The sequence below is a fragment of the Pseudomonas sp. PAMC 26793 genome (assembly GCF_000313235.1).
Taxonomy (GTDB): domain Bacteria; phylum Pseudomonadota; class Gammaproteobacteria; order Pseudomonadales; family Pseudomonadaceae; genus Aquipseudomonas; species Aquipseudomonas yamanorum.
Genome location: NZ_AMXG01000039.1, coordinates 57,672 through 115,342 on the forward strand (window position 1 = coordinate 57,672; position 57,671 = coordinate 115,342).

Here is a 57,671-nt window from a genome sequence, read left to right on the forward strand (position 1 = left end):
CGGCACTGAAAGCGTGGTCAGCCACACGTTCTTGCCTTGAACGACGTACGGGATGGGGTCCAATACACTTTCTTTCTGGGTGTCGCGGGGCCCCGTGTACCAGCCGCCTTTGGGGACGCCATTGGGATGACGGGCCTGGGAGTCATACTCCACCAAGGGTTGCACCGCGATATGGCCGTCCGAACTGCGTGTCCAATAAGGCGTGAAGCGTCCGGTCAGTGGGTTATTGCCGCCTTCGCCATTGCGGAACGCCTGATCCTGGCCGTCCACGGCGTCCGGCTCCCAGCAGGAATAAGTGCCGTTGAAGTCGGGGTTATCTTTAAGCACGCTGAGCAGCATCGTATTGATCTGTTCGCGGCCTAATAAAAGTGAGCTTTGTGCGGTTTTGCTGGCCGCAAATGCATTGGCCAGTGTTCTCGCCGCATCCAGTGCATTTTGCAGTTTTGCCTGAATAGCGTTGGCCCGTGACTCTGCCAGGTTCTGCACTTCGCGTATGGTTGAATTCTCAATAAGTGCAGATACTTCGCCGGCTACGTATTTTTCGCTGGCCGTGGAAGAGAACAGTCCATATAGCACCAGGCTCGCCGATGATATAAACAGGCAGATGCCTGCAGTGAAGCAGATCCGAGTCTGCAATGAGTTGAATTTCATGATGTCTCCCGCCCACAGTAATAGTTGCCAGCATCCTCTGATGTTGACAAGCCAATATGTTTTGCACGCGCGGCTGAATAATCATCTGCTGCTTGCGTCGCTGAGCTGTTACTTGAAAGTCCAGCTACAGTTGACGGTACAGCTTGGGTTCCAGGTTAAACGTGTTCATGCACTGCATTATCTTCGAGCCATAGTGACTCGGTGTTTTTAAAACCATAACGCTGGACGGGAACGCGTGCAGCTAGTTGATCTTTCTGTGATGGAACGTTCAGGTCGACGGTTCTTGGTGTTATATAAATATAAAGCCTCCTTGTCTCGAACGTACGATCTTTGAAATCAACAGACGCTGGTTGCTTTGATACGGGCTACCACGCGGCCAGCCAGGTCATCGGGACGAAACTTCGCCAGGAAGTCATCGGCGCCCACCTTCTTGACCATGGCCTGGTTGAACCCACCTGACAGCGAGGTATGCAGCACAATGTGCAGGTTCGCCATACGAGGGTCGTTGCGTATTTCGGCAGTCAATGTGTAGCCGTCCATCTCTGGCATTTCGATGTCTGAAATCATCATCAAAAACTCCTCATCCGGCTTGCGGCCTTCCTCGAGCATTGCGCGAAGATAGTCCAGAGCCTGTCGACCATCATTCAATGCGACGACCTCAACGCCGACGGTTTCCAGACAACGGGTGACCTGTTTACGGGCCACCATGGAGTCGTCTACGGTCAGAACGCGTAACTGTCGCGCCAACCGGCTCACCTCGTCATCGACTACACCCAATGAGATTTCCTCGGACGATGGCGATATCTCGGTCAAGACTTTTTCTACATCAATAATCTCGACCAGCTGGTTGCCTGTGTGCGTAACAGCCGTCAGGTAGTTGTTTTCGCCACTGCCCTTGGGCGGCGGGTGTATGTCTTCCCAGTTCAAATTGACAATCTGTTCAACGGCATACACCAGGAAGCCCTGCACGCGGCTGTTATATTCCGTAAGAATGACGAAGGCACTTTCAGTGTCCTTGACGCCCGGCAGTCCGGTCGCCATCGCCAGGTCCAGTATTGGAATACTGGTGCCTCTAATATTCGCTACTCCACAAATATTGATATTAGACTTAGGTAGTATCGATAGCTTTGGGCAGCGAATGACCTCCCGGACTTTAAATACATTTATTCCGTACAGTTGGCGATCGTTAAATCGGAATAGCAATAGTTCCAGGCGATTTTGACCTACCAGTTGGGTGCGACTGTTAACTGACGCCATTAAGCCTGCCATATCCACTCCTTAAGCGACTCGCATGACGATAATGTCGTAGTGGAATAATCTTAAAAAGCGGTATGTAAAATATTTGTGAAAATAAAGAGGGTATTTAGGCGGGGCGTGTCAAAAAAGTTAAAGTATTGTTGTTCGTCTATTCGAATGGATATTAGAAAGTTAGCTGGCTAATTTGTTTTGTGAGCGATTGAGAAGTGTTTTAGTTTTAGTGGGTCAATTGTCCATGCACTGGCGAAGAGAATTTTTCTGAAAGCCTGATTATTCGTCGTTCGGAAAAAGGTGGCGGCCTTATTGTTGGGAAATTGGTCGCTCACCTTTTACTGACTTTTGGTGCGTCCCCGCTGGATGGCTATTTCAGGATTGGAAAGCGGTCCTTCCCGCTGCTTCTGAATCTGCTGTTGGCACAAGAATGTCCAGTGCGCGCGTCACAAGCAACTCACCCAGGACGCCCAGTTGCTGGGTGGCCAGAAGCTTATGGCGATAGGCGCCATCCAGCTCGAAAGCCAGGTCAGTCGTGAGTGCGTTCAGCGAGGCGAGGGTTTCGCAGGCCTGTACGAGCAAGGTTTCGGGGTCGATGCCTTGGGCGATACAAAAGATATCCGCGCCGGATTGGCTTGGGCATGGGGGATTGGGAGTGATCTTTTTCATGGTGACGCTCCTACACTGGTGATGGGAGCTGCCATCCCCTGCTGTCAAACAGGGTTGGGTGGCAGCTGTACGCGGGTTGACAGACCGGAAGTGTAGGAACCCGGCGCACCCGAAGATGCCCCACGCACAGCCGCCATGAACGAGGCGGAATGCGCGAAGCATGCCGACGTATCAAGGGGAGTGAAAGGTTACACTTTTCGGCCTGTCAAAGCCGGTCGCTGATGAGCAGCAACTAGGGAAGGCTATCTTCGTGGGGTGGCTCGCGCCAGTTCATGCCAGGCGCGACGTCTTGCAGGAAAAATCCGAAGGTCCATTCGGCGGTGCGTTTCCAGGGGCCCAGAAACAACAAAACCCGCACAAGGCGGGTTTTGGTGGTGCTTCGTATTTGGTGGGCCGGGGTAATCTGAACTAGATATACAAGCTATTGATTTTTAACGCTTTTAACTGTTGATTTTTTTGCTTGGAATACTCTTTGGAATACTGCTCCCTGTTGCAATGCGCTGAGGCGTCATAGGCGGAGCAGATGTTGTTCCTCCTGATCCGGAGGACTCCATCACATTCCTTTAATGTTGGGAGCGGCCCATCCCTCCTGTTCTATCCATCCGGCTTTAGGTTTTCGGTAGCCACGATTGAGGAAGGTAAAGCGAGTATTTGTTGTGAAGCAACGCTATACCTCCGTCTTTGAAATGGTTCGTCCAGTTTTGCACGGAAGGTTCCTAATAGAGCACGGGAGGCATCTAGAATTTCTCTCCAGGTAAGCAAGACCAATCTTCAGGTTAGGCTCATCATGTAAGAAACCGAAGGCTTGCCCCTGCTGGCGAACGGACCGAGCCGCTTCCTCTGTAATCTCGTTCAACACTGCCAGATATGTCCAGTGAGTGTTGTGCTGATCGAATTGCTCATCGGCGACTACCACTACAGCGCCGAACGTCACGGCCTCCCCTTCAATCCAAGTCCGTCGCCTTGTGGCGCTCCACCATTTGGCTTGATTCGTCACCCATGTCCGATTCACCCTACCGCAGGGCGCTTGGCGATTAGCTCCGCCCAACGCTGAACGCTGAGGAGCTCACCAGTCTAGTACTGGTTGCCTCGTACCAACTCGCCATACCATGGCCAAACCGCAATGTCGGCGATGGTATACGCGTTGCCCGCGAGGTAGGAACTCTCGCTTAGGTGGCGGTCGAGCACATTCAGTTGCCGTTTTGCTTCCATGGTGAAGCGGTTGATTGCATATTCGAATTTTTCTGTTGCGTAGGAGTAAAAACACCCACCCCCTCAGCTAGGGCACTGCAATGACATGGTACGAAGCGTCTTGGGGGGATTGTCATAGCAGTTATGTACAACTGAAATATTTTAGAGTCTTATCAGCTCCCATGAGAATGCATAAGCGATTGAAGTAGGAATGGGCACTAGTTCGGAGCCATTCGAACGAGTAAGGTTAGCGTAGTGGCGAGTAGATACGTCGGAGGAAAAATCACATGGATGAGTTCAGCTACGTCGACGCCTTCCTGAGCGGGACGTCGAGGCTAAGGTCGCTGACGTTACGAATTAACGCCAAAAAAACTCCAGCATACAGTAAGCCAAGTGACTAATCACAATGGCAAGCGCACAGTTTCTAGACTTAAATTTGGTGTGGTCGAAGATCCCTAGATGCAGGGTTGACAAAGTACTACGTATCCAACAGGTTTTGGTGGAAAAAAAATGAACTTTAAAGACCTGAATACAAAAAGAGTATATAGGAGCGGCGAGGATAGCATTCTCAACGATTTTTATACGCCGTCCTTAACTGCAAGTGTTCGCTACGATAGGGCTGTGGGTTTTTTTTCCACCTCTATTTTGATGTACGCACTCGCCGGAATTAGAAGTCTTATAAAGAATAATGGTGAGATGAGGCTCGTAATTGGGTATCCGTTGGATGATGAGGAATTTGAAGTTTTAAAAGATGGTGGCTTAGTAAGTCACCTGGCAAAAAAGCTCGAACGTGACTTAGAGAGTTTGATTGCAGAAGCCGTGACTGATGTTTTGAAATATAGACTAAAGCTTTTTTTTCTAATGACTGTAACAGGCCGGCTTAAAATAAAGTTTGCTTATAGACGTCGTGGAATGTATCACGAGAAGGTTGGGATTATGTATGATGCCCATGGGAATAAAATACTATTCCAGGGCTCAGCGAATGAAACAACAAACGCCATTAATTCAGATCTTAATTTCGAGTCAATTTCTGTATATCGAAGTTGGGAAACTGAAGTTTATGCCGGATACGCAAAACCTTATGAAGAAGGTTTTGAGCGGCTTTGGCTAGGTGAAGATCCTCATGTAGCAGTTTTCGATATTCCTAGTGAGCTTTATACAGCTATACATAAAAAGGTCACAGAAAATAATTTAAGTATGCACACTATTGATTTGAATGAAGATGAAAATAAACTGGAAGAGCACGGGTTTGATATTTATAATAAAGGCTATCCAGTAGAGCCAGTTAAGATAAATGGCAGCGAGTTTAAAGTGCTCTCCCATCAGAAAAAGGCTCTAAGAAGTTGGGCTGATAATAACTATCAGGGTATATTTAAACTTGCGACCGGTGCTGGAAAAACTATAACCGCCATGGTGGGCGTGTCAAAAATATTTGAGGCGAACCGAAGTAAAAAGCTGGCATTAATTGTAGCTGTACCATATGTGGCTCTTGCTGAGCAATGGGTGAAAGAGCTAAAAATTTTCAATATGACGCCGATCCAATGTTTTGGAAATAAAAATGTTTGGGAAGAAAAATTACGATCTGCAATAAATCAATTGAATTTAAAAGCGATTGATTTTTTTAGTGTCGTCGTTGTCAATCAAACCTTGAAGAGCGAAAATTTCCAATCTTCAATTTCCAGAATCGCGACGAGTGATATTTTTTTCGTAGGAGATGAGTGCCACCACCACTCCAGTGAGGCTTTATCAAATGCAGTACCTGAAGCCCAATATAAGATAGGTTTGTCAGCTACACCCTATTCTGATGAGTTGGACGTCGGTTATGAAACCGACCCTATAAAAATAGAGAATCTGAAAAAGGCTTACGGGGAAATTGTTGCCACATACACCATGGCAAACGCCTTGGGTCAGGGAGTTTTAACGCCTTATAATTATTACTTGAATATAGTTCAGCTTAGTGAAGCTGAAATGGATAGCTTTTTAGAGTTAAGCAGGGAAATAGCAAGGCTGTACGCTCTTGAGTCTACGGAAATGAGTAATAAACTTAAGGACATAATTCGGCGCCGAAATAAAATTATAAGTAATGCATCGAACAAGATATCAGTATTAAGAGACCTGCTAAGAGAGCTCGATCTCGAGGATAAGCAGCATACCCTAATATATGTTGGAGAGGGTAGCGTCTTGGATCAAGGCGATGGAGATGGCCGTTCCAAGGACATTGCACAGCTCCAAGCAGTTTCAGAGACAATGAAAACACTGGGTTGGAAAATTTCACGATTTACCGCTGAAGAAAATCGAGCTGAACGACTAGCTATAATGGACGATTTCAAAGAGGGTAGTATCGACGCATTGGTATCTATGAAGGTATTAGATGAAGGGATTGACATACCGGCGTGCAAACGGGCATTTATCCTTGCCAGTACCACAAACTCTCGTCAATTCGTACAGCGACGAGGTCGAATACTTCGAAAGTCGCCTGGTAAGGAAGTTGCAGATATTTATGATTTTGTGGTCGTTCCTTCGCCGCAGGGGAAAGGTGAGTCTTGCTTTTCCGGGCTCGTGCGCCGTGAGCTATATAGGGTAATGGAGTTTGTACGTCTTTCGAAAAATAGAGCGCAAGTCGAACCTATTGCCTGCGAATTGGCGGAGACGTTTGATTTGGATATTAAGGAGTTTTAATGAACGTTCTAGAGGAGTTGAAGATGATTGCAGCTGATATTGAAAAGGAAAGGGAGAGCGATATAATTCAGCGAACTCTCGCGAAGCTAATTAAAATTGAGAAAGAAGCCATGTACGGAGCCAAAACCTCAAATAAGACGAGCCGCATTGAGAAGGTTTTAGAGACGGAATTTTCTGCATACAAGGAAAAAGTAAATGCTTCTTCGGAAAATTAAGCTTAAGAATTTTCGGCAGTATTATGGCGAGGTTGTTATTAACTTTGCGACCGACAAAATTAGAAACGTTACAGTAATTCATGCTGAAAATGGTGTCGGAAAAACAGCGCTACTGAATGCTATAAAATGGTGCTTTTATGGTGAGTTTACGACTAATTTTAGAAACCCACAGGCGCTATTGAACTTTGAGGCTGACAAGGATGGTGCCAGCAAATGCTCTGTTGAAATTGAGTTTGAAAATGGAGGTGAAGAGTTCTTAATAAGTCGAGTTTTTGATAAAAGTCTTCATCAGACGAAGAGCTACATGGCCGGCAATTTACGAGTATACAAAATCTCAGATGGTACGATGGGGACTAGTTTGCCAGAGCCGGAGTTGGTCGTTAATGGAATGCTTCCGAAAGAAATGGCAGATTATTTCTTCTTTCAAGGAGAAGGTAGTAACGCAGTTGAGGTTGGAAATAAAGGAATTAATTTAGCGAAGTCCATACGTAATATATTGGGCTTTAGAATAGCAGAGGTTGTAGAAGAGACCTTAAGGAAGCAAATACTTGCGTCGTCGAAAAAAATTGCAGAGCTAGATAACTCGGGGGAAGCATCAGAGCTAGCTGAGCAGGTTGAGGCAATTAGCAATAAAAAGCACGACTTAGAAGTCGACATATTAGCACTCGAAAGCAAAATACCAGAACTACAAGCTCAGTTCGACGCAGTAGAGCTGGAGCTTTTACAGATAAATAATCAGGACTTGAATTCTTTAAAAAAGGAAGAGGCTGATCTTGAGCAGGCTTTGCAAAAGCTTGAGCGAGAACATAAGGATTCGTTGGTAAGTAAGTTTAAAACAGTGAGCAAATTCGGTTGGGCAATTTTTGGTAAGGAGTTTGCAGAGGAGTCACTTGAGTTTATTGATGAAAGCACGTGGAAAGGACGGTTGCCTGAGCCATATAACGAAACCTTTATTAACGATATTTTAGCTGCAGCCCGTTGCATTTGCGGCCAATCTTTAGAGGCTGGATCTGAGCGTTATATAAATATCGCAAAGCTATTAGATAAAGCTGCGAATCCTGCATTGCAAAATCGCTTTGGAGGAATACGAGCACAAATTCAAAGCATTAAAACGATTAATTCCGTTGCAAGTGATGCAATTACAGGAATTTTGCAAAAGACAGACAGTTTGGAGGCGCAGATCCAGCACGCGAAAAATCGATTGAAGTTAATCCATGATAAGATCGTTTTAATTCCAGAAGAGAAGATATCGAGTTTGCAGAATAAAAGAAAAGCTATTTCTCTGGACCTGGGTAGTCAGCATCAACTGCTTGGTGGATATAAAGTAAGAGTAGAAAGCTTTACAAAAGACCTCGAGTCGAAACAAAAAAGATTAAATGCGCTTAGACCAAATGACGAGTTACTTGGTGATCTAGCACTACAGCAAAAATTTTTAGAGGATATAAAAAACTATCTCTCTGAACATTTAAGTTCGACTGAGAAGAGAGTTAGGCTACACATCGTAGAAAAAGTTAATGAAATGATGAAGTCTTTTTCAAGGCATGCCTATGAAATTCGTGCTTCATCAAGCGACTTCTCTATACACTTGGTTAGAAGTGATGGTACTAGTGTTGGTCAAGGTGACGGTCTAAATCTGCTACTTAATCTATCTATAACTGCAGCGCTTATCGAGTTTGTTAAAGAAAACCAAAAGGTGAGAGATCCGTTGTTGACCTCTGCAACTGTGGCGCCATTGGTTATCGATGCTCCATTCGGAGTGTTAGACGACAGTTACAGAAATGTGGTGGTCAGCAGCCTGCCTAAACATGCAGAGCAGGTAATGTTCTTTGTTTCAAGTAGTCAGTGGCGAGAAGAAATGAACAGCGTGGTTAAGGCAAGGATCGGCGCTGAGTACTGCCTAATATTAGAGGAGGCTGGCGATCAAGGTGATAAGCCTCTAGACATATTTAATATAAATGGTAAGGAAATTGTTGCGAACAGGTATGGCTGTGAACGGGACAGAGTCCTGGCTTTGGAGGTGAGCAATGGTTAATTTAAGCAAGGAACTTCAGTCTAAAGAAGTTCGTAGAAATAACAAATACAATCATGTGGTGAATTTGCTTGTATATGGTTCATTGGATGAAGAAGAGGGAAGCAAAATGCAAAAAACTTTCCCATATATCAAGGATTTAATAATTTTCGCAGCAATGGTCGGGAAAAAATATAATATTCAGGAAGAGGTTGAAAAGGAAAGTACAAAGATAGTGCTGGGTACGTTTGAAGGAACTTCTGGTACGAGTAAAGATACGCTTGTAGATCAGCATAATATTATTTTTATGTTTGGCTTGTCTGTATTGAGAGATATGAAATACATGCGGGACGAAAATGTAGACGAGGTTATACATGTATTTGAAAGATTTTCGAATGGCGGATTGAACATCATCGATGGATGGTTAAGAGATTCTCAGTGGAATCCGATGGTTTTATTAGACAAAATAGTTGATGAGATGCGAAGCTCAAGTGCAGACGAAGAGGTTGAGGTTGTTAACCCATTTTAGTTTTTGTACGTTAGCTTCTTGTTTAGTCGTTTTCACCTATATTGGAGAGGTGGAGAGCGTCTCCGGGCAATGGCCCGGAGAAGCTATTTATGACAAGTGACGCAAAATTTAGGCTGCCCATAGAGTTCGTCAATATCAATTAATTCGATTTCGGGCCTTAATGGATTGCTTCTTTTTTTCGAGCTGACCCTTAAAAGGCGCTTCTCATAATCTTCTTTGATTTGTTGAACTCTGTCTGGTTTTGACATCTCCTCCAATGACTCACCTTGGCTCCACGTAAATGGCGAACCGTTTGCTACCGCTGTTTTTTCATAGGCCATTGCTTCTATGAAAGCGTCAGGATGACGATCTTTAAGTCGAATCCATTCAATTTTTTGTTGATAGAAGCAAAAGGTACAACCGCTACGTGATCGCCACTCGTAGTATTTAGGTAGCCCTAAGCCAGAACCTTCTAGTAGCTCTATTACTGCCGCCTTATCAATGCCTTTATCTTTAAAGGGGAGGTGTATTTTAAGGTTTTCTTGTTTTGCACTATAACCTTCCCGGTAAGGCTCATCAGATCTAATAGCTACATAACTGTGAACTGTAGTGCCAGACGCAAGAATTGGCTTTAACCAATCCTCAAAAGGCTTTAGCTTTAGCTGTCTAGTGCACCACCGAGTTTGAGCGGACGGTAGAAAGTTATTGTATTGCTTCAACCAGTAGTCGAAATCTCTGTCGGGATTTAGCCTGAGAATTGGCTGCCCAAGAAAGCCCTCCAGCTTTCCTAAAAACTCGTATACTTCAGGCAGCTCTTTACCTGTGTCGGTATAAAAATATTCAATTTCCAGATCAGGGTAGTTATGGCGCATGTAGATAGCTAAAGCGGCACTATCGCGACCTCCGGATAGACCTAATACATGCTTTTCAGCGGAAATCATTTGTTTTTCCTATACTTTGTTTGAAATCGAAGAGCTATCTTCAATAAGTTTTGTGCTTAATTCGGCTAGAGCTGCGAGCACAATATTTCTCTTTGCTGGGTTATGATTTCTTATTGCTTTTTGTATTTCACCTATCAAATCGGTAACGTGTTTTTGTTCCGACTCTGATATTTCAAAATCCGCTTCATAAGGACGTGATTGGCCTCTTCCGCTAATAATTACAGACATAGCGCGCCGACGATCAGTCCTACCTTGAACCCTCGCATAACTCTCAGTACGAATAAATGACCTTGAAAAAGCAGCAATTTCGATTAGAGATTTATCTAGATCAGCGTCTACCCAGTCTCGCGGTGGCTTGCTGACCGCAAGACTACCAATGCCTTCGGTTTGTATTGTTGTACCGTCATAATTTAATAGCCGACTGATAAAAGCGTCGACGCGAAAATCACCGGACATTTGCTTTATGTTTTTTGCTCTAACTCTAAGCTCGGCTAGAGAGTCAGATGACATACCGTCCATACCAAGTTCGCCGAGCATCAGGCTTGAAATTTTATCCAGCATTTGTGGGTAGGCCTGGATGAGCTCTATAAGCGCGCTTTCGACAAGGCAAACAATCTCATGAATGTTATTCTCATCATTGATGTTTTTGTCGCCATTTATCGCTGGTAAGTCAGTGAACAGAAGCTGATTAGGATCGTAAGCGTTTTTGAATATCCCGCGAACCAATTTTGCATTTTCAGAAAGTTTTTGAGTGCGTTTAGTCCAGTTCGGAAGCCTATCGAATACTGCAATTAGTCCTTTCGCTACATCAATAGCTGTGAGCTCTAGTAGCTCATTTGTTGCATCCAGTTTTCTTACTACTTTAGCGAGGCCGGTTAGTAGTCCGGTGGAAACGTTACTAAGATCCATCCATCGAAGTTGAATGGAATCTGGATCTTTAGCTAAATAATCGACGTCCAGATCCGTGAATCGGGCTTGAAATATGCCCTCTCTATATACAGCTAGATTTTCTTTTCTTGACAAAAGATATGCAACTGAAAGAACTGGCATCAACCCACGTTTTATTCCTAGGGGCGGTGATTCCCATATTGAATATAGTTCGCTTATTGCAACAGAGCGTGCGCTATTATTTTCTAGATAAGCTGTGGCTGCCGCCCAGGTCGGTGCCATGTTTGCTGGGTCATTAGCCCAATTAGGTATTTGGAACTTATAGCTTGGCCCGGAAGCAATATATAATCGAGTTTTTCCGAGCAGTGAGTCAAAGAGGCCGCCCTCGGCGGGATACCCTTCAATATTTAGCCGATCTTTTCCCTCATTTAACGCCATTGCTTTCAATAGAGCATTCTGCGCGGCAATAGCATTGCTGGAAGGTTTCGCCCTATTAAGAAGCTCATTATGGATTTTTGGAGAGTCACTGTATTGCTTCAGTGCGATATCGGATGCAAGATTATTTAGCTCGTACTGGCTTAGTCCGGAAAGCTTCTTTCCATCCTTAAACCAGGTTGCCTTAGATAACGCTTGTTGCAGCTCTGTTTCCAGCTGGTTTTGGACGAGTATCAATCTATTTAGTACTTCGCGTCTTGCCACCGGGTCGCCTTGAAGCTCTGATCGTTCCTCTTGCACTTTTTCCAGTGCTTTTAGTTCTTTGGATAGGTCCATGATTGCCCAAGCGTGGGCAGGATATCCAACGATAACTTCTTTGCCTTTTTTTTGTGCCCGCTTTGAAGCGTCTTTACAAAACTCTTCGGCTTTCTTTTGATCCTCTCCTAGTGTCGGTAGAGTTAAAAGCAGCTGGCCGATAGTACCCTGTTCAGGGATAAAGTTCGGTGCTGTGTAAACGGATGCTGAAATGGAGCCTAACTTAATGTCGATCCATCGCAAAGCACCAGTTTCAAAGTAATGTCTTTTAGCTAGAATTGGGTGAAGGCCTGCTAGGTTTTGGAGAGTTCCGAAGTGAACCTCTTTCACTTCTTCCAGCGCTAGATCTATGGCTTCTTCTATATTGAAGTCACTACCTGCATATACGCTATATGCATCTAAGTGTTTTCTGTAAATTATTAATGACCAGCGTTTCAAATCATCCAAAATTTCTATAAGTTTTCCAGGTTCTAACGCGACTGCGGCACCTAGCAACAAAGTGCTAGCGTATAGTCCGGAACGATCACGGAATAGGTCGACTAATGCGATGGTTTTAAATATTTGAGCATGCTGAAGTGTTCCGCCATTTGCCTCGCAGCGATCGAGAGCTTCTGCTGCCATTGCCCATCGGTGGCCGTCAGGTGAGGAAATTATAGAGGGCTCTAAATTTACTCTTAAGTAGTCCCAAAGCCTATCAGGATTGTAGCGTTCTCCGTTACACTCTGTGCGCAAAAAGTCTTGGAAACCAAACGGTTCTGCAGAGTTTAGGAACCCAAATAAGCTACGCTGGTTTTGTCCAAAACGCCTGCGTGAAATAGGTCCAAGTAAAGAAGCTACTATCGGGTGAAGAGGCCATGTGTCCTCTAATAATTTTTCTAGAGTGTCGGAGACACCCGCTTTATTTCGGCGGATACTTTCGGCCACCGTTTTTGCTTCTGAACTTGGTTCACTCGAGTGGTTTGATTGTATCGCTCGAGCAAGTAAGTCAATTTGTTCCTCTCCTGCAGTATTTACTGCGAGGTCAATGAACCTACCTTGAATTTTTGACCATTCATCTCTGGCATCACGTGACAAGCGATTAGCATATTCTTCAAACGCCTGATGAAGAATACCTACTACGACTAACTTGCCCTGCGAACGGGATGCCATTTCTGCTAGAAGCTGAAAGAAGTATAGGTCTGCACCATCGCGCGCGGCCGACTCTAAAAATTTACCCATTTCATCAATAAAAATAATGAGGCCGGACTTTCCAGGGGTGTTCGCTGCGATGTTATCGAGTGTTGATAACACATTGGAGTCGTTCCATCCGCCCTGGGGGGGGATAGACGCAAAGCCGTTAGCGAGTACTGATTCGCCGATAGTTTGGGAAACCGAGGATCTGCGACCGATAACAGGAAGAATTTCCCATCCTTGTTTTCCAACTGGAAAAGCTTCGGCTACAGCTTTGGCTGCTTTCCTTCCTACCGAAGTTGACGCTTCCAGTCGCCTTGCTTTGTTGCCGCTTGTAAGGGCGCTTAACGCGATAACCAGGCTAGACTTTCCGCTACCGTAAGGCCCTGTCCATGTGAACGCGGCTTGCGAGTTTTCGATCTTGTGGCTTGCCATTGCAATTAAAACGGATGCAGAAGACTCAGGGCAAATGAATCCTGAAAGGGCATCGGGGGAGTTTAGATCACTGTCGATTTTTATGGAACGTTGAAAGCGTCTCGCAACGTGGACTATTTCTGAAAGATACATTACGAGACATTCCGTTGTTTGTAGGCTGGATAGTCATGATCAATAAGCGATAAAAGCTGTGCAGGAGAAATCGATTTGGCTTTTACGACTTGTTTTAATCCTGCGGTTTCGGACCAAGAAAGAGCCCCATCCGTGATCAGATCAATACGTGTTAGACGTTCGGCTAAATCGTCTTCCGTCAATAGAAAGACTTTTCCTGGCGAGCCCGGGTGATGCGCCAATACTTCAAAAGATATGGTTGTGCTAGTTTTGGAGTAGGACATCCAGAATTGAATTACGGCGTATGTGAATATGCCATCGCCTAGTGAGTTTTTTGCACCTCGTACCATTCTGAAGCCGTCTTTTTTCCCTATCGCCTTTATTAAGCTTAATTCTGTTAGCGGTGACTCCATCGTGTCTTCATGTGTCTGCTTGCTAGTAAGCGGTTTTGCAGCATATGTGCGGACAAAGCATTCAACATCTCGCTTAATTGTTGCCGTCGCCATCTTCGACCACCCGCGGTCTGTGCCGACTTTTTCAAGCGCTGCGACAATGTGCTCTCGATCAAAGCTAGGGTTAGGGAAGTGGCTGAATACCCAGAACCACGTGGTTAGCTTCGGGTTTGCTGTAAGCTGCCAATGAATAAGCCACAGAGTCGATGGGTTTTCCATAAAGGGATCAAGCCCATTAGGCGCGAAGAGTTTGTCCCCAAGCTCAGTAGTGGAGGAAATGTTTCCTTTCCCCCCTTGGCTAACCACTCCGCATTGTGTAGCCCAATGGCGTATGGCGGACACCATATTTTTGCCTACTCCAAAATGAGCAATGGCGCTCACATCATTGAACGTAGAATGGTCGGCACCTGCTTTTTGAGATGCAGCCACTGCGTCGTACGCTTTCTTTAGCCATCCATAGCGCATAGGGAAGGTCTCGTGACCCGAAAACTGTGGGTTGTAGTCGGGCGCGAAGAGAGGGCTATTAAACATGTTTTCCCCTGGAGGATGGTTCCAGGCTAGACAATAACGCTCGCGGGCGTTACGGTCAATGCGACTGGAGCTATCCTCCAGTTGGAATTTCGGTGTGGAGGTGCGCGGTGCGCGTCAGTGGGAAAATATATCTTGATTATCAGGCATCTACCCCGGTTGATTCGGACGTTTTGAGCGGGATGCTATCTTATTTCACTCACGATTTTGGCAATCCGCACTCATCTGAACACGCGCTTGGTTGGTCCGCGGCTGCCGCCATCGACCGCGCGCGAAGTTCAGTTGCGTCCCTAATCGGGGCAGATGCTGAAGAGCTTTTCTTTACATCAGGCGCGACAGAGTCGATCAATCATGTCATTCACGCAGTCTGCCGCAGTAGACCCCTTGATCGTACCAAAATCCTGGTAAGTGCTATCGAACATAGCTGTGTACTAAGGGCGGCAGAGGCATATGCTGAGTGTTTCGGATTAACTGTTGAGCTAATTCCTGTTCTTTCTAGCGGGCTCGTTGATATTGAGCGTTATCGGTCGATGCTGGATAGTAGTGTCGCTCTAGTTGCTGTAATGGCTGTTAATAACGAAATTGGAACAGTTCAACCAATTCCCAAGCTTTCCGAATTGGCGCATTTTCATGGTGCATATTTTTTCAGCGACGCAGTGCAAGCGCCGCTTGCCCTTAAGGTTGATGTTGAGGCTTGGGGCGTCGACTTTTTAAGTCTTTCAGCCCACAAGCTATATGGTCCTAAGGGAGTTGGAGCGCTCTTTATGCGCAGTGGTTTGTCAGCGGAGTTGTTTCCGCTAATGCACGGTGGCGGTCAACAGGAAGGCGTCAGGCCGGGTACGCTACCTACACCGTTGTGTGTTGGTTTTGGTCTAGCTGCGGAATCCGTTATTTCCAGATATTCCGAAGATTACAATCAGCTGCTTTATAAAAAAGACTACTTTATCGCATCCCTTAAAAACCATAGAGTCGCCTTTTCTTTGAACGGAATTCAGGGTGAGTTGTGCCATCCAGGAAATATTAGTGTCAGTTTTCATGGGGTTGATGCTCATTCTTTACTCACTAAGCTGCAGCCTATACTCTGTGCCGCTACTGGCTCGGCTTGCAGTAGTGGATTTATAGAGCAATCTCATGTGTTACGCTCTATCGGTTTGGATGAAGCTAGTGCGGCTAGTACATTGCGAGTCAGTATTGGGCGTTACACGGACTTACTACAGTTAGAAGAAAGTGCAGCTCATTTTTCTGCGGCTATTAAAGAGCTCCTTTCTTAGTTTCATTAGCTTAAAAACTAAAATTTACGAGTTCTACGATCTGAGTTTTTCATGTATAGGCTGTTGAGTTGTTTTTTCTAGATGCTCACTCAATAAGTTACAGGTCGCTTTTTTTTCATCAGCGTAGTTATGATGAAGGTAGTGGTGGTGAACTTTTGATCCCCCCACCAAGTGATTCTGGCCTCAATCTATAATTTCCAAAGTGACCCCTAATTTCGTAAGCGATCCATCACCTACACCTTCAAGACCTTCGATTAACGCCTGATGCTGTGCTCCCGATTTCCTTCAGGAGCCAGCACCATGATGCGACCCGACGCTAAAATCAAAAAAGTGTACCTCTACCCCAAGCCTGTGGATTCTAAGCGGCCAGCGAACACACCTTGCACAGATCAGGCAGGGATCCACCGATGCGGCAGCAGTCGCTCTATTTCGCTGGCTCGCTGCGTCGGCAGCCGCGTGAGCACGTCCTTGAGATAAGCATACGGGTCATGCCCATTGAAGCGCGCCGACAGGATCAGACTCATGATGGCCGCCGCCCGTTTCCCGCTGCGCAGCGACCCGGCAAACAACCAGTTCGACCGCCCAAGCGCCCAAGGCCGGATCAGGATCTCGATTTGATTGTGTCGATTGGCACAGCACCATCTTCCACGTAGCACGTCAGCGCTACCCAGCCTTTGAGGCTGTAATCCAGAGCCTTGGCTGTGGCCGAACCCTCAGGCCCAAGTTCATGCTGAGCCAACATCCACTCATGCAGCTTTTCAGCGATGGGCACGGCTGTTTCCTGGCGTAATCGCCAACGGGCTTCGTCGCTCATTTCCTTGGCGTGTCGCTCGACTTCGTACAGCCCGCCAATCGAGTGAAGCGCCTGCTCCGCCAATTGGCTTTTATTAGCTACATGTAGGTCGAAGAACTTGCGGCGCGCATGGGCCATGCAGCCGATTTCGGTGGTGTCCAACTCGAAGCTGGCCTTGTAGTCGGCGAAGTCGTAACAGACCAGCTTGCCGTTCCAGGTGTCCAGGAAGTTACGCGCATGTTCGCCGGTACGGCTGGTGCTGAAGTCTTAGACCACGGCCTTGAGGGCCGAGAACGGCGTACTGTTGTAAGCCCAGACATAGGCGGGGTGGGTTTTCTTCTCGCCGGGCGCCAGCATTTGTACCGGCGTTTCATCGGCGTGGACGACGCGTTGGGCCAGCACTGCTTCTCGCAGCGCGTCGACCAGTGGCTGAAGCTGCACGCCGGTTTGGCCCACCCACTGCGCCAGTGTCGAGCGCGGGATAGCGAGGTCGGCACGGCCGAAGATCTTTTCCTGTCGATACAGCGGCAGGTGGTCGACGAACTTGGCCACCATCACGTGCGCCAGCAGGCCGGCAGTGGGGATGCCCTTGTCGATCACCTGCGCCGGCAATGGAGCCTGGCAACCTTGTAGGAAATGATCACGCCGTTGTATAGATCCAAAACAGGCGACAGATAAAGATTCTGACCTCCAACTTTATGTCTGCAACACTTAAATTTCTTGAGGGGCGCGGATTAAAGCGACGAACTATTTAACTTTTAGTCGCTCCACGCACTCGTCGTAGTTATGTCTCATTCCGTAGTTGGCTTCCGACCCACTTAGTTTTCTAGGAATTTCTAGATTGATATAGTGAGCTTTGCCAACGAACTGTCGCCCACAATCGGTGCACTGATAACGATCCTGAGTTCCTAGTAGTGGGGCAGATAAGTGTCCGCATTTATTACAGGAAAGCGAGTACATACGGATGACTCGGGTCAGACGCTGAAGCCTGTGTTCCTTTTCAGCAGGGTCTTTAGTTATTAGACGTTTTAAAAAATTAAGCATGAGGCTCCAGAATATTATTCGCGATTACAAGCAAAAAAAATAAAAATGGGTCGTAAATGCCGTGGTCGTAAGTCCATCATAGCGCAACGATTCGCGCCATGGGAAGGGTGTCTGGAAATCAGAATAAAGATCAGAGCCTCAAGCTTTTGGGGGCATCAGTCCGTGCCCGACGTTTGGACTTGAAGCTTTCACAGGAGGCTTTGGCTGACCTTGCCGGCGTCGATCGTTCTCATATGGGCAAAATTGAAAGGGGCGAAAGAAACGTCACGTTCTTGAATATCTTGCGGATAGCGACGGCTATGCAATGTAAACCTTCCGATTTGCTGACCGATGCCGGTCTGTGAAATTCAGCTTCACTGATGGGCAATTTCATGGACTTGACCACTCATTTGCATTGCCCCTGACCAGTCATTTGCATCCGTGCTGACCAACTGTTTGCTTTCGACTTGACCAGCACACGCCGTTGTGACAATCGGCAGAGAACGGCCGATTCTGTTGAAAAGTAGCTCCCCTGTCTGGCCTGCTGCAAAATCTCTACATTGGCCAGCAGGGAAGCACACAGCATGATGGGATAGTTATCGAGTGGACAGGAACGACTGTTTTACTCGTTCAACCTTGAAGATCACATCCCAGCCAATCACTTTCTGCGCAGCATTGATCAGTGTCTCGATCTGAGCGACTTGCGCCATTACCTCGCCGATTTTTACAGCACAATTGGGCGTCCTTCGATTGACCCTGAGCTGATGATCCGCATGCTGATCGTGGGCTATTGCTACGGTATTCGCTCCGAGTAGCGGCTGTGCGAAGAGACCCATTTAAACCTGGCGTATCGCTGGTTCTGCAGGTTAAGCCTTGAAGATGAAGTCCCCAATCACTCAACCTTTTCCAAAAATCGACACCGCCGTTTTCGGGACAGCGATCTCTTCCGCTGGCTGTTCAATTAAGTGCTGCGTCGTTGCATGAGCGCAGGCCTGGTCAAAGGTGAAGGCTTTGCCGTGGACGCCAGCATCATCAAGGCGGACGCCAGCCGGCAGCGCGGTGTACCGGGCGATGAACAGGTCAACTGGAGCGATCCGGCCCTTAGCTCTCGCGCCGTGCGAGAGTATCTTGAGGCACTCGATAAAGAGGCTCTGGCCGAAACGCCACCGAAGCGCCTATCGCTGACTGATCCTCAAGCCCGCTGGACCGCTGCTCTAGGTGGCCCAGCGTTCTACGCTTACTCCACGAATTATCTGATCGATACCGAGCACGGTGTCATCGTGGATGTGGAACCCACACCGGCTCATCGCACGGCCGAAGTCGAGAGCACCAAGATCATGATTGACCGGGTCGAGGCGCAGTTCGACATCAAGCCGGAACGCCTTATTGGCGACACCGCTCACGGAACCGCGCCGATGCTGGCCTGGATGGTAGAGGAAAAGGACATCGAGCCGCATGTGCCGGTGTGGGACAAAACCGAGCGCAAGAACGACAGTTTTTCGAGCAACGATTTCCACTGGAATGAAGCGGCTGAGGAATACCTCTGTCCGGCCGGCAATGCACTACGTAGCGAATGGCGAGCCTTCAAGAACGAGCGTTCGCACGTCACCAAAGCCAATACCATCATCTTCCGATCCCGGCAGACCGACTGCGTTGCCTGTCCGATGAAAGCCAAGTGCTGCCCGAATACTGCGTTTCGCAAGATCGCTCGCAGCGTCCATGAAGCCGCGCGCGATGTGGCTCGGCAAATCGCGACGACACTTGCGTACGTACGCTCTCGCCATGAACGAAAAAACGTCGAAATGTTGTTTGCCCACCTCAAGCGCATCCTGAAATTGGATCGCCTGCGGCTACATGGCATGAGTGGCGCGACTGATGAATTCACGCTGGCCGCTGCGGTGCAGAATCTGCGACGGCTGGCCAAATTTACCTCTCAAGGGCCACCGGTCACGGGATGGGTGCGTGTGCACGAAGCAAAAACCCTCAAACCAACCTACTAACCGAGCTGCAAGGGTCAACGAAGGGCCGAAAAACCACTCAATGTGGTGAGTAGGTTCTCCAGTGGTGGTCGTGCCCGAGTTCAGGCCAGCTGAAAATCCGACTTTTTCAACAGAATCGGCCAAAAGCAGACGATGGACATCCAACTGATACGTCAGTAGTGTGCTCAAAATTCATGTCGCTTTTCCCCCTCGCCTCATGTCGCGCTTCTGACGTGACACTCAAGCCAATCAGGGAGTTGGGGATGAACAAGGAACGTTATCAGACCTACAGGTCGCGTTTAAAAAGACATGTATGTCGTCTAATTACTAACTAAGCAATAAAATACAGGGGGTTATAGTAAGTGTCATCGTTAACTGACTGGATTGTCGCCGGATCAAGTATCATCACTGCGGTCGGAGTGGTCTTTGTAGCGTTTCAGGCCCTTTTGGCTCAAAGGTCTTTAAAAGCAGATCATGAAAGATCCAGAAGAGAAAAAGCTATCAATCTTCTTATGCACATGGATGTGATTAGACAAAGGCAATCTTCCATTGCTAGAAAATTTGCGGAAACGCTAAGTTTTGAACAGTCAAAATCTCTATTGAATCAAGAGAGCTTTAAGGTGGAGTCGAAGCACAGGGAGTTATTGCTGGGTTGTATTTCGAAGGAATCGAATCTCCACGAAACTATCAAAGATTCTAATGGCCAAATTGATATTCCAGTATCAGACTGTGCTGATATCAGGTGGCAGATTGTATCTTATCTAAATAATCTTGAAAGTACGCTCTCAGCCTGGAGGCACAACGTGGCTGATAGAGATATATTGGAAGAACAATATCACTTTTTGGTTTCTCCATCAGATGGTCACTACCTGCTTAAAGAATTCCGTAAAGCTGCAGGTGGGCCAAGGCATTTCCCATCAATAGAAGAATTTGTGTCGCATATAGAGAATAAATCAAACAACAGTAGTGGAAAAGCACAGGTTGCCTAACCAGGCATTACAGCGGACATGCCGCTGAATGTGGCGTTAGCGTCCGCTTCTGGCCGGGAGCAAGCCCGACGCATTAGGCAGCAGCCGGCCATTAGCGGACGCTCATAAGCGACTGCTAACGGCCAAAAGCGGACTCTGTGTTGTTAGGGGAATGCTCGGGTCAAGTTGTCTTGATCTAATCTTAATTTGGCGAATTCATCTTTGGATGCGATTGTGATATCTAGCGCCTCATCCTCGTATCTTGTGCATCCCCTTAAGCCTGCTTCGAGTGCAATCATTGCTGCTTTCGCAGCGGCGTCCTTGTATACAATCATGATGTCAATGTCATTGTGTGATTTCTGACGTAGGTAGGATCCAAAAAGGTATACCTCGGTGCCAGCAGCAGGGCGGAGTGCTTGAACCGCACTTCCAAGTCTCTCTATGCGAGTTTTCCTGTCGCCACTGGTTAGGTAATTAAGATACTTTTCGCCAGTCAGCCGAATGGCCCCCATGAACTCACCCAGCATGAAAAGACCTATTCCTTTTTGAATGCACAGTGCTTTGGCGGATGGGGCGTATTGTCCTGATGGGCATGAGCAAATTATTGCGTCAATACCTGGGTCGATTTCTGTGACTTTGTCTAGCGTGTGCTCGGTGAAGTAGTAGGTGTTGGTGACAAAAACTTTCAACATTCGACCGTCCAGCAAATCTACTATCATTGTAGATTTGTTGAGCTCTTCGAGCTTGCTAATATAGTTGTGGTTACCTAAAAATCTTTTGATAAAGGTTTGGATTTGATTGTGTCGGAATTCAAGTTCTTCGTCTTTGATTGTTTCTATTGATGGCGTGGGAATACCGAGTTTCGCCTTGATGAAGTGGTCAAATTCAATGGGGAATGTTTTGTATTCGCTAATTTTTTTGTCGCTCAGGCAATTATCCTGAAAAGCGTCGGCATGCATTTTATACCTGAGCATTTGTTTGTACGGTTCCCATGGGTAACCATATTTAGATTTGCTGCTTTCAATCAAATTTATTATTTTTCGATTGTTTGGAATTAAAGTATCAAGACTTCGAAGTCGCCAGGTTTCTAAGGCATCCCCAGAGTCGCTGTTGATAACCAGGTCGGAATATGGGCCATATTCTTCGAAGATGGTTCGGTTTTCTTCGAGTAGATCATTAACTGCTTGTAGGAGGTGGTCCTCATCTGGGAATTTTGGCGAGGTGAATAATGCGGAAATTTTTTCGGCGTGCTGGGTCTTCCAGGTTAGAATTTCTTCTACTGGGTACTGAGACTGAAGCTCATCGATGATTTTATGGCATGCCAAACAAAGCATGATGAGGTTGTCAAACCCATCTTTGTCAATTTGTTCAGCTAATTCGTGTTCACTGCGAGGGCCGTCAGCGCCATGACCTATTACATGAGCCACATTAGCCAAGCTAACGTTTTTACCCCCGCTTTCTGCGAAAAGCAACTTATTGCAGTCAGGTCTCTGGCAGTACCCGCCGCATTGAGACCACAGTTTACGGGTAATGTTAGTTGGGAGTGATTTCCTAGTCATAAACAGTCCTTAAACTCTATTCAATAAAGCGCCAGCCTAATTTGGCAAAATTTTTAGTCTTGCTTTGAAACTGCAAAAACAAACATCCTTGGAGGGGCGCTAAATTGTCCTGCTTGCGTTGATTTGAGCAGACATTGCCCTCTTGCCCTCAAGAAGCGTATCCGCTTAGCGCAGGAAGCACTGTGCCAAGATAAGTGCTTCGATTGAGTTTAAGCAAGTGTGCCGGGGGACGAGGACGTGAGGATGGTACAAAATTGGTATTTGAGGGAGCCATCAAGGTTGTAGGCTATGAAATCAAGGCCTGTAAAAGACGACGGACCAATCCGTCACATGGTACTCGGCCACTGCACATCCTCGATACTGTGCGATTATCTGAGGTCGGGCTGCTGGGAAGGTCCGCTTCTGGCCGAATGCAGCCCTTATGAAAGGCAGCGTTCGGCTAATAGGAGCCAGTCGCAGGTATCTAGGCTCTGTACAAAAAGAGATGTACCAAACCGCGTATGGAACAAGCTAGTGAGACGATAGCGGCATAGCTTTTCGCGAGCTTGTCGAAGCGTGTCACTATCCGGCGGTTCTCTTTCAGCTTGCCAAACATTCGCTCGATGATGCGCCTAATGAGGCTCGGGGATCGCGGACAGCGCCCGAGCACAGCCCCCAGAGCAGGCCATCGAGCATCAGGCGGTCGCACAGGCGGGGCCGCCCCCGGCCATGGATTTAACTGAAGAGATCAGCGACCACAATCCAGGCCTCATACGAGAGTTCGTACCGTTTTACCGTCACAGAATTCCTTTCCTTGGGGGCCGCGCGACTCTACGCAAAATCGGGCATTGCGGGAGCTTTATAGCGTTTCGATGGTTTACCTACAGAAACTAGCCAATGAATGTACGAGCGGCGCTGTTGCGCCCCTTGCTCTTTACCCAGTGCGGTCTCACTGAAGTTTGAAAAACTTTTCTTCTTTAGTAAGCTCGAGGATGGTGTTTTCTTTCAAGAACTTTTTGTCGAAGCCATCCAGTTTGTCATTCAAAATGGCTGCGACAGTTTGAATTTTCTTCTCGTTGGCGAAACTGAAAAGCTTGATTAGCTTGTCCTCGTCAACAACTTCTAGATAATCTTGAATGGTAAATGAAGGAAGTTTGGATTTAAACTTATTGACGAAGTGCACGTAGGCCATGTCGAAAGCCATAGCAGCAGCCCGTGGAACACCATCGCCGGTGTTTAGTTCCTCGTTTACGATTGTGAAATCTGCTTTTCCATCTAGCGCGGCTGTAACCACCAATTCGTTATGGTGAGTAACGAACAGCCTTTTGGTGATATCGGCATAAGCCTCATTGAAAACTTCCAGCTTTGTATGTAGATCTGAATAGTACACGGCGATAGTTCGCCTGATGTCTTCAACTATACTTTTCAATTCTGCAATTCTTTTACGAGCAGCCTCTACCTCGCTGGTGACGTATGCAAGTCGTCCTCGAGCTTCACGCAGGTCTTGCATTTGTTTCTCAGCCAGAATCAAACCGCTAAAATGGCTATCCCTCGAAAGGTCTTTAACGATGGACTTTTCGTCGGCTAGCCGTTGAGCAAGGCTACTTCTTAATGAGTCAAGTTCATCTGATGTATCCGCAGAAAGCTCTTCTACGTAAGCGGCCTTACGACTCATTATTGAATTGTGGAATTCAACAGTTTCCTCTAGTGTCTTACTTAGGTTTGGCACTAGGGATTTCGCTTCGTTGTAGAGGGCGGTAATCTCTCCTAAATTAACCTCTACCAAGTTGTTTCTGTACCGCTCAATCGTTTTGTTGTTGTAGTAAAGCTTAGTTTCCAGATTGACTATTCGCGATGTTAGTGCGGCTACGCTTCTTCGAGACTCGCGAAGTTCTGCGATTGCGTAGTTTTGAGAGTCAAGCAGTTCGTATTCATCCTCCTTGGCTTGCAAGTTAGAAATCTTATAATCGATTTTTTCGATTTCTTCCAGGCGAGACTCTAACTCGGCCCCGCCAAGGAGTGTCTTGGCGCGACTTTCCTCTATCTGAATTTCTCCTTCAATCAAATTGATTTGACGAACGGAGTCTATGAATTCAAAATCAAAAAGGTAAGCGTAGATTAAATCGTATTCGTTGTTGGTCGTGAAAGCGTTTAAATACTTTAGCGTGTTGTTGCTTGTGGGTCTGTTGATTCTAAAGAATTTGCTACGTATCGAGTTGAACTTCGGCTGTTCTCTAGAGTATCCGAATAGGCGTGGTAGTTCGCGGGTGAAGGCGGTTGCGTTCTTGTACTCAATGCCATCAATAGTGCTGGATGTTGCGATGGTCTCACGAGCTCCTACTTTATTTGAGAGAACTCGAGTGATTCTGTGAGTAATAGAGGAAATCTTTAATATTAGCTCGAACCTTAGATCGCCTTTGGTTAGGAATTTTTTTACTTTTTCGTTGACTTTGTTGTTGTCTGGGTCTTTCCAGAGAGGTTCAGCTTTCCCGCCCAAACAAAACGCCAGTGCGCGAAGCGATGTACTTTTACCAATCTGGTTACCAGTTTCGCCCAGGTTGGTAATTATGTTCATTCCTTCCTTGAAGGTGATGGTACGTAATTCTTCGCTTCCATCAAATACAGATAATTTAATCAGCTGCATAAAGAAATATCACCTTGCTTCGTTAGCTCTACACTTCCGATGACGTAAAGCCAATCGAGCGCGTACAGAATGTAAGCAAAAGAAACGCGCTCAAATTTTTCCTGATACCTTTCAAATAGTGCCAGGGGGCTCATGGTGCCAAACTCACTAGATTTCAAAACTATCAATACCCGCCCGCCTACGATGTAAAGGCTCTTGAGTGGGGAGCTGGTATTTTGAATAATCATTGAGGAGGCTCCAGTATTTTGCAGTGAATGAAGCCATAGCAAACTATCAGCTGCCTTGCCCATTCAACAAGCTCAGATGCAGCGCCATGGAAGCCTGTGTTGATATCTACGATGAGCTCGGCGACTCTCAGTACAAGTTCGTCGGAGTTCATCCGGATTATATTTAGCTTTTGCTCTTCAGTAACTGGTCGCACCGTCTGGCGCATAAATACTTCACGCCTGGCGGTTCTGTACTTCTGATTTATGGCGTAAAGAAATCTTTTTTGTGCGCCAGGCTCTTCGTCGTCGATAGTCAAAATAAGACTTTCAATGAGCTCCATGTAGCCTACATTGTCGACAATGACTTCTGAATATACCGACACTCTATTGTGCTCGATTTTTTCATCGACCCCACGGTAGTCCATTTCGACGTCAGCGATCTCATCATAAGGAGTGTGAGTCGACACAATTTTCAACAAAAGGGGGTTAAGCAGTGATGAAATAGCAGCGGGGGTTGGTGCTACCGTGATAGGCCCGCTTCCGGTGCTGACTACTGTTAAACCGCCGTTCGTTGCCTGAGCGTCAATGTTTGGTGTGAACAGGCTCATGGCTTATGTGCGGTCACATTGCCGCGACCTGTAGATACGATAGTAGTGGAGTTGTTATCTGACGATGCAGAAATTGTCGGCTTTCTGCTGAAAGCTTGCAAAGCAATTAACAAAACAAAACAGAGGACACAACTGCCGAGAGAGTATAGAAACAGCTTGTAGATGGATTCGGCTGGCAAGACCTTGAGTAATTCAGACTTAAACCAACCAGCGTACATCGAGTAAAACATGGCAGCTCCCAGGGCTGCGAATGTTCCCCCTGCGCCTACGATAACCTTCAGGAAGCCGAACATTCCTTTCTCCATGGCAGTTGGTCACTCGGCAGTGAGTGCCAGTAATGTGATATTACAGATTTCACGCCTGGATCCACAAGGGCGCTTGAGCTGCGAACCCTCGTATTAGGTTCTGTAAGTGAACCATCGAAACAGTACAAAGCCCCCGCAATGCACGATTTTGCATAGAGTCGCGCGGCACCCAAGGAAAGGAGTCCTGTGATGGCCAGTCGATACAACCTCTCGGACAAAGCATGGGACATCGTTGCTGATCTGTTCGTTGGCGCCACCCGAAGGGGCCGGCCTCGTCGTGACGACAGAAAAATGCTCAACGGGATCCTTTGAATGCTCTGCTCAGATGCGCCGTGGCGCGATATGCTAGATGAGCTCAGTCCCTGGTCCAGCGTCTATCAGCGCTTTCGTGACTGGCGAAACCAACGGGTATTCGATCAGATGCTCAAGCGATTGCAGCTCAAGCTCAATGAAAACGGGCAGATCGATTTGAAGACATGGATGATCGATTCCACAGCTGTACGTGCATCCCGTTCCTCTGCTGGGGCCGGCAAAAAAAAGGGGGCCTGATGAGCCTGACGATCACGCTATAGGCCGTAGCCGTGGTGGTTTGACGACCAAAATTCACATGCTGCGTTACGCCAACGGCGTCCCCCTCCGCTACCTCCTTTCCGGCGGCAGCGCCAGCGACATCAACTACGCACAACCTCTTCTAGACGGGGCGAGTCTGCCCACTCCGCGCGGTCGACCAAGAAAGCGGTGCAGGTGGCTGCTCGCCGATAAAGGCTACGACGCCGAGGCAATACGGCAATACTGCGACCGCTACCGGATGCATTCGGTCATTCCGCTACGGATCATGAAGCGTAAACCCCAACCTGGTTTGCCGCGCCTGTTCGACAAACCCAAGTACATGCAGCGCAATATGACTGAGCGGATGTTCGGCTGACTGAAGGAAAGCCGACGCATCGGCACACGCTACGACAGGCTGGCGGGAAGCTTTTCAGTCATGGTCACACTCGCATGCTCGTTGTGGCGTCTACGATAGTTGGTTTCGTACAGAGCACTAATGTCCGCTTCTGGCCGTTGACTGCCTGTCGCGAACGGCAGCAATGGGCAGCTCTCTACCGATCATGTTTACTAAGCGTGCTGGTCAAATCCGATGCAATCGGTGGTCTGATCGAATGCAAACGCCTGGTCAAGTGCAATAAAAACGAGTGGTCGGTACTGATGCCATCAGGTGGTCAAGTGGAGTGCAATTTCGCAACTGAGACGCTTCAGGTGCGCAGCCGGTTATCCCGGCTGCGCACCACGCTATGACACCATTTGAAGTACTGACTTGAGAGCTCGTTGTTTGAGTGCGGCCCCTTGGCCGAACCAGGCAGAGTCTATTCTGTACTCGTTGTTCCTAGCGCGCCGCTCATGGTCAACATATTCGGTCACCGCATTGAGCAGGCCCCAGGCTGTACCGCATGCGGAAGCGAGCTGGCTGCCTCGGCCACGGCCTTCGTAAAGCTCCTGCACCTTGCGCAGCGCTCGTTTATTGGGCAGTCGCTCGGGCAGGCTGCCGCCTGGTGATGTATCGCATAATACGCTCATGAAATAGCTCATTGCTTCAGGCCACTGAACCTTACGTTCGGCGAGTGCGCGCATCCGGTACATGAATTCGTCCCATTGAGAGACGGCGATACCTAACTGCTTCTTTACCGCTTGTGGATCAAAGCGCGTGCTGTGTGGAACCTTGATGGCGTGGGTGGCGCCGTTCAGAGAGATGGAAAGGGTGTTGTTGCACACCACTCTTACAGTGGTCGGTGTCGCCGTGGTGGCCAACGTGCCGTCGCAGGAGGTGGCCAGCAGCAGGTAGCCGTTAACCAGGTCATTTCCTTTAAGCTCAGCCGATTGCCCGGTACGCGCCAGCGCCCAGAACTTCTTACCGCCCTTCAGAACGCCAGCGGTTTCCAGCTCATAGCCCGAGCGTTCGGTCAGATCACGGTAAAACTCCAGCACTTCACGCGGCTGCACCACCTGGTAGCGTTGCGAGACTACGGACAGGGCTTCCTTGCTGTCCGAGCGATAAAGGACTTTCTGTTCGGGAAATGAGTGGATGGTGCCGAGATGACCGACGGCATCCGCCATGTAACGTACCGGCGACTCTTGGATCTGCCAGTTCATACCGGCTTCTTGTTGCCAGACTTCCAGCGGTTGCTTGGGTGAGAGCTGATTGCCCAGGCCATGCCAGGGAGTGGCGCCAACGTAAGCCATTTGTTCAACGAGATGTGCCATGGAGATTTTCCTTTTCATAGACGCACGGCGAAGCCGCTGAGTACTCAGCAGAGATCAGGCGGCGTGCGGGGTGCTGATCGAGAGGTAGAGAAGCGATGGATCAGATGATGAATAGCGATTGCTTCAAGCGGGAGAGGAGCAGCTCAAGCGGAATGACGGCAGCTAAACGAAAGTTCGCATTCGAGGCAGAGATAATTGTTCAAAACCCGCTCATCAATGACCTCGCCAAGTTTGGCTCCGGCGATACAGCCCGTCGCCGCTCCTGCTAATCCGCCAAGAATGGCCCCGGCCATACCGCCAGCAACGACACCAGCGGGACCGGCCACGATTCCGATGACAGCGCCAACCTCGGCGCCGGCCATGGCGCCTGTGACCCCTTGGGCGGCGCCCCCGACGGTGCCGATAAGGGCGCCCATCTTCTTGGCTAAATCCTTGGTGATGACAGCGGTGGAGTGACAGCGTGGGCATTGAGTGGTCATGTACAGCGTTCCTGTCGAGAGAGTCGGTATGAAGTCATTGCGCGGGCATAGAGCCCCATCAAGCAGGTCGCATGGGCGATCCGCTTGAATGTAAGTTACTGAGTCGAGAGAGGTGCTTGGTGCGCAGAGATTCAGGTTCGTGATGTATGACTGAGATTTTGTTGACTGCGATTTCTGTGTATCGCAGACAGCTGCCTCCTGCTATTCCCGATACGAATAGCATGGGAGTGAGGCTGCGGGATGAGCATTTCAAAAGTCAACGAAACCGGCTATTGCTGCCCGCTCTTTATTGGGGGGAATAGGCGTGATTTTTGCTGAGTTTGATTGCGTTGGACATGTTTGGATGCGAAAAGATGAGTTAGGATCGTTTGGCAGAACGGTGCGTTTTTAAACTGCGCATAAATTTTTGATCAAAGAACTAAGTTTTATTTTTGTGAACTAACTTCTGTCGCTATGCGGGATTAATCAGGTCGCGCTTCGCCGTCAAGGGAGGGGGCGGCAGCGGATGTCAAGGGCAGGGATTTCTTGCGAGCGATCATGAGGTGAATGACGTGTTCAGCGTTATGCCATAGCCTGCTCTGCAAGCCATACGAGGAGGCCCCTGATGAATACCGAACCTAAAAAAGCAATGCAGATACTGCGAATGGCAGAGGTGACAAGGCGAGTAGGTCTGTCAAAATCGACTATTTATGATCGAATCAATCCGAGATCCACCCGCTATGATAATACCTTCCCTAAACCAATTAAGATTGGCTTGTCAGCTGTCGGTTGGCTAGAAGAGCATATAAATAGCTGGATAGAGTCTAGGATTACGCTCGGTCAAGAGTAAGGGCGCTATCGAAAATTCGACACTAACTCTTTTCAGGTTTTATTCTGGGTTTCTATATTTTCGAACTTGATAATCCCCTATAGAGGTGAGGGCGGTCAGATATTGTCTTGAGTATTGCGTGGGTGAGTATTGGTTTATATGTTATATCAATAATTATATCTAATATTGGATGTGTTAACTGCTGCTTTGTATTGATTGACTCTAGTGGTGCGAGCTTGGCGTCTGTAGTGGTCGAGGATGAAATATGAATGATGACTCTGCGTGTGCTAATGTGTTGCAAAGCCGTGAATTTGAATTGGCGTGGAGTCCTGAAACGCTTAACAATGAATGGGTTGTTCATTCTTCTAATATTTTCAGCGCCGTGGCTATGATAATTCGAGCGACGAGTTTGATACTGGAGACCAAGGGTGAGGTTCTAGCAAAAATTCAATACGTTGCATCAAATGCTGGCTTTCACATTGTGTCCTCTAAGCGCGCGGAGATCGTTGTAGAGGCGATGCGCGTCAGTGCCTACGAAAGTGGCTATGAGGAAATGAAATCTGTCTTAAAGCTTAGCCCGTATGTGCACGCGTTCTTTGAATTGCGAAGTAAGTTTAAGTATAACTTTAAAGCGTATTCTAAGGAGAGTGCCGATAACAATGTTAAGGATGTTAATGCATATGTTCGCGGCCTTTACGCTCATCTTAACTCCGGTGAGTTCAAGAAGACAGAGCGAAATCATCGGCGGGCCTCAGATAAAAATTTTCGGAGCACCTCTAAATATATAGACGATATTCTGAATTGCTGGTCCCGATTGCTGGTTGTTCGTGTTGATCTAGGCTACTCAGGTGAGGAAAGCGATTTAATTTCGCGCGAGGGCTATGAGGTGCACTCCTATCACCCTGAGATATGCGAGCATCGAAAGTCTCTGTTCAAGGCACTGTCAAAAAAAGATTCTCCTATATCCATGGTCGGATACGCATGCAAGCTTGAGTACGGTATCAGGAAGGGGTTTCATTTCCATGTGATGTTATTGCTAGATGGCTCAAAGCACCGTGAGCATTTAACAATGGGTATTCGTGTAGGTGAGTTATGGCAGCAGGTCACCTGTGGGAAAGGGCACTATTGGAACTGCGTGCCTCGGTCATGGCATAACGTAGATGGCACCGGCCGACTCGATTATTATGATCTTGAGAAAATACAAAAGGTCAAGGAAGCTGCTTCATACCTGACAAAAATTGATCGATGGGTACGTGCTTATTTGCCCGGAGATAAGCGCTCATTCTATAAAGGGGTAGTAAAAAAGCTCCCAGGTCAGAAAGGGGGAAGGCCAAGGACGAAATAATTTTTAAAGCGGGCGATTGCTTTGGGTATAACCTTCAATCATTACACTGTTTATTTTGCTCGAAGGCTAGTTTCACTAAGTCATGCTCTTTCATCCAAGCTATCAAGCGCTTTTTAAGCATAGCTTTGTCTTGAGTGCTAGGGTATCTAATTTTTTCTTTGTCTAGATAGTCTTTGAGTTTTATCAAAATACCGGTGGCTGCTTCATTTTCGTTTTTCCAGCCTTTTTCAGGTCGTAGTTGGTCAAGAAGATCGCAGGTTTTAATACGCGCATCGCTATATTTTAAGCTCTGCAGTCTTCTAGTGCGTTTCATTGATTTTTGGCGGTCAATTGTATTGTCTTTTGCGAATCTATCTTGGCCTGCATAAGCGTACTCTAGGCTGAGAAGCAATGTTGGAATTGCTAATGGGGAAAGGCCTGAAAACTTTTTAGCGTCGTTGTGCTCATCAAAAGCTTTGATGAAATGATTTACTACCGTAAGTTCCTCTCGGCTTAGATAGGATAAGAAGTTGACTGATTTACGCACTGCGGTAGCGATGAGTTTGTCGTCGCTATCTACGATTTTAGATATGTCTGAAAGTAGCTTTTCCCTAGTCTCGGGTGTAAATCGCTGAGTGAAAACTAACAGGCGGTGGGTAATTATTTCAAACGTCTGATTTAAAGCTTCTTCAATACTAAGTTTCTCAAGTACAGCCAAAATCCTTCCTGCGGTTGCGATGAACCAGTCCTTTCCTGAGAACAGATCTTTTTCGCAAGCTTGTCTCAGTTCGGACGGTTTACGGCGTTTAATGCCTTCAATCTGCGTATCTGTAATCGAAATCATGCTTTCTCGGAACGTATCAACTCAAAAGTTAATTATAAAAAATTAGCCTAATCTGTCATAAACGCACGTCGCTTGTCGAGAAATTCGGGGCGAGAGTACGCGCCCTCAGTTTGGTTACGTTCGTCATGCGCCAATGCCATTTCGCAAACCTCACGTGGGTAGTGAGTGCATTCGCCCGCCCAGTCTCGGAACGAAGAGCGGAAGCCGTATCACGTGACATCTTCGTATCTCAGGCCATGCAGGAGCGTGCGTATTGCGTTTGTATGCATCACTCCTGATTTGCCTTGGCCTGGAAATAAATAGGGTTTTCCTTCTGTTCGCGAACTGCTCTACACCAGTGTTACGACGTCTTCCGAAATTGCGATTACGAAAGCCACTTGCATCTTCATGCGCTCATCCGAGAGAGAAAAAAGATAGCTTCAGTCCAAGCGATCAATGATTGCGGAAATCGACAGATTTCCGGTAGCTGCTTCCTTGATATGCTCGCTCCACCATTTCATCATGGGCCGTCTTCGCTCTATGTAATCTGCCCGATTATATGCGCTACGTACCTCGTCCTTATCTACGTGAGCAAGCGCAACCTCAATTAGCTCAGGATCCCAGCCGTGCTCGTTGAGGATGGTGCTGGCCATTGAGCGCATTCCATGACTAACCAAGCGGCCTTCAAAACCCATACGCTTGAGAGCCATATTGGCGGTTTGGCTGTTGCAATGAGTCCGGGGATTCCGGTCTGCCGGGAAGACATGCTCTCGGTGTCCGCTAAGCGGCTTTATAGCCTCCAGGAGCTCCAGAGTCTGTTCCGTGAGCGGGATGATGTGAGTCCGGCGCTTTTTCATTCGCTCCGCAGGTATCGTCCAGATTTTCTTGCTGATGTCGATGTCTGCCCACCGTGCGGTAGCTGCTTCTGCGGGGCGAGTCATTGTGTGAAGCTGCCACTCGATTAAGCACCGCGTGGTCCTTTTTATACTGGCATTCGCCACCGTCACCATCAGTTCTTTCAACTCGTCTGGGGCGAGTGCTGCCATGTTTTTCTTTTTTGGCCTCTTGAAAACCGAGCGAATCCCGCTGAGTGGATTTGAGTGAATCAAGCCGGAATTCACGCCGTAGGTCATGATCTCGTTAAGACGCTGGCTCAGTCGCTTCACTGTCTCAAGGCTGCCTTTGGTCTCTAGCGGTCTCAGCAGATTTATGACCGCTGGAGCCGTGATTGCTGAGATTGGGGTCGCACCCAAATCGGGAAAGACATGCAGCGTCAAAGAGCGCCAGATGTCTTCAGCATAGGCAGTAGTTACAGAGTCTTTCTTGAGCTCGAACCATGCGGTGGCCACATTTTTGAAGGTGTGTTCCGTAGTCGCTCTTAACGTTTGCCGATCAGCGTCACGCTTCTCTTTCGGATCGATCCCTTGCGCGACCAGCTCTCTGGCTTCTACGGTCCGTTTCCGGGCTTGAGCCAAGCCGACCTCCGGGAAGGTACCAAGGCCCATATTGATCCGCTTTTTAGTTGCTGGGTGAATGTAGTTAAAATTCCACAGCTTTGAGCCATTGGCTCTCACTCTCATCTGAAGGCCGTCGCCATCAGTGAGGATGTAGTCTTTTTCCTTTGGTTTCGCGGCTTTGACTTTGACATCTGAAAGCCGCGTGGCTTGAGCACCCATGGTGATCTCCGATACTGCGTGTATTCCAAAAAATATCAGTCGTGGGCTTGGAATACCACGTGGAATACACGAATTGTTGGATGAGCTCAGATACCATCGGACCTCTTTGGACCTGAAATTCCCGTATTTACTGGATCTCAGGCACAAAAAAAGACGCCCTTGGACGTCTTTAGATGTAAAAGTGGTGGAGCCGGGGGGATTTGAACCCCCGTCCGCCAGTACTCCGCTGTCGGTACTACATGCTTAGCCGTTTCTATTAAGTTAACCCTCAGCGACCCGAAGGGCAGGGTGCTTTGGGCGAGTTGTGTAAGTTTTAGCCGATTCGTCCACAACGTACTGCACGGCGATTCTGTTCTATATGACAATCACTTTGGGTTTACAGACATCCCCTGGTGATTGCTGGACCCGAAGGTACCAGAAGCTCAGGATCTAAAGCTGCTTACGCAGCGAGAGAGAATTCCTGGCCGTAGGTTTCGTCATTGGCAACTATAAGAAGTTGCAACAGTGGATTTACGAGTTCTGTTACCAACTCGGCATGCACCTAAAGTTTCGCAACCGGCGTCGAATCCTAAACGGCCCCGTGCTTGTAACTCGTTGTTTCTTAGTGAGTGACAAGCCTGTGCAGTGTACGCCAATCGGTCACAGAAGGCCAACCCGAAGGTTGGCCTTGAGCGGTGACAGGTTACTGATTACCGCCTTTGTCCGAGTCTTGCAGGTCTTGCAGGGCCTTGGAGGTGATCTCAATGCACTTCTTGTCATCGCCTGCCGCATGGGCTGCCTTGGCTTGGGAAACGGCGGTGTCGATTTCGCCGGCCTTGCCACTGGTATCGGTGGCGAGCAAGGCTTTCCCGTTGTTGATTTTGCCCAGGTTGATTTGGCACAGATCGTCTTTTGTTCCGGCGGCAAACGCGGGGGACGCCAGCATCGCAGCGGTAATGAACAAACCAGCAAGAGCGGAACGCTTCATGGGTATCTCCTTGTGCAAATAGGCTCGATGCTGCCGGTTTTCCGTGCAGCCAGCGAGGTCACTGATGAGCCTCGTTTGTCGAGGCCTATGCAGATGACTACGCCGGCGCGCCGGGGTTCTGTTTTGTCGCTGGATTAGTCGAAAAACCCGGAAATCATTAGGTTTTGCACCCAAAGAGGGCGGCGCTAATGAGCGCGCGGCTGGGTCACTCGGTCCACCAGGTACACCAGTCCGTGGTAATCAATCCCGCCATGTTGCGTCAGGCCGATCTCACACGTACGGCTGGTGGAGATGCCCTCACTGCAATACTGCACGGCGTCCTTCAGGTTGCGCAGTGAATGGGCATTCAACTCCGGTGTGGTGAAGCCCTTGTCGCCGGCAAAACCACAACAATGAATGCCTTCGGGGATGATCACGTTTTTGCTGCAGCGTCTGGCCAGGTCGATCAGGGCCTGGCTTTCTCCCAGGTGTTGGGTGCTGCAGGTGACATGCACGGCGATCGGGGCTTCCTGGGGGGTGAAGTCGAGGCGCTCCATCAGGTGGGTGCGGATAAAACGTACTGGGTCGTAAAGGTCGAGACGGGTTTCGGCCAGGTCCTGGACCAGGCGCAGGGTGCACGGGCTGGTGTCGCAGTAGATCGGGTCGAGGCCGCCACGGCTGGCGTGGAGCAGGGCGCCGATCAGTTCCTGGCGTTTGTGTTCGGCTTGTTCGGCGTAGCCCTTGGATGCGAAAGGCTGGCCGCAGCAGAGGTTGTCCTGATTGTCGGGAAAGACTACCTGGTAACCGGCTTTTTCCAGCAGGCCGCGGGTTTTGTCGTACAGCGACATCTGCTCGTGGTCGCCGGCTGCCGGGCCCATCGCGCGTGATACGCAGGCAGCGAGGTACACCACCCGTGGTCGCTCATCGCTCACGGCGGGGCTGAAACGAATGGCCTTTTCCGGTTGTGGCATGGCGTTGGTCCACTGGGGAATTTGCCCCTTGGACAGCCGGGTCACCGTGGCCGAGAGTTTCGCCAGTCGCGGCGCGCCCAGCAGCATGCGGGCACCGTTGGCCACGTGCAGGGTGAAGCGCGCACCTTGCAAGGCGGTAGCGAAATGCGTCGACAGCCATTCAGCTGTTTTCGTACGGTCGGCGTCGCGGCTGCGCAGCTTTTTCACCAGGTCGCCGGTATTGATTCCCACAGGGCAGCGTTGGGCGCAAAGCCCGGTGGCCGCGCAGGTGTCGATGCCCTGATATTGATAGGCCGCTTCCAGTTCGCTGGTGTCCATGCCGGCACGTTTCCGGGCCTGGATATCGCGCCAGATCACGATGCGCTGGCGCGGGCTCAGGGTCAGTCCTTTCGACGGGCACACCGGTTCGCAGAAGCCGCACTCGATGCACTTATCCACAAGTTCGTCGGCGGCGGGCAGTGGCTTGAGGTGCTTGAGGTGGATCTGTGGGTCTTCGCTGAGCACCACGTCCGGATTGAGAATGCCGTTGGGGTCGAGCAGGCGCTTGAGTTGCCACATCAACTGGTAGGCATCGCTGCCCCATTCCAGTTCGACGAAGGGTGCCATGTTGCGACCGGTACCGTGCTCGGCCTTCAGCGAGCCGCCAAACTCCACGGCCACCAACTGGGCGACGTCGTCCATGAACGCCTGGTAACGTGCGACTTCTTCCGCGCTGTTGAAGCCTTGAGTGAACACAAAGTGCAGATTGCCTTCCAGGGCGTGTCCGAAAAGGATCGCTTCGTCGTAGTGATGTTTGTCGAACAACTCGATCAGGCGGTTAACGCCAATAGCCAGTTGTTCCACCGGGAAGGTCACGTCTTCGATGATCACGGTGGTGCCGGTTTTACGCACGGCGCCCACGGCGGGGAAGGTGTCTTTGCGGATCGCCCACAGGCGGGCGTTTTCAATCGGGTCTTCGGTGAAGTCGACTTGTTTCTCCACCGGGAAGCTGGCCAGGGAGGCCATGATCAGCGCCAGTTGCTCCTGCAGCAGCGAGGGCGAGGCGGCGCGGGATTCGATCAGCAGGGCGCAGGCATTTTCCGATAGCTGCTGTACGAAAGCCGGCATGCCGGGTTTGTCCTGCACTGAGCGCATGCTGCGTCGGTCCAGCAGCTCAACCGCTGAAACAGGTTGGGTTTTGAGGGCGGTCACCGCGTTGCAGCAGGTTTCCACGTCGGGGAACACGATCAGGGCCGAGGCTTTGTTCGGGTGATCGATCACCGTGTCGTAGGTCACTGCGCTGATAAAGCCCAGGGTACCTTCGGAGCCCACCAGCAGATGGCTGAGGATATCCAGCGGCTCGTCGAAATCCACCAGGGCGTTGAGTGACAATCCGGTGGTGTTTTTCAGACGGTATTTGTGGCGGATTTTTGCAGCCAGTTCGGCATTGGCCCGTGTTTCGCGGCCCAAGGTCGCCAGGCGTTCAAGCAGGTCGCCGTGACGTTGGCGAAAGGCTGAAACACTGGCCGGATCTTCCGTGTCCAGGCGGCTGCCGTCGGCCAGCACCAGGCGGATGCCCGCCAGGGTGTGGTAGGTATTCTGCGCCGTGCCGCAGCACATGCCGCTGGCGTTGTTGGCGACGATGCCACCAATCTTGCAGGCATTGATTGACGCCGGGTCCGGGCCGATCTTGCGCCCGAATGGCGCCAGCCAGGCGTTGGCTTGCGCGCCGATCACGCCGGGCTGCAAGCGGATTTGTGTGCCCTGGCCGCGAATCTCGCGCCCGTTCCAATCGTCCCCCAGCACGATCAACACCGAGTCGCTGATGGCCTGTCCCGAAAGGCTGGTGCCCGCCGCACGAAAGGTCACCGGTACGCGGTCGCGCTGGGCCAGTTGCAGCAGGGCCACCACTTCATCTTCCGATTCAACCCGGATCACCAATTGTGGGATCAGTCGGTAAAAACTGGCGTCGGTGCCGAAGGCGAGGGTGGAAAGTGGATCGTCGAAACGACGATCTTGCGGGATCAGTTGTGCGGCGTCGCTCAGAAAAGCAGCAGGCAGGCTCATCGGTCCTCCAGAAATAGCTGACGCCGGAATCGCTGTCCGGCGTCGGTTCTTACCCTATTACGTGCAGGTCTCAGTGCACCAGCATACCGGTGAACCAGTAGGCCTGGGCCAAGGTGATCAGCCCGACAATCGTCGCGAAGAACAGGCTGTGCTTGAGGGTGAAGCGGAACAGGTCGGATTCCTTGCCCACCAGACCCGTCGCGGCGCATGCCACGGCAATCGACTGCGGCGAAATCATCTTGCCGGTTACGCCGCCGCTGGTGTTCGCCGCCACCAGCAAGACGTCGTTGACGCCGATCTGGTGGGCGGTGGTGGCTTGCAGTGAGCTGAACAGCGCGTTGGATGAGGTGTCGGAGCCCGTCAGAAACACACCGAGCCAGCCGAGGAATGGCGAGAAGAACGGGAATGCCGCGCCGGTAGCCGCCAGTACCAAGGCCATGGTCGATGACATACCCGAGTAGTTGGTGACGAAGGCAAAGGCCAGCACCATGCCGATGGACAGGATCGGCCAGCGCAGTTCATAAAATGTTTCTTTCAAGGTGGTCAGACCAGTTTTGAAATTGATCTTCAATACCAGCATCGACACCAGGGCGGAGAAGAAAATCGCTGTGCCGGTCGCGGAAATCGGATCCAGCTTGAATACCGCAGGGATGGCTGTTGGCGTAGCTACGATGGGCGCAACCTTGATCACCAGTTGATCCAGGTGCGGAATCGCAAAGTTGAACACCGAGCTGTACATCGCGCCGCCAGCGGCGAACATCGCCTTGAACGGCTTCAGGGTCCAAATGGTGACCAGCACAGTCAGGATCAGGAACGGCGACCAGGCCTTGAAAATTTCCCCCAGGCTGTAAGGCGAAGCCAGGGTGTTGCGAGGCAGGCCGAAGCCACCGGCGCTGGCAGTGACGGCAGTGCCGGACGTTGCGCCAGCGATTTGCGCGCCGGCACTGCGCTTGGGCTGCCAGACTTTCAGGAACAGGGTCAGGGAAATCAGGCTGGCCAGGGCCGAGGTGATGTCCGGCAGTTCCGGGCCGATGAAGTTCGAGGTGAAGAACTGAGTAACGGCGAAGCTCAGGCCCGCAACCAGTGCGGCTGGCCAGGTTTCTTTGACACCGCGCAGGCCGTCCATCATGAACACCAGCCAGAACGGTACGAACAACGACAGTAGCGGCAATTGGCGGCCGGCCATGGCGCCGATCTTGAACGCGTCGATGCCCGTCACTTGGCCGGCCACGATGATCGGAATCCCCAGTGCGCCGAACGCGACGGGTGCGGTGTTGGCAATCAGGCACAGGCCAGCGGCGTACAGCGGGTTGAAGCCCAGTCCTACCAGCAATGCGGCAGTAATCGCCACCGGTGCACCGAAGCCGGCCGCACCTTCCAGGAACGCGCCGAAGCAGAAGCCGATCAGCAGCACTTGCAGGCGCTGGTCGTCAGTAATCGACAGGACGGAGCTGCGGATGATCTCGAACTGGCCGCTCTTGACCGTCAGTTTGTACAGGAATACAGCGGCGACGATGATCCAGGCGATTGGCCACAGGCCGTAGGCAAAGCCGTAACCGGCGGCGGCGAGCGCCATGTCGACTGGCATCTGAAAGGCAAAGATCGCCACCAGGATCGAGAGTGCCAAGGTAATGCTGCCCGCAACGTGGCCTTTGAGGCGGAACACCGCCAGGGCCAGGAAGAAAAACACGATGGGAATAACGGCGGCCAGTGCGGACAGGCCGAGGCTGCCGAGCGGGCTGTAGAGCTGTTGCCAGGTTTGCATGTGGGGTGGCCCCTAATTGTTGTTGGTCAGGCACTGCTTAGGCGATTTGGATAATTGGTATTACCAATTTACAATCGTTGTTGGCTAGGTTAAAAGCCTTCAGGGGGATGTGTCAATTTGCCGCTTGTGAATCTTTGGTCGTAGGTCGGTGTAAGCGGGTACTGATCGGATGAAACAAGGGCGTTCTGATAGGTGCCGGATACGTGGCGATAGGCCAGAATAGGGGCCCGGCGAGTGGTCGGGATGGTGGAGAGTGAGTTATGGGGTTTGATCAGGTGCGTCAGCGCCGTTTGTCTGACGATATCGTCGAGCAGCTTGAGGGCATGATCCTTGAGGGCACGCTGAAGTCAGGCGAGCGCTTGCCGGCCGAGCGCGCACTGGCTGAGCAGTTCGGGGTGTCGCGTCCGTCGTTGCGCGAGGCGATCCAGAAACTGGCGGCCAAAGGTTTGCTGATCAGCCGTCAGGGTGGTGGCAATTATGTGGTGGAGTCGCTGGGATCAACCTTCAGCGATCCGCTGCTGCATCTGCTGGAAAATAATCCCGAGGCGCAGCGCGACCTTTTGGAGTTTCGTCAGACCCTGGAAGCTTCGTGCGCGTACTACGCAGCGTTGCGCGCCACTGAGGTGGACCGCGAGCGACTGACGGCGGCCTTCGAAGAGCTGCAGGATTGCTATACGCGGTCTGATGAAGTGAGTCGGGCGGAAGAGGGCGCGGCGGATGCGAGGTTTCACCTGGCAATCGCCGAGGCCAGCCATAACGCGGTATTGCTGCATACCATTCGCGGGCTGTTCGATCTGCTCAAGCGTAACGTGGTGACCAACATCGGTGGCATGTATCAGCAGCGTACCGAGACCCGGGACATGCTGATCAATCAGCACCGTGATCTGTACCTGGCGATTATTGAAGGGCGTGCCGAGCAGGCGCGGGAGGTTTCAACACGTCACCTGCAGTATGTGCAGGAAGTGCTGGAAGAAGTGCGTCAGGAGGTTCAGCGCATGGCACGGGCGGAGCGGCGCAAGGGGATGTAGCGTTTGTTGTGGTCGAGGGAGCGGGCTCCCTCGGCCACATCAAGTCACAAGAAAATCAGTCTTCCTTGCCCTTGTTACGCACGGCACGCTGCAATTCCCGGTTGGAATCGCGTTCGCGCTCGGTGTCACGCTTGTCGTATTCCTTCTTACCCTTGCCCAGTGCGATCTCGCACTTGACCAGGTGCTTGCTCCAGTACCACGACAGGCAAACGCAGGCGTAGCCTTTTTGCTGCACGGCAGCTTGGAGTTTTTCCAGCTCGCGAGCATTGAGCAGCAGCTTGCGCGTGCGCACCGGGTCGGCAATCACGTGGGTGCTGGCGGTCATCAGCGGCGTGATATGACTGCCGAGCAGCCATGCCTCACCGTCTTTGAGCAGCACGTAACTGTCGACCAGTTGCAGCTTGCTGGCACGCAGACTTTTTACTTCCCAGCCGGCCAGGACCAGACCAGCCTCGAACCGATGTTCGATGAAGTAATCGTGTCGCGCCTTTTTATTTTGCGCGATGGTCCCTGTTGGGTGTTTCTTTTGTTTAGCCATAGGGGCGGCATTATAGGGAGTTGCGAGCGCGTCGGCTACGGTCAACCTGCGTGCTTGAGCGTGTTGAATGAATCCCGGACAATGCAGGCTGGTTTTTGATTTTTTTCTTTCGCGAATCCTGTTGCCCTTTCGCGATGTTTGCCGCTCAGCTGTGGAAATAACGCTCACATGACGACGCATATTCAACGTTCGGCCCTGCTGCCCTACCCGGCGCAGGCGCTCTATGACCTGGTCAACGACGTGGCGCGTTACCCGGAGTTCCTGCCTTGGTGTTCGACTGCCGAGGTGTTGGAGAGCAGTGATGAGCATATGGTTGCCAGCGTGGGGGTGGCGAAGGGCGGCTTGAGCCAGCACTTTGTCACGCGCAACACGCTGGTGCCCGGGCAGTCCATCGAGATGAATCTCGAAGAAGGTCCGTTCACTCAGTTGCACGGTGTGTGGGTGTTCAAGGCGTTGAACGAGAAGGCCTGCAAGATCAGCCTGGATTTGTCGTTCGACTATGCCGGCCCTATCGTGCGTGCCACCTTGGGTCCGTTGTTCAATCAAGCGGCGAATACCCTGGTGGACGCGTTCTGCCAACGCGCCAAGCAAATGCATGGCTGAGTCATTGATTGAAATCGAGGTGGTGTACGCCGCGGTGGATCGCCAGGTGTTGATGAGCCTGGCAGTAGCGCCGGGCTGCAGCCTCAGGGCGGCGGTGTTGGGCTCGGGAATGGCTGCGCAATTCCCGGAGCTGAGTCTGGAGAGTTGCCCTTTAGGGGTTTTCGGCAAGGTGGTAGCGGACGCTGATGTGCGTGTTGTGCAGGCTGGAGATCGAATCGAGATCTACCGGCCATTGTTGGCAGATCCGATGGAGATACGTCGCTTGCGTGCGGCCAAGGCCGCCAAGGCAAAACAGCAAACCCCATAGTTTGCTAAACAGCAGGCAACAAAAAGCCCGGCATGCCGGGCTTTTTATCGCGCGTTACAAACTTACTGCGGGCTCGAGTCCAGAGGTTCTGGAGTCGGCACTGGAACGGTCTGTACGCCGTCGACGCCTTTCTGGATCTCGTCCAGCAAGGAGCCAGGCTTGGCCGGTACTTCGGACTTCGGCTTCTCCTCGTTCTGCGCGGGCGCAGGAGCAGTGGTGCCGTTGTCCTTGCCCAGCAAGGCTTCATCGCGGCTTACACCCGGTTTGAAGTCCCCCGACAGGCTGACGAGCTGGTCATTGCCATTGAAGATGACACTGACCCGCTCCTGTTGGCGTTCACCGCCACCAGGTTGGATGCTATAGAGATAATCCCAGCGATCGGCATGGAATGTGTCGGTCAGCAGGGGATTGCCCATGATAAACCGTACTTGCCGTCGGGTCATTCCCGGGCGTAACTGGTCTATCATGTCCTGCGTGACGACATTGCCCTGCTGGATGTCGATTTTGTAAACCCCGGGGAATGAACAACCGGCGAGTGCGAGCAGTCCCACAAAGGTGAAACTGGTTAGCAAGAGCTTGGTGTTTTGCATCGGTGGGCGACTTCCACTATCTTGGCTGGGACAACGTAAACGCCGATCATACCCGTATTAAGAGAAGCTGCGAAGCAGCATCCGCGAGAAAGCTAACCATGGTTGAAAATAGCGAACTACGCAAAGCCGGTCTTAAAGTGACTCTGCCACGAGTCAAGATTCTACAAATGCTCGATTCTGCTGAGCAGCGCCACATGAGTGCCGAGGATGTATACAAGGCGCTGATGGAGTCTAACGAGGACGTCGGCCTGGCCACGGTTTACCGTGTACTGACCCAGTTTGAAGCAGCAGGACTGGTGGTTCGTCATAATTTCGACGGCGGTCATGCAGTGTTCGAATTGGCTGACGGCGGTCATCACGACCACATGGTTGACCTGGATACCAATGAGGTTATCGAGTTCACCAGTCCGGAAATCGAGAAGCTCCAGCACATGATTGCTGAGCAGCATGGATTCGATTTGGTGGACCACAATCTGGTTCTCTACATACGTAAGAAAAAGTAAGAAAGCTACGCAGATTCGCTCTGCGAAACGATCGAAGGCGACCCTAGGGTCGCCTTCGTGCTTTCTATAAGAAAGAAAATACTCAGTAAGCCGGGCTTCAGACCTTCGCGGTGACCACCATTTTCTTCGCGTGAGCCAAGGACTCCTTGGTCAGGTCAATGCCACCGAGCATCCGTGCCACTTCTTCTACCCGTTCGGTCTTGTTCAGCTTGGACACGGCGGTATGGGTCGCATCGCTGCCACGTACCTTGTGCACGAACAAGTGTTGATGCCCTTGGGCAGCTACTTGTGGCAAGTGAGTAACGGTCAACACCTGGCCACGATCGCCCAATCGGCGCAGCAGCTGGCCAACGATCTCGGCAGTCGGGCCGCCGATGCCTACGTCCACTTCGTCGAATACCAGCGTTGGCACGCGTGAGGTTTGGGCGGTGATCACCTGGATCGCCAAGCTGATCCGTGACAGCTCGCCACCGGACGCTACTTTTGCCAGTGCCTTCAGTGGCTGGCCCGGGTTTGCGCTGACCAGCAGCTCTACCTGTTCAAGGCCATTGGGCAGCAGCTCATTGCTGGTGTTGGTGTGCAGCTCGATGGTGAAACGCCCGCCGGGCATGCCCAGACGCTGGATCTCTTGTTCCACTGCACTGGCCAGGCCTGTCGCTGCCTGATGGCGCAGGTCGCTGAGTTCTCGGGCTTTCTCTTGATAATGGCGAGCAAACGACGCTAGTTCTTCACCCAGTCGCTCGATGGATTCATCGTTGGCGTTCAGGGTTTCGATTTCATCCAGCAGCTTTTGCTGCATGGTTGCTACTTCGGTCGGCTGGATCCGGTGTTTGCGCGCCAAGGTATAGATGGTGTCCAGGCGCTCTTCTATATCTTGCAAGCGTGCCGGGTCGGCATCGAAGTGATCGAGGAAGCGGTTCAGCTCGCCCACGGCTTCTTCTACCTGAATTTGCGCACTGGTCAGCAGTGTGGTGGCTTCATTCAGTGATCCGGAGGCGTTGTTCACGCTGGACAGGCGATTGAGGCTGGCCGTCAGGGCGTTGAGCACATTGCCGGAATCACTTTCGCTGCACTGCTCCACCACTTGCCGGCAGATGCCCAGCAGGGTTTCGGCGTTGGTGAGGTTCTTGTGTTCCTGTTCCAGTTGCTCCAGCTCTGTCTCGCCGAGCCCCAGGCTTTCCAGCTCTTCCAGTTGGTAGCTGAGCAATTGGTGGCGGGCACGCTGCTCATCGCCGGAGTTGGAGAGGCGCTCCAGCTCCTGGCGGGTCTGGCGCCAGCGTTGCGCGGCCAGTTGCACTTGGCGCGCAAGGTCAGTGGCGCCGGCGTATTCGTCGAGAAGCCGGCGATGGGTGTCGGTTTTCAGCAGGGACTGGTGTTCATGCTGGCTGTGGATGTCGATCAGCAGTTCGCCCAGGGCTTTCAAGTCGCCGAGGGGGCAGGGTGTGCCATTTATATAGCCGCGGGAGCGCCCTTCGGCAGTGATCACCCGGCGCAGGATGCATGGGCCTTCATTATTAAGGTCGCGCTCGGCAAGCCAGGCCTCGGCTTCCGGGATGTCGGCCAGGTCGAAGGTGGCGAGGATGTCGGCTTTGTCGGCGCCAGGGCGAACCACGCCGCTGTCGGCTCGGTCGCCGAGGGTCAGGCCCAGGGCGTCGAGCATGATCGACTTGCCGGCGCCGGTTTCGCCTGTGATTACGCTCATCCCGCGATCCAGTTCAAGATCCAGATGTTCAACGATGGCGTAGTTATGTACGGACAGGTGCACCAGCATGACGGCCGCTCCCAGGCTTTAGGTCTGGTTATTTATACAGTGTTTTGTTTGGGGGTGACAATCCTGATGCTTAGTCCGATTTGCTTGAATAACTGTCTTTTTAAGTGCGACAGGGAATGATCGGCAGAAATTGATCCAGGACAACTGAAAGACTTTTGGTAGCGGCCCTGCCCTTGAACCTGAAAATTGTGGCCCCATATACCGGAACAGAAGCGCGAGTCGAGTTCGCGCATGATTTTGAAAGGAGAAATCTATGGCTGACGAACAGACGCAGGATACGCAAAATCCAGACGCCAACCAGGCCGCAGGTGAAGACCTGGCAGTTCGTGTGCAAGTGCTCGAAGAGCAGTTGGCAGGCGCGCAGGATCAATCGTTGCGTGTTGCCGCTGATCTGCAGAACGTCCGCCGCCGCGCCGAGCAGGATGTAGAAAAGGCTCACAAGTTCGCGCTGGAAAAATTTGCCGGTGATCTGCTGCCGATCATCGACAGCCTGGAGCGTGGCCTTGAGTTGTCCAACCCGGATGACGAAAACATCCGCCCAATGCGCGAAGGGATCGAACTGACCCTGAAAATGTTCCAGGACACCCTGAAGCGTTATCAGCTGGAAGCCATCGATCCACAAGGCGGCGAGCCGTTCAATGCCGAGCATCATCAAGCGATGGCGATGCAGGAAAACGCTGATCTTGAGCCGAACAGCGTGTTGAAGGTGTTCCAGAAGGGTTACCAGCTCAACGGTCGCTTGTTGCGCCCGGCAATGGTTGTAGTGAGCAAGGCTCCTGCACCGGTTGCACCTTCTATTGATGAGCAGGCTTGAAATAAGTCGTAACGGCCCCATCTATAAGTCAAGCGTTTAAGTACTGCCGCAGTTAGCCACCACTGCTGTGGCAACAAAACCTAAGTTTCGGGAGAGTAAATCATGGGCAAAATTATCGGTATCGACCTGGGGACTACCAACTCCTGCGTCTCCGTGCTGGAAAACGGCGTATCCAAAGTTATTGAAAACGCCGAAGGCGCACGCACCACCCCGTCCATCGTGGCTTACGCCAACGACGGCGAAATTCTGGTTGGCCAGTCCGCCAAGCGTCAAGCTGTGACCAATCCGCATAACACCCTCTATGCGGTGAAGCGTCTGATCGGTCGTAAGTTCGACGAAGAAGTCGTACAGAAAGACATCAAGATGGTCCCGTACAAAATCGCCAAGGCTGACAACGGTGACGCCTGGGTTGAAGTGAACGGCCAGAAAATGTCGCCGCCACAAATCTCGGCTGAAATCTTGAAAAAGATGAAGAAAACCGCCGAAGACTACCTCGGTGAGGCCGTGACTGAAGCGGTGATCACCGTTCCGGCCTACTTCAACGACAGCCAGCGCCAGGCGACCAAAGACGCCGGCCGTATTGCTGGCCTGGACGTAAAACGTATCATCAACGAACCAACCGCAGCCGCTCTGGCCTACGGTATGGACAAGGCCAAGGGCGACCACACCGTCATCGTTTACGACCTGGGTGGCGGTACCTTCGACGTTTCCGTGATCGAAATCGCTGAAGTCGATGGCGAGCACCAGTTCGAAGTGTTGGCCACCAACGGTGACACGTTCCTGGGCGGTGAAGACTTTGACATTCGTCTGATCGACTACCTCGTTGACGAATTCAAGAAAGAAAGCGGCATGAACCTCAAAGGTGACCCGCTGGCCATGCAGCGCCTGAAAGAAGCCGCTGAGAAAGCCAAGATCGAACTGTCTTCGAGCAATTCGACCGACGTGAACCTGCCGTACATCACTGCAGATGCCACTGGTCCTAAGCACTTGAACGTGAAAATCTCCCGCGCCAAGCTGGAGTCGCTGGTAGAAGACCTGGTTCAACGCACCATCGAGCCTTGCCGCATTGCGCTGAAAGACTCGGGTATCGACGTTGGCGCGATCAACGACGTGATCCTGGTCGGCGGTCAGACCCGTATGCCACTGGTTCAGAAGCTGGTGACCGAGTTCTTCGGTAAAGAAGCACGTAAAGACGTGAACCCGGACGAAGCGGTTGCCATGGGTGCTGCCATCCAGGGCGCGGTATTGGCCGGCGACGTGAAAGACGTTCTGCTGCTGGACGTCAGCCCGCTGACCCTGGGTATCGAAACCATGGGTGGCGTGATGACTGCGCTGATCGAGAAAAACACCACGATTCCTACCAAGAAATCGCAAGTGTTCTCGACTGCCGACGACAACCAGGGCGCCGTGACCATTCACGTGCTGCAAGGTGAGCGTAAGCAAGCTGGTCAGAACAAGTCTTTGGGCAAGTTCGACCTGGCCGAGATTCCGCCAGCACCACGTGGCGTGCCACAAATTGAAGTGACCTTCGACATCGACGCCAACGGCATTCTGCACGTAGGCGCCAAAGACAAGGCCACCGGCAAGACTCAGTCGATCGTGATCAAGGCAAACTCGGGTCTGTCCGAGGAAGAAATTCAGCAGATGATCCGTGATGCTGAAGCCAACGCTGACGAAGACCGCAAGTTCGAAGAGCTGGCCGCTGCCCGCAACCAGGGTGATGCACTGGTTCACTCGACGCGCAAAATGATCGCTGACGCTGGCGACAAAGTGACTGCCGAAGAGAAAACTGCAATCGAAGCCGCAGTAGTTGCCCTGGAAGCCGCCGTTAAAGGCGACGACAAGGCTGCTATCGAAGCCAAGGTTGAAGAACTGTCGAAAGTCTCTGCGCCAGTGGCTCAGAAAATGTACGCCGAACAAGGCCAGCCGGCTGACGGTGCTGCACACCAGGCAGAACCTGAAGCCAAGCACGACGACGTTGTCGATGCCGAGTTCGAAGAAGTCAAAGACCACAAGTAACTTGGTCGCCCGGTTGACCGCTCACAAGCGGTGACTGGTAGGATGTCGCCGCGCGGGAGCTTGCTCCCGCGTTGGCGTGTCTGGGGTACGCGAATTTTTACAGCATGCGACAACGCTCGGATGCTGGCGGTGTGATCGGGAATGCTCCTGCTTTCCGGACGACAGTCACCGCGTTTTTGGCCGGTTTCCGGTTGAAAGCAGTAACGACCAGGATCGTTGAATTGACGTGAGTTGGGTCCGGGCCTGTATTGGGGCTCAACGAGTTTGGCAAGGCTCAGGAGGGTTTTGCCGGACGTCCTTAAGAGTGCAAAGACTTATGGCAAAGCGTGACTATTACGAAGTGTTGGGTGTGGAGCGCGGCTCCAGCGAGGCGGACCTGAAAAAGGCTTACCGTCGCCTGGCAATGAAGCACCACCCGGACCGTAATCCGGATAGCAAAGAATCCGAAGAGCTGTTCAAAGAGGCCAACGAGGCCTACGAATGCCTGTGTGATCCAAACAAGCGTGCGGCGTACGATCAGTACGGCCATGCCGGTGTCGACCCAAGTATGGGCGGTGGCGGTGCGGGTTTTGGTGGCCAGAACTTCTCCGATATTTTCGGCGACGTGTTCAGCGACTTCTTTGGTGGCGGCCGTGGTGGCCAGCGTGGCGGTGCCCAGCGTGGCAGCGACCTGCGTTACACCCTGGAACTGAACCTGGAAGAAGCGGTGCGTGGCACCAGCGTCAATATCCGTGTTCCGACGCTGGTCAATTGCAAGCCGTGCGACGGTTCGGGCGCCAAGAAAGGCTCCTCGCCGATCACTTGCCCGACTTGCGGCGGTATCGGCCAAGTGCGCATGCAGCAAGGCTTCTTCTCGGTGCAGCAAACCTGCCCGCGCTGCCATGGCCAGGGCAAGATTATTTCCGATCCATGCGAGTCCTGCCACGGCGAAGGGCGTGTCGAAGAGTACAAGACCCTCTCGGTGAAAGTGCCGGCGGGTGTTGATACCGGTGATCGCATTCGTCTGTCGGGTGAAGGCGAGGCGGGCACTCAGGGCGGCCCGACGGGCGACCTGTACGTGGTGATCAATGTGCGCGAGCACTCGATCTTCCAGCGTGATGGCAAGCATCTGTTCTGTGAAGTGCCGATCAGCTTTGTCGACGCGGCCCTGGGTGGCGAGCTTGAGATTCCGACGCTGGACGGTCGGGTCAAGCTGAAGATTCCTGAGGGTACGCAGACCGGCAAGCAGTTCCGTATCCGCGGCAAAGGCGTAGCGCCGGTGCGTGGTGGTGGTGCTGGTGACTTGATGTGCCGTGTGGCGGTAGAGACTCCGGTGAATCTGGGGCGTCGTCAGCGCGAACTGCTGGAAGAATTCCGCAGCTCCCTGGCCGGCGATGATACCCATTCGCCAAAAACCACTGGCTGGTTCGAAGGCGTAAAGCGTTTCTTCGGCGACCTGTAAGGAAGTGAGTATGCGACGTATCGCGGTGATGGGCGCTGCCGGGCGTATGGGCAAGACCCTGGTCGAGGCTGTGCAGGCCCGCTCGCCGGCCTCCGGGTTGACGGCGGCGATTGTTCGTCCCGGCAGCACCTTGATTGGTGCGGACGCGGGTGAGTTGGCGTCCTTGGGGCGGATCGGCGTTTCGTTGTCCGGCAATCTGGAGCAGGTTGCCGACGAGTTCGACGTGCTGATCGACTTCACCCTGCCGGACGTGATGCTGAAAAACCTGGCTTTCTGCCGCAAGGCGGGCAAGGCCATGGTGATCGGCACTACGGGTTTGAGCGCCGAGCAAAAGCAGCTGCTGGTGGAGGCGGGCAAGGATATTCCTATCGTGTTCGCGGCCAACTTCAGCGTCGGCGTCAATCTGTCGCTGAAGTTGCTCGATATGGCAGCGCGCGTGATGGGTGATGAGGCTGACATCGAGATCATCGAGACTCATCACCGGCACAAGATCGATGCGCCGTCGGGTACGGCGTTGCGCATGGGTGAGGCGATTGCCGATGCCCTTGGGCGGGATCTGTCGAAGGTGGCGGTGTATGGTCGTGAAGGCCATACCGGGGCTCGCGCCCATGACACCATCGGTTTTGCCACCGTTCGCGGCGGTGACGTGGTGGGCGATCACACCGTACTGTTCGCGACCGAGGGTGAGCGTCTTGAGATCACCCACAAGGCGTCGAGCCGCATGACGTTCGCCAAGGGTGCCGTACGTGCGGCGCTGTGGCTGGACGGTCGTACGCCGGCCTTGTACGACATGCGTGACGTGCTGGATCTGCATTAAGAAGTAGCTAAAACGGGGTCTCAGGAATATCCTAAGGCCCCGTTTTTACCCGCTAAGCGACGTCCTGTCGCATTCCCCTGCCTTTAAGGCTCATTAGCGGTGGACCAAAAAAGCCTTTTTCTGTAAGCTACAGCTTTAGTGTGTCCACTAAAAGCGCGCAGAATAATTCAGTGAAGAAGCGGGGTGACGTGTCCATACGTCACTCCGCTTTTTTACAACCTGCGATCGCCCTTTCAGGCTTTATTTACGGGAGGTCTTCTTGACTAAGCCAGCCATACTCGCCCTTGCTGATGGCAGCATTTTTCGCGGCGAAGCCATTGGAGCCGACGGTCAGACCGTTGGAGAGGTGGTGTTCAACACCGCCATGACCGGCTATCAGGAAATCCTTACTGATCCTTCCTACGCCCAACAGATCGTTACCCTGACCTATCCGCACATCGGCAACACCGGTACTACACCGGAAGATGCCGAGTCTGATCGTGTCTGGTCGGCTGGCCTGGTCATTCGTGACCTGCCACTGGTAGCGAGCAACTGGCGTAACACGATGTCCCTGTCCGATTACCTGAAAGCCAACAACGTTGTGGCGATCGCCGGTATCGATACGCGTCGCCTGACACGCATCCTGCGTGAAAAAGGTTCGCAGAACGGCTGCATCATGGCCGGTGACAACATCTCCGAAGAAGCAGCGATTGCAGCGGCTCAAGGTTTCCCTGGCCTGAAAGGCATGGACCTGGCGAAAGTCGTCAGCACCAAGGAAAAGTACGAGTGGCGCTCCACTGTCTGGGACTTGAAGACCGACAGCCACGCGACCATCGAAGCTTCCGAGTTGCCGTACCACGTTGTGGCCTACGACTACGGTATCAAGCACAACATCCTGCGCATGCTGGTCGAGCGCGGTTGCCGCGTGACCGTGGTGCCGGCGCAAACCCCAGCCAGCGATGTGCTGGCCCTGCAGCCGGACGGTGTGTTCCTGTCCAACGGCCCGGGTGACCCGGAGCCCTGCGACTATGCCATCAAGGCGATCAAGGAAGTGCTGGAAGCCGAGATCCCGGTATTTGGTATCTGCCTCGGCCACCAATTGCTGGCCCTGGCCTCCGGCGCCAAGACCCTGAAAATGGGGCACGGCCACCACGGTGCCAACCACCCGGTACAGGATCTGGACACTGGCATCGTGATGATCACCAGCCAGAACCACGGTTTTGCGGTGGATGAAGCGACCTTGCCGGGCAACGTCCGGGCGATTCACAAGTCGCTGTTCGACGGTTCCCTGCAAGGCATCGAGCGCACCGACAAGAGCGCGTTCAGCTTCCAGGGCCACCCTGAAGCAAGCCCGGGCCCGAACGACGTAGCGCCGCTGTTCGACCGTTTCATCAATGAGATGGCCAAGCGACGCTAAGTGAGCGGCCCGAGGGTGGCCCGGGAAACCGGCGGCCCCCTCGGGCTCTTCAAAGATTGTTCAAGACGGCTTGCCGACTGACCTGCGGATTTGAGTGACAAACCCATGCCAAAACGTACAGACATAAAAAGCATCCTGATTCTCGGCGCTGGCCCGATCGTGATCGGCCAGGCCTGCGAATTCGACTACTCCGGCGCGCAGGCCTGTAAAGCCCTGCGCGAAGAGGGTTACCGCGTCATCCTGGTGAACTCCAACCCGGCCACCATCATGACCGACCCGGACATGGCCGACGCCACCTACATCGAGCCGATCAAGTGGCAGACCGTTGCCAAGATCATCGAGAAAGAACGTCCGGACGCGCTGCTGCCAACCATGGGTGGCCAGACCGCCCTGAACTGCGCACTGGACCTGGAGCGCGAAGGCGTCCTGGAGAAGTTCGGCGTAGAGATGATCGGCGCCAATGCCGACACCATCGACAAGGCTGAAGACCGTTCGCGTTTCGACAAGGCCATGAAATCCATCGGCCTTGATTGCCCGCGTTCCGGTATCGCCCACAGCATGGAAGAGGCCAATGCGGTCCTCGAACGCCTGGGCTTTCCGTGCATCATCCGTCCGTCCTTCACCATGGGCGGCACCGGCGGGGGTATCGCCTACAACCGTGAAGAATTCGAAGAAATCTGCGCCCGCGGCCTGGACTTGTCGCCGACCAAAGAGCTGCTGATCGACGAATCCCTGATCGGTTGGAAAGAGTATGAGATGGAGGTTGTCCGCGATAAGAAGGACAACTGCATCATCGTCTGTTCCATCGAAAACTTTGACCCGATGGGCGTGCACACCGGTGACTCGATCACTGTTGCGCCAGCACAGACCCTGACGGACAAGGAATACCAGATCATGCGTAACGCCTCGTTGGCGGTGCTGCGTGAGATCGGCGTGGAAACCGGTGGCTCCAACGTCCAGTTCGGCATCTGCCCGGACACTGGCCGCATGGTTGTGATCGAGATGAACCCGCGTGTATCGCGTTCTTCGGCGCTGGCATCGAAAGCTACCGGCTTCCCGATTGCGCGCATCGCTGCCAAGTTGGCGATCGGTTACACCTTGGACGAACTGCAGAACGAAATCACCGGCGGCGCAACGCCGGCCTCCTTCGAGCCGTCGATCGACTATGTCGTCACCAAGCTGCCACGCTTCGCTTTCGAGAAGTTCCCGAAAGCCGACGCCCGCCTGACCACTCAGATGAAGTCGGTCGGTGAAGTCATGGCCATTGGCCGGACCTTCCAGGAGTCCCTGCAGAAAGCCCTGCGCGGCCTGGAAGTGGGTGTTTGCGGTCTGGATGAGAAGCTCGACCTGAGCAATCCGGAAAGCATGAGCGTGCTCAAGCGCGAGCTGACCGTGCCGGGTGCCGAGCGTATCTGGTACGTGGCCGATGCTTTCCGCGCCGGCATGACCGTCGAAGACATCTTCGGCATGAACATGATCGATCCGTGGTTCCTGGTGCAGATCGAAGATCTGATCAAGGAAGAAGAGAAGGTCAAGACCCTCGGCCTGTCCTCTATCGACCGCGACCTGATGTTCCGCCTCAAGCGCAAAGGCTTCTCCGATATGCGTTTGGCCAAGCTGCTGGGCGTGACCGAGAAGAACCTGCGCACGCATCGCCACAAGCTGGATATCTTCCCGGTCTACAAGCGCGTTGATACCTGTGCGGCCGAGTTCGCCACCGACACCGCGTATATGTACTCCACCTACGAGGAAGAGTGCGAAGCAGCGCCGTCGGGCCGCGACAAAATCATGATCCTGGGTGGCGGTCCAAACCGTATCGGCCAAGGCATCGAATTCGATTATTGCTGCGTACACGCCGCTCTCGCCCTGCGCGAAGACGGGTACGAGACCATCATGGTCAACTGCAACCCGGAAACTGTTTCCACCGACTACGACACCTCCGACCGTCTGTACTTCGAGCCGGTAACGCTGGAAGATGTACTGGAAATCTGTCGCGTCGAGAAGCCAAAAGGCGTGATCGTCCAGTACGGCGGCCAAACCCCGTTGAAACTGGCTCGCGCACTTGAAGCCGCTGGCGTACCGATCATCGGCACCAGCCCTGACGCTATCGACCGTGCTGAAGACCGTGAGCGCTTCCAGCAGATGGTTGAGCGTCTGAACCTGCGTCAGCCGCCAAACGCCACCGTGCGCAGCGAAGACGAAGCGATCCGCGCGGCCAGCAAGATTGGTTATCCGCTGGTGGTGCGTCCGTCCTACGTACTGGGCGGCCGGGCGATGGAAATCGTCTACGAAGAAGACGAGCTCAAGCGTTACCTGCGTGATGCGGTAAAAGTGTCCAACGACAGCCCCGTGCTGCTGGACCACTTCCTCAACTGCGCCATCGAGATGGACGTGGATGCGGTCTGCGACGGCACCGACGTGGTGATCGGCGCGATCATGCAGCACATCGAACAGGCTGGCGTTCACTCCGGTGACTCCGCGTGCTCGCTGCCGCCCTACTCGCTGCCTGCACACATCCAGGACGAGATGCGCGAACAGGTCAAGAAAATGGCCCTGGAGCTGGGCGTGGTCGGCCTTATGAACGTACAGTTGGCGCTGCAAGGCGAAGACATCTACGTCATCGAAGTCAACCCGCGCGCTTCGCGTACCGTGCCGTTTGTTTCCAAGTGCATCGGTGTTTCCCTGGCGATGATTGCTGCCCGTGTGATGGCCGGCAAGACCTTGAAGGAAATCGGCTTCACCAAGGAAATCATTCCGAACTTCTACAGTGTGAAAGAGGCGGTGTTCCCATTCGCCAAATTCCCTGGCGTGGACCCGATCCTGGGCCCAGAGATGAAGTCCACCGGTGAAGTGATGGGCGTGGGCGATACCTTCGGTGAGGCATTCGCCAAAGCCCAGATGGGCGCCAGCGAAGTGCTGCCGACCGGCGGTACTGCGTTCATCAGCGTACGTGATGATGACAAGCCACTGGTTGCAGGCGTGGCCCGTGATCTGATCAACTTGGGTTTCGAAGTCGTGGCTACTGCCGGGACCGCCAAGCTGATCGAGGCTGCCGGCCTGAAAGTACGTCGCGTGAACAAGGTGACGGAAGGCCGTCCACACGTGGTCGACATGATCAAGAATGACGAAGTCACCCTGATCATCAACACCACTGAAGGTCGTCAGTCGATCGCGGACTCCTACTCCATTCGTCGTAACGCCTTGCAGCACAAGATCTACTGCACCACTACCATTGCTGCTGGCGAAGCTATCTGCGAAGCGCTCAAGTTCGGTCCTGAAAAAACCGTGCGTCGCTTGCAGGATCTACACGCAGGATTGAAGGCATGATCAAATACCCAATGACCGTCCAGGGCGCAAAAGCCCTGGAAGAAGAACACGCCCACCTGACCAAGGTCGTCCGTCCGAAGCTGAGCCAGGACATCGGTACGGCCCGGGAATTGGGCGACCTGAAGGAAAACGCTGAATACCATGCTGCCCGTGAGCAGCAAGGTATGGTCGAGGCGCGGATCCGTGACATCGAAGGCCGCCTGCAGAACTCGGTGGTTATCGACGTCACGACCATCCCGCATACCGGCAAGGTGATTTTCGGCACCACCGTGGAAATCGCCAACGTCGAGACTGACGAAAGCGTGGTTTACCACATCGTGGGTGAAGACGAGGCCGACTTCAAACTCGGCAAGATCTCCGTCGGTTCGCCGCTGGCCCGCGCCTTGATTGCCAAGGAAGAGGGTGATGTGGTGGCCGTCAAGACGCCTGGTGGCGTGATCGAGTACGAGATTGTCGAAGTTCGTCACATCTGAAAGACGGCGCCCGCTTCGTGCGGGCGCCATGCTTTGGCAGTTTGCCCAGATGCTTTGGGTTGGCGGCCTATGGCTGTTACATATTGGTGTACTGCCGGCGCTGGGCCTGATTGGCCTGGCACCGTTGCTGATCGATGAGGTCAGCGGATTATTAAGCGCGTTGCTGGTGGGTTTTGCAGCGGCGTGCGTGACGCTTCAGGCGCTGGTGCTGATCAAGGCCGAAGGCTTGGAGAGTATGTGGCGGGATATTCGCGGGCAACTGCTGTTGATGGCGCTGTATGCGTGCGCGATGTTTTGCGTGGTACGCATCTTTCTGCCGGAAGCGTTGCGCTGGCAGCTGTTCAGCTATCTTGTGCTAGGGTTTTCCGGATTGGTGCTGGTTGTACAGCCGGCGCCAGGATGGAGCGGCAGGGCGTGCGAAGCACGCCCGTGACCCTTGTTTCACTTGAAGCGGTGTACGTTCGACAGTTGCTTGTTGGCGCTGAAGTTCTTGCGATACAGCAGTGCCATCTTGCCGATGACCTGAACCAGGTCCGCTTTGCCAGCCTTGCACAGTTCTGCAATGGCTGCCAGGCGCGCCTCGCGATCAAGGATGCTGACCTTGATCTTGATCAGCTCGTGATCGCCCAATGCGCGTTCAAGCTCGGCTAACACACCTTCAGTCAAACCGTTGTCAGCCACAATCAAAACTGGTTTCAGATGGTGGCCAATGGATTTGTACTGTTTCTTCTGCTCTTGAGTGAGCGGCATAATCTGACCCCTGCGTCTGATCTTGTAAAAAGCGGCGGCCAGTTTACCCGAGCGAGTCCGGGACCGCCCAGTTAATCACGACCCGTTTTATTTTCGAGGTGGCCCGTGGCCCGTTCCAAAACTAGCCTTAAGTGGCTGCAAGAGCATTTCAACGACCCTTACGTCAAAATGGCGCAAAAGGATGGCTACCGTTCCCGGGCCAGCTACAAGCTGCTGGAGATCCAGGAAAAGGACAAGTTGATCCGCCCCGGCATGAGTGTTATCGACCTGGGTGCCGCCCCTGGTGGCTGGTCCCAGGTGACCAGTCGTCTGATTGGTGGGCAAGGTCGTTTGATCGCTTCCGATATCCTGGAAATGGACAGCATCCCCGACGTGACCTTTGTTCACGGCGATTTTACCCAGGACGAAGTGCTGGCACAGATCCTCGAGGCGGTCGGAAATTCGCAGGTAGACCTTGTGATTTCCGATATGGCCCCCAATATGAGTGGATTACCGGCTGTTGATATGCCGCGAGCCATGTTCCTGTGCGAATTGGCACTGGATCTGGCGGGACGGGTACTACGTCCGGGTGGTGACTTCTTGGTCAAGGTCTTCCAGGGTGAAGGCTTCGATGAGTATCACAAGAACATCCGCAAGCTGTTCGACAAGGTACAGACACGCAAGCCTGACTCTTCCCGGGACAGGTCCCGTGAGCAGTATTTGCTGGGTCGCGGGTTCCGTGGCATTGAAGGCGCTGCCAGTGAAGAGCGTTTTTAAGAAATTTGACGGAGGCGATAGGTTTTTTTATATCGCTTTCGTCACGAAGCTTTACGAATATTGTGTAGTCAAAGTTTCACAAAGGGTTACAGACGGCGCCTGCCAGAGTTGTAGGTAATGTAGTAAGTTAGGCCGGTGAATATCATGCGAAGCACGCGCCAGTAGCGGAGCTTGCTTCAGAGGGTAGTTAATTGAACGATATGGCAAAGAATCTGATCCTGTGGTTGATCATCGCGGCTGTCCTCGTGACGGTGATGAACAACTTCTCCAGCCCTAACGAGCCGCAGACCCTCAACTATTCCGACTTCATCCAGCAAGTTAAGGATGGCAAGGTCGAGCGCGTAGCAGTTGATGGCTACGTGATTACCGGCAAGCGCAACGATGGCGACAGCTTCAAGACCATCCGTCCGGCAATCCAGGACAATGGCCTGATCGGTGACCTGGTAGATAACCACGTAGTCGTCGAGGGCAAGCAGCCTGAGCAGCAGAGCATCTGGACCCAGCTCCTGGTGGCCAGCTTCCCCATCCTGGTGATCATCGCCGTGTTCATGTTCTTCATGCGCCAGATGCAAGGTGGTGCGGGAGGCAAGGGCGGGCCGATGAGCTTCGGCAAGAGCAAGGCACGCCTGCTCTCCGAAGACCAGGTGAAAACTACCTTGGCTGACGTTGCCGGTTGCGACGAAGCGAAGGAAGAAGTGGGCGAACTGGTTGAATTCCTGCGTGATCCGGGCAAGTTCCAGCGCCTGGGCGGCCGTATTCCTCGCGGCGTGCTGATGGTTGGCCCGCCAGGTACCGGTAAAACCCTGCTGGCCAAGGCCATTGCCGGCGAAGCCAAAGTACCTTTCTTCACCATTTCCGGTTCCGATTTCGTCGAAATGTTCGTCGGTGTCGGTGCCAGCCGTGTTCGCGATATGTTCGAACAGGCCAAGAAACACGCGCCCTGCATCATCTTCATCGATGAAATCGACGCCGTTGGTCGCCATCGTGGCGCTGGCATGGGTGGCGGTCATGATGAGCGTGAGCAGACGCTTAACCAGTTGCTGGTTGAGATGGATGGTTTCGAAATGAACGACGGCATCATCGTGATCGCCGCCACCAACCGTCCAGACGTACTCGACCCTGCGCTGCTGCGTCCGGGCCGTTTCGACCGTCAGGTTGTGGTCGGTCTGCCGGACATCCGTGGTCGTGAGCAAATTCTGAAAGTGCACATGCGCAAAGTGCCAATGGGCGACGACGTGGCTCCGGCCGTGATTGCCCGTGGTACTCCAGGCTTCTCCGGTGCTGACCTTGCCAACCTGGTGAACGAAGCGTCGCTGTTTGCCGCACGTACCGGCAAGCGCATCGTTGAAATGAAAGAGTTCGAACTGGCGAAAGACAAGATCATGATGGGCGCCGAGCGCAAGTCCATGGTCATGTCCGAGAAAGAGAAGCAGAACACTGCCTATCACGAAGCTGGTCACGCCATTGTTGGTCGCGTCGTGCCTGAGCATGACCCGGTCTACAAAGTGTCGATCATTCCTCGTGGCCGGGCGCTGGGCGTTACCATGTTCCTGCCGGAAGAGGATCGCTACAGCCTCTCCAAGCGCGCCTTGATCAGCCAGATCTGCTCGCTGTATGGCGGCCGGATCGCTGAAGAGATGACCTTGGGCTTTGATGGTGTTA

At 52.1% G+C, this 57,671-nt stretch carries 45 protein-coding genes, 1 other RNA gene and 7 pseudogenes (2 of these 53 cut by a window edge); 25 read left to right on the forward strand and 28 right to left on the reverse strand.

Going from position 1 to position 57,671, the window contains the following annotated elements:
• From D109_RS0120485 to D109_RS1000000133005, 4 genes and pseudogenes are all read right to left on the reverse strand, one after another.
• On the reverse strand, positions 1 to 651 hold the 5' portion of the coding sequence (locus D109_RS0120485) for a methyl-accepting chemotaxis protein (RefSeq protein ID WP_017478518.1). It extends 1,512 nt beyond the left edge of the window; the window shows 651 of its 2,163 coding nt (coding positions 1-651); the start codon lies at positions 649 to 651; its stop codon lies off the left edge, out of view.
• Positions 652 to 987: 336 nt separating this feature from the next.
• On the reverse strand, positions 988 to 1,920 hold the full coding sequence (locus D109_RS0120490; RefSeq protein WP_026078109.1) for a chemotaxis protein CheV: 933 nt from the start codon (positions 1,918 to 1,920) through the stop codon (positions 988 to 990).
• Positions 1,921 to 2,274: 354 nt separating this feature from the next.
• The gene (locus tag D109_RS0120495) at positions 2,275 to 2,568 is read right to left on the reverse strand and encodes a DUF6124 family protein (protein WP_017478520.1); all 294 of its coding nucleotides are present in this window, start codon (positions 2,566 to 2,568) and stop codon (positions 2,275 to 2,277) included.
• A gap of 944 nt (positions 2,569 to 3,512) precedes the next feature.
• Positions 3,513 to 3,843, reverse strand: a pseudogene (locus D109_RS1000000133005) (glutathione S-transferase C-terminal domain-containing protein); the annotation flags it as partial.
• A gap of 426 nt (positions 3,844 to 4,269) precedes the next feature.
• On the opposite strand from D109_RS1000000133005, the gene D109_RS1000000133010 reads away from it, so the two are divergent.
• Genes D109_RS1000000133010 through D109_RS0120515 form a run of 4 tightly spaced genes read left to right on the forward strand, consistent with a single transcriptional unit; the run spans position 4,270 to position 9,190 of the window.
• On the forward strand, positions 4,270 to 6,438 hold the full coding sequence (locus D109_RS1000000133010) for a DEAD/DEAH box helicase family protein (protein ID WP_026078110.1): 2,169 nt from the start codon (positions 4,270 to 4,272) through the stop codon (positions 6,436 to 6,438).
• Entirely contained in the window at positions 6,438 to 6,653 is a 216-nt protein-coding gene (locus tag D109_RS0120505) for a hypothetical protein (protein WP_017478524.1), read from the forward strand. The genes D109_RS1000000133010 and D109_RS0120505 overlap by 1 nt, the downstream gene beginning before the upstream one ends.
• Entirely contained in the window at positions 6,634 to 8,685 is a 2,052-nt protein-coding gene (locus D109_RS0120510; RefSeq protein ID WP_017478525.1) for an AAA family ATPase, read from the forward strand. Before D109_RS0120505 ends, D109_RS0120510 begins: the two co-directional genes overlap by 20 nt.
• The gene (locus D109_RS0120515) at positions 8,678 to 9,190 is read left to right on the forward strand and encodes a hypothetical protein (protein ID WP_017478526.1); all 513 of its coding nucleotides are present in this window, start codon (positions 8,678 to 8,680) and stop codon (positions 9,188 to 9,190) included. Before D109_RS0120510 ends, D109_RS0120515 begins: the two co-directional genes overlap by 8 nt.
• A gap of 83 nt (positions 9,191 to 9,273) precedes the next feature.
• On the opposite strand, the gene D109_RS1000000133015 is transcribed toward D109_RS0120515, so the two are convergent.
• The 3 genes from D109_RS1000000133015 to D109_RS0120520 are packed head-to-tail and all read right to left on the reverse strand — an operon-like array spanning position 9,274 to position 14,447.
• Positions 9,274 to 10,110 (reverse strand): phosphoadenosine phosphosulfate reductase family protein, encoded by an 837-nt coding sequence (locus tag D109_RS1000000133015; RefSeq protein ID WP_081585366.1) that lies wholly within the window; start codon positions 10,108 to 10,110, stop codon positions 9,274 to 9,276.
• Positions 10,111 to 10,119: 9 nt separating this feature from the next.
• Positions 10,120 to 13,485 carry an ATP-binding protein gene (locus D109_RS1000000133020; RefSeq protein ID WP_081585367.1) on the reverse strand — a complete coding sequence of 1,122 codons (3,366 nt, stop codon included), beginning with the start codon at positions 13,483 to 13,485 and terminating at the stop codon, positions 10,120 to 10,122.
• Positions 13,485 to 14,447, reverse strand: coding sequence for a DUF4007 family protein (locus tag D109_RS0120520; RefSeq protein ID WP_017478528.1), 963 nt, complete (start codon positions 14,445 to 14,447; stop codon positions 13,485 to 13,487). Before D109_RS0120520 ends, D109_RS1000000133020 begins: the two co-directional genes overlap by 1 nt.
• A 107-nt stretch (positions 14,448 to 14,554) precedes the next feature.
• Here D109_RS0120520 and D109_RS1000000133025 point away from each other — a divergent pair, with 107 nt between their 5' ends.
• Complete coding sequence (locus D109_RS1000000133025) at positions 14,555 to 15,715, forward strand: cysteine desulfurase family protein (protein WP_081585368.1); 1,161 nt, start codon at positions 14,555 to 14,557, stop codon at positions 15,713 to 15,715.
• A gap of 389 nt (positions 15,716 to 16,104) precedes the next feature.
• Here the strand turns inward: D109_RS1000000133025 and D109_RS01000000132030 are convergent.
• Positions 16,105 to 17,129, reverse strand: a pseudogene (locus D109_RS01000000132030) (IS66 family transposase); the annotation flags it as partial.
• A 521-nt stretch (positions 17,130 to 17,650) separates the two neighbouring features.
• Between D109_RS01000000132030 and D109_RS0120545 the strand changes: the two are divergent.
• From D109_RS0120545 to D109_RS1000000134225, 3 genes and pseudogenes are all read left to right on the forward strand, one after another.
• Positions 17,651 to 17,896, forward strand: coding sequence for a helix-turn-helix domain-containing protein (locus D109_RS0120545; protein WP_017478533.1), 246 nt, complete (start codon positions 17,651 to 17,653; stop codon positions 17,894 to 17,896).
• Between the two features lie 252 nt (positions 17,897 to 18,148).
• A pseudogene (locus D109_RS01000000132035) lies at positions 18,149 to 19,531 on the forward strand (transposase).
• Between the two features lie 341 nt (positions 19,532 to 19,872).
• Positions 19,873 to 20,499, forward strand: coding sequence for a hypothetical protein (locus D109_RS1000000134225; RefSeq protein WP_152416390.1), 627 nt, complete (start codon positions 19,873 to 19,875; stop codon positions 20,497 to 20,499).
• A 143-nt stretch (positions 20,500 to 20,642) separates the two neighbouring features.
• On the opposite strand, the gene D109_RS0120560 is transcribed toward D109_RS1000000134225, so the two are convergent.
• The 7 genes and pseudogenes from D109_RS0120560 to D109_RS0120580 form a co-directional block, all read right to left on the reverse strand.
• Complete coding sequence (locus tag D109_RS0120560) at positions 20,643 to 22,037, reverse strand: nucleotidyltransferase domain-containing protein (protein ID WP_017478536.1); 1,395 nt, start codon at positions 22,035 to 22,037, stop codon at positions 20,643 to 20,645.
• A 463-nt stretch (positions 22,038 to 22,500) separates the two neighbouring features.
• A pseudogene (locus D109_RS1000000133030) lies at positions 22,501 to 22,650 on the reverse strand (IS5/IS1182 family transposase); the annotation flags it as partial.
• 23 nt (positions 22,651 to 22,673) lie between these two features.
• Positions 22,674 to 22,817: pseudogene (locus tag D109_RS1000000134970) on the reverse strand (IS5/IS1182 family transposase); the annotation flags it as partial.
• 148 nt (positions 22,818 to 22,965) lie between these two features.
• The gene (locus D109_RS0120565; RefSeq protein ID WP_017478537.1) at positions 22,966 to 24,660 is read right to left on the reverse strand and encodes a DUF2326 domain-containing protein; all 1,695 of its coding nucleotides are present in this window, start codon (positions 24,658 to 24,660) and stop codon (positions 22,966 to 22,968) included.
• A complete protein-coding gene (locus D109_RS0120570) occupies positions 24,651 to 24,887 on the reverse strand; it encodes an ABC-three component system middle component 6 (RefSeq protein WP_017478538.1) in 237 nt (78 codons plus the stop codon). Before D109_RS0120570 ends, D109_RS0120565 begins: the two co-directional genes overlap by 10 nt.
• Positions 24,884 to 25,474 (reverse strand): hypothetical protein, encoded by a 591-nt coding sequence (locus D109_RS0120575; protein WP_026078111.1) that lies wholly within the window; start codon positions 25,472 to 25,474, stop codon positions 24,884 to 24,886. Before D109_RS0120575 ends, D109_RS0120570 begins: the two co-directional genes overlap by 4 nt.
• Entirely contained in the window at positions 25,471 to 25,767 is a 297-nt protein-coding gene (locus D109_RS0120580) for a hypothetical protein (protein ID WP_017478540.1), read from the reverse strand. The genes D109_RS0120575 and D109_RS0120580 overlap by 4 nt, the downstream gene beginning before the upstream one ends.
• A 201-nt stretch (positions 25,768 to 25,968) precedes the next feature.
• Here D109_RS0120580 and D109_RS1000000133035 point away from each other — a divergent pair.
• A pseudogene (locus D109_RS1000000133035) lies at positions 25,969 to 26,803 on the forward strand (IS5 family transposase).
• Positions 26,804 to 27,069: 266 nt separating this feature from the next.
• Here D109_RS1000000133035 and D109_RS0120595 read toward each other — a convergent pair.
• A complete protein-coding gene (locus D109_RS0120595; protein ID WP_017478544.1) occupies positions 27,070 to 28,038 on the reverse strand; it encodes a DUF932 domain-containing protein in 969 nt (322 codons plus the stop codon).
• Positions 28,039 to 28,181: 143 nt separating this feature from the next.
• A complete protein-coding gene (locus D109_RS0120600) occupies positions 28,182 to 28,517 on the reverse strand; it encodes a hypothetical protein (protein ID WP_017478545.1) in 336 nt (111 codons plus the stop codon).
• Between the two features lie 604 nt (positions 28,518 to 29,121).
• Between D109_RS0120600 and D109_RS1000000133040 the strand changes: the two genes are divergently transcribed.
• Both D109_RS1000000133040 and D109_RS0120610 read left to right on the forward strand, forming a co-directional pair.
• Positions 29,122 to 29,346 (forward strand): AlpA family transcriptional regulator, encoded by a 225-nt coding sequence (locus D109_RS1000000133040; RefSeq protein ID WP_026078112.1) that lies wholly within the window; start codon positions 29,122 to 29,124, stop codon positions 29,344 to 29,346.
• A gap of 244 nt (positions 29,347 to 29,590) precedes the next feature.
• Complete coding sequence (locus D109_RS0120610) at positions 29,591 to 30,670, forward strand: inovirus-type Gp2 protein (protein WP_026078113.1); 1,080 nt, start codon at positions 29,591 to 29,593, stop codon at positions 30,668 to 30,670.
• 34 nt (positions 30,671 to 30,704) lie between these two features.
• On the opposite strand, the gene D109_RS0120615 is transcribed toward D109_RS0120610, so the two are convergent.
• From D109_RS0120615 to D109_RS0120635, 7 genes and pseudogenes are all read right to left on the reverse strand, one after another.
• Complete coding sequence (locus D109_RS0120615; protein ID WP_017478547.1) at positions 30,705 to 31,493, reverse strand: hypothetical protein; 789 nt, start codon at positions 31,491 to 31,493, stop codon at positions 30,705 to 30,707.
• Positions 31,494 to 31,540: 47 nt separating this feature from the next.
• A pseudogene (locus D109_RS1000000134975) lies at positions 31,541 to 31,903 on the reverse strand (tyrosine-type recombinase/integrase); the annotation flags it as partial.
• Between the two features lie 9 nt (positions 31,904 to 31,912).
• The gene (locus D109_RS0120620) at positions 31,913 to 33,148 is read right to left on the reverse strand and encodes an integrase domain-containing protein (RefSeq protein ID WP_017478548.1); all 1,236 of its coding nucleotides are present in this window, start codon (positions 33,146 to 33,148) and stop codon (positions 31,913 to 31,915) included.
• A gap of 182 nt (positions 33,149 to 33,330) precedes the next feature.
• Positions 33,331 to 33,728: a transfer-messenger RNA gene (ssrA, locus tag D109_RS1000000133050) on the reverse strand.
• A gap of 102 nt (positions 33,729 to 33,830) precedes the next feature.
• Entirely contained in the window at positions 33,831 to 34,115 is a 285-nt protein-coding gene (locus D109_RS0120625; RefSeq protein WP_017478549.1) for a hypothetical protein, read from the reverse strand.
• Between the two features lie 185 nt (positions 34,116 to 34,300).
• The gene (locus D109_RS0120630) at positions 34,301 to 37,111 is read right to left on the reverse strand and encodes an FAD-binding and (Fe-S)-binding domain-containing protein (RefSeq protein ID WP_017478550.1); all 2,811 of its coding nucleotides are present in this window, start codon (positions 37,109 to 37,111) and stop codon (positions 34,301 to 34,303) included.
• 70 nt (positions 37,112 to 37,181) lie between these two features.
• Positions 37,182 to 38,876, reverse strand: a complete 1,695-nt coding sequence (locus tag D109_RS0120635; protein WP_017478551.1) for a lactate permease LctP family transporter — start codon at positions 38,874 to 38,876, stop codon at positions 37,182 to 37,184.
• Between the two features lie 260 nt (positions 38,877 to 39,136).
• On the opposite strand from D109_RS0120635, the gene D109_RS0120640 reads away from it, so the two are divergent.
• Complete coding sequence (locus tag D109_RS0120640) at positions 39,137 to 39,904, forward strand: FCD domain-containing protein (RefSeq protein WP_017478552.1); 768 nt, start codon at positions 39,137 to 39,139, stop codon at positions 39,902 to 39,904.
• Positions 39,905 to 39,959: 55 nt separating this feature from the next.
• Here D109_RS0120640 and smpB read toward each other — a convergent pair whose 3' ends face one another.
• Entirely contained in the window at positions 39,960 to 40,442 is a 483-nt protein-coding gene (gene smpB / locus D109_RS0120645; protein WP_017478553.1) for an SsrA-binding protein SmpB, read from the reverse strand.
• Positions 40,443 to 40,610: 168 nt separating this feature from the next.
• Between smpB and D109_RS0120650 the strand changes: the two genes are divergently transcribed.
• Complete coding sequence (locus D109_RS0120650) at positions 40,611 to 41,045, forward strand: type II toxin-antitoxin system RatA family toxin (protein ID WP_003212236.1); 435 nt, start codon at positions 40,611 to 40,613, stop codon at positions 41,043 to 41,045.
• Positions 41,038 to 41,352 (forward strand): RnfH family protein, encoded by a 315-nt coding sequence (locus D109_RS0120655; protein ID WP_017478554.1) that lies wholly within the window; start codon positions 41,038 to 41,040, stop codon positions 41,350 to 41,352. The genes D109_RS0120650 and D109_RS0120655 overlap by 8 nt, the downstream gene beginning before the upstream one ends.
• A 62-nt stretch (positions 41,353 to 41,414) precedes the next feature.
• Here D109_RS0120655 and D109_RS0120660 read toward each other — a convergent pair whose 3' ends face one another.
• Complete coding sequence (locus tag D109_RS0120660) at positions 41,415 to 41,942, reverse strand: outer membrane protein assembly factor BamE (RefSeq protein ID WP_017478555.1); 528 nt, start codon at positions 41,940 to 41,942, stop codon at positions 41,415 to 41,417.
• Positions 41,943 to 42,040: 98 nt separating this feature from the next.
• Here D109_RS0120660 and fur point away from each other — a divergent pair, with 98 nt between their 5' ends.
• Entirely contained in the window at positions 42,041 to 42,445 is a 405-nt protein-coding gene (fur, locus tag D109_RS0120665; RefSeq protein WP_003212228.1) for a ferric iron uptake transcriptional regulator, read from the forward strand.
• A gap of 97 nt (positions 42,446 to 42,542) precedes the next feature.
• On the opposite strand, the gene recN is transcribed toward fur, so the two are convergent.
• Positions 42,543 to 44,216, reverse strand: coding sequence for a DNA repair protein RecN (gene recN / locus D109_RS0120670; RefSeq protein WP_017478557.1), 1,674 nt, complete (start codon positions 44,214 to 44,216; stop codon positions 42,543 to 42,545).
• A 253-nt stretch (positions 44,217 to 44,469) separates the two neighbouring features.
• On the opposite strand from recN, the gene grpE reads away from it, so the two are divergent.
• The 8 genes from grpE to D109_RS0120710 all read left to right on the forward strand — a co-directional run bounded on the left by grpE (position 44,470) and on the right by D109_RS0120710 (position 54,936).
• Entirely contained in the window at positions 44,470 to 45,030 is a 561-nt protein-coding gene (grpE, locus tag D109_RS0120675; RefSeq protein WP_017478558.1) for a nucleotide exchange factor GrpE, read from the forward strand.
• 102 nt (positions 45,031 to 45,132) lie between these two features.
• A complete protein-coding gene (gene dnaK / locus D109_RS0120680; protein WP_017478559.1) occupies positions 45,133 to 47,049 on the forward strand; it encodes a molecular chaperone DnaK in 1,917 nt (638 codons plus the stop codon).
• A gap of 316 nt (positions 47,050 to 47,365) precedes the next feature.
• Entirely contained in the window at positions 47,366 to 48,490 is a 1,125-nt protein-coding gene (dnaJ, locus tag D109_RS0120685; protein ID WP_017478560.1) for a molecular chaperone DnaJ, read from the forward strand.
• 10 nt (positions 48,491 to 48,500) lie between these two features.
• On the forward strand, positions 48,501 to 49,307 hold the full coding sequence (dapB, locus tag D109_RS0120690; protein WP_017478561.1) for a 4-hydroxy-tetrahydrodipicolinate reductase: 807 nt from the start codon (positions 48,501 to 48,503) through the stop codon (positions 49,305 to 49,307).
• Positions 49,308 to 49,566: 259 nt separating this feature from the next.
• Positions 49,567 to 50,703, forward strand: a complete 1,137-nt coding sequence (carA, locus tag D109_RS0120695; protein WP_017478562.1) for a glutamine-hydrolyzing carbamoyl-phosphate synthase small subunit — start codon at positions 49,567 to 49,569, stop codon at positions 50,701 to 50,703.
• Positions 50,704 to 50,808: 105 nt separating this feature from the next.
• Positions 50,809 to 54,030 (forward strand): carbamoyl-phosphate synthase large subunit, encoded by a 3,222-nt coding sequence (carB, locus tag D109_RS0120700; RefSeq protein ID WP_003212212.1) that lies wholly within the window; start codon positions 50,809 to 50,811, stop codon positions 54,028 to 54,030.
• Entirely contained in the window at positions 54,027 to 54,503 is a 477-nt protein-coding gene (gene greA / locus D109_RS0120705; protein WP_003212209.1) for a transcription elongation factor GreA, read from the forward strand. The genes carB and greA overlap by 4 nt, the downstream gene beginning before the upstream one ends.
• A 28-nt stretch (positions 54,504 to 54,531) precedes the next feature.
• Positions 54,532 to 54,936 carry a hypothetical protein gene (locus tag D109_RS0120710; protein ID WP_017478563.1) on the forward strand — a complete coding sequence of 135 codons (405 nt, stop codon included), beginning with the start codon at positions 54,532 to 54,534 and terminating at the stop codon, positions 54,934 to 54,936.
• Between the two features lie 8 nt (positions 54,937 to 54,944).
• Here the strand turns inward: D109_RS0120710 and yhbY are convergent, their stop codons facing one another.
• Complete coding sequence (yhbY, locus tag D109_RS0120715; RefSeq protein WP_003212205.1) at positions 54,945 to 55,253, reverse strand: ribosome assembly RNA-binding protein YhbY; 309 nt, start codon at positions 55,251 to 55,253, stop codon at positions 54,945 to 54,947.
• Positions 55,254 to 55,358: 105 nt separating this feature from the next.
• On the opposite strand from yhbY, the gene rlmE reads away from it, so the two are divergent.
• Together rlmE and ftsH are read left to right on the forward strand one after the other, a co-directional pair.
• Positions 55,359 to 56,009 (forward strand): 23S rRNA (uridine(2552)-2'-O)-methyltransferase RlmE, encoded by a 651-nt coding sequence (gene rlmE, locus D109_RS0120720; RefSeq protein ID WP_003212203.1) that lies wholly within the window; start codon positions 55,359 to 55,361, stop codon positions 56,007 to 56,009.
• Positions 56,010 to 56,209: 200 nt separating this feature from the next.
• On the forward strand, positions 56,210 to 57,671 hold the 5' portion of the coding sequence (ftsH, locus tag D109_RS0120725; protein ID WP_017478564.1) for an ATP-dependent zinc metalloprotease FtsH. 449 nt of this gene lie beyond the right edge of the window; the window shows 1,462 of its 1,911 coding nt (coding positions 1-1,462); the start codon lies at positions 56,210 to 56,212; the stop codon falls past the right edge of the window.

What these genes read in the sequence shown, in the direction of transcription:
- dapB (WP_017478561.1), top strand. Translation starts at nt 48,501, where the DNA reads ATGCGACGTATCGCGGTGATGGGCGCTGCCGGGCGTATGGGCAAGACC.
- D109_RS1000000133015 (WP_081585366.1), bottom strand. Translation starts at nt 10,110, where the DNA reads ATGATTTCCGCTGAAAAGCATGTATTAGGTCTATCCGGAGGTCGCGAT.
- D109_RS0120490 (WP_026078109.1), bottom strand. Translation starts at nt 1,920, where the DNA reads ATGGCAGGCTTAATGGCGTCAGTTAACAGTCGCACCCAACTGGTAGGT.
- D109_RS0120580 (WP_017478540.1), bottom strand. Translation starts at nt 25,767, where the DNA reads ATGTTCGGCTTCCTGAAGGTTATCGTAGGCGCAGGGGGAACATTCGCA.
- D109_RS0120620 (WP_017478548.1), bottom strand. Translation starts at nt 33,148, where the DNA reads ATGGGTGCTCAAGCCACGCGGCTTTCAGATGTCAAAGTCAAAGCCGCG.
- D109_RS0120625 (WP_017478549.1), bottom strand. Translation starts at nt 34,115, where the DNA reads ATGAAGCGTTCCGCTCTTGCTGGTTTGTTCATTACCGCTGCGATGCTG.
- D109_RS0120510 (WP_017478525.1), top strand. Translation starts at nt 6,634, where the DNA reads ATGCTTCTTCGGAAAATTAAGCTTAAGAATTTTCGGCAGTATTATGGC.
- grpE (WP_017478558.1), top strand. Translation starts at nt 44,470, where the DNA reads ATGGCTGACGAACAGACGCAGGATACGCAAAATCCAGACGCCAACCAG.
- D109_RS0120575 (WP_026078111.1), bottom strand. Translation starts at nt 25,474, where the DNA reads ATGAGCCTGTTCACACCAAACATTGACGCTCAGGCAACGAACGGCGGT.
- D109_RS0120610 (WP_026078113.1), top strand. Translation starts at nt 29,591, where the DNA reads ATGAATGATGACTCTGCGTGTGCTAATGTGTTGCAAAGCCGTGAATTT.
- D109_RS1000000133040 (WP_026078112.1), top strand. Translation starts at nt 29,122, where the DNA reads ATGAATACCGAACCTAAAAAAGCAATGCAGATACTGCGAATGGCAGAG.
- D109_RS0120710 (WP_017478563.1), top strand. Translation starts at nt 54,532, where the DNA reads ATGCTTTGGCAGTTTGCCCAGATGCTTTGGGTTGGCGGCCTATGGCTG.
- fur (WP_003212228.1), top strand. Translation starts at nt 42,041, where the DNA reads ATGGTTGAAAATAGCGAACTACGCAAAGCCGGTCTTAAAGTGACTCTG.
- D109_RS0120545 (WP_017478533.1), top strand. Translation starts at nt 17,651, where the DNA reads ATGGGAAGGGTGTCTGGAAATCAGAATAAAGATCAGAGCCTCAAGCTT.
- D109_RS0120565 (WP_017478537.1), bottom strand. Translation starts at nt 24,660, where the DNA reads ATGCAGCTGATTAAATTATCTGTATTTGATGGAAGCGAAGAATTACGT.
- D109_RS0120640 (WP_017478552.1), top strand. Translation starts at nt 39,137, where the DNA reads ATGGGGTTTGATCAGGTGCGTCAGCGCCGTTTGTCTGACGATATCGTC.
- D109_RS1000000133010 (WP_026078110.1), top strand. Translation starts at nt 4,270, where the DNA reads ATGAACTTTAAAGACCTGAATACAAAAAGAGTATATAGGAGCGGCGAG.
- D109_RS0120560 (WP_017478536.1), bottom strand. Translation starts at nt 22,037, where the DNA reads ATGACTAGGAAATCACTCCCAACTAACATTACCCGTAAACTGTGGTCT.
- D109_RS0120655 (WP_017478554.1), top strand. Translation starts at nt 41,038, where the DNA reads ATGGCTGAGTCATTGATTGAAATCGAGGTGGTGTACGCCGCGGTGGAT.
- D109_RS0120660 (WP_017478555.1), bottom strand. Translation starts at nt 41,942, where the DNA reads ATGCAAAACACCAAGCTCTTGCTAACCAGTTTCACCTTTGTGGGACTG.
- D109_RS1000000133020 (WP_081585367.1), bottom strand. Translation starts at nt 13,485, where the DNA reads ATGTATCTTTCAGAAATAGTCCACGTTGCGAGACGCTTTCAACGTTCC.
- D109_RS0120520 (WP_017478528.1), bottom strand. Translation starts at nt 14,447, where the DNA reads ATGTTTAATAGCCCTCTCTTCGCGCCCGACTACAACCCACAGTTTTCG.
- D109_RS0120600 (WP_017478545.1), bottom strand. Translation starts at nt 28,517, where the DNA reads ATGACCACTCAATGCCCACGCTGTCACTCCACCGCTGTCATCACCAAG.
- yhbY (WP_003212205.1), bottom strand. Translation starts at nt 55,253, where the DNA reads ATGCCGCTCACTCAAGAGCAGAAGAAACAGTACAAATCCATTGGCCAC.
- D109_RS0120505 (WP_017478524.1), top strand. Translation starts at nt 6,438, where the DNA reads ATGAACGTTCTAGAGGAGTTGAAGATGATTGCAGCTGATATTGAAAAG.
- dnaK (WP_017478559.1), top strand. Translation starts at nt 45,133, where the DNA reads ATGGGCAAAATTATCGGTATCGACCTGGGGACTACCAACTCCTGCGTC.
- D109_RS0120615 (WP_017478547.1), bottom strand. Translation starts at nt 31,493, where the DNA reads ATGATTTCGATTACAGATACGCAGATTGAAGGCATTAAACGCCGTAAA.
- dnaJ (WP_017478560.1), top strand. Translation starts at nt 47,366, where the DNA reads ATGGCAAAGCGTGACTATTACGAAGTGTTGGGTGTGGAGCGCGGCTCC.
- D109_RS0120635 (WP_017478551.1), bottom strand. Translation starts at nt 38,876, where the DNA reads ATGCAAACCTGGCAACAGCTCTACAGCCCGCTCGGCAGCCTCGGCCTG.
- D109_RS0120630 (WP_017478550.1), bottom strand. Translation starts at nt 37,111, where the DNA reads ATGAGCCTGCCTGCTGCTTTTCTGAGCGACGCCGCACAACTGATCCCG.
- D109_RS0120595 (WP_017478544.1), bottom strand. Translation starts at nt 28,038, where the DNA reads ATGGCACATCTCGTTGAACAAATGGCTTACGTTGGCGCCACTCCCTGG.
- smpB (WP_017478553.1), bottom strand. Translation starts at nt 40,442, where the DNA reads ATGGCTAAACAAAAGAAACACCCAACAGGGACCATCGCGCAAAATAAA.
- carB (WP_003212212.1), top strand. Translation starts at nt 50,809, where the DNA reads ATGCCAAAACGTACAGACATAAAAAGCATCCTGATTCTCGGCGCTGGC.
- greA (WP_003212209.1), top strand. Translation starts at nt 54,027, where the DNA reads ATGATCAAATACCCAATGACCGTCCAGGGCGCAAAAGCCCTGGAAGAA.
- D109_RS0120515 (WP_017478526.1), top strand. Translation starts at nt 8,678, where the DNA reads ATGGTTAATTTAAGCAAGGAACTTCAGTCTAAAGAAGTTCGTAGAAAT.
- D109_RS0120570 (WP_017478538.1), bottom strand. Translation starts at nt 24,887, where the DNA reads ATGATTATTCAAAATACCAGCTCCCCACTCAAGAGCCTTTACATCGTA.
- D109_RS0120650 (WP_003212236.1), top strand. Translation starts at nt 40,611, where the DNA reads ATGACGACGCATATTCAACGTTCGGCCCTGCTGCCCTACCCGGCGCAG.
- D109_RS0120495 (WP_017478520.1), bottom strand. Translation starts at nt 2,568, where the DNA reads ATGAAAAAGATCACTCCCAATCCCCCATGCCCAAGCCAATCCGGCGCG.
- recN (WP_017478557.1), bottom strand. Translation starts at nt 44,216, where the DNA reads ATGCTGGTGCACCTGTCCGTACATAACTACGCCATCGTTGAACATCTG.